The following is a 56,267-nucleotide window of genomic DNA, read 5'->3' as shown; positions in this document are numbered from 1 at the left end:
GGTTCTCATCGACCCGGGGAGGCGCTCGTGAAGGTCGCGGTGCTGGGCCTGGGCGCGATGGGCTCGCAGCTGCTCCTGCGGCTGGCCGACAGCGGCGTCGACGTCGTCGGCTGGAACCGCGATCCCGGACGCGCGCGGCGGGCCGGGATCGCGCCGGAGCGGGTCGCGTCGTCGGCGGCCGACGCCGTGACCGGGGCCGACCTGGTGATCGCCATGCTCGCCGACGGGCCGGCGTTGCGAGCAGTGCTGACCGGAGTCGTCGACCTGCTCGGCGAGAACACGCTGGTCCTCGACATGGGCACGTCCGGGCCGCAGCTGTCGCGTGAAGTGGCGGAAATGCTGGCCCGGCACGGGATCCGCTTCGCCGAGGCCCCGGTGTCCGGGTCGGTCGGCGCGGCCCGCGCCGGGTCGCTGACGATCATGTTCGGCGGTACGGCCGAGGACCTGGCCGCGGCGGAACCGGTGCTGCGGTTCCTGGGCGGGCGGACCATCCACATCGGACCGATCGGCGCCGCGTCGACGCTGAAGCTGTGCGTCAACGCGCTGCTGCACACCTTCAACGCCACCCTCGGCGAGGTCCTCGGCACCGCGACGCGCGCGGGTATCGACCTGCGCACGGCGTACGACACGATCGGCGAGTCCGCGATCGCGGCCCCGTTCGTGCGCTACAAGCGCGACGCCTTCCTGTCCGCGACCGCCCCTCCGGTGGCCTTCGCGGTGGACCTGGTGCGCAAGGACCTCGAACTGTTCCTCGACGCGGTTCCGGACCCCGCGCGGCTGAGCCCGACGGTGCGGACCGCCGTCGACGTCGTGGAACGGGCCCAGTCGGCCGGTCTCGGACAGGAGGACATGGCGACGCTCGCGCGGCTCTACGACGGGAGCTGAGCCCGTCCCGGAACCGGTTGCGGGCCGGCGGTGCTCAGACGTCGGCCCGCTCGCGGATCTCCACGGCGGTCTCGAGCATCTGGCGCGTGCTGGTGAACCAGTCCTGCAGGTTCAGGTCGACGATGAGCTCGTCGGCGCCTGCCTCGGCGGCGGTGTGGACGTCTTCCAGGATCTCGTCGAGGGTGCCGACGAACGCGGTGCGGCCGGGGCCGGCCGGGCGGTCGGTGAAGGTGACGTTGCCGACCACCACCATCTCCATGCGGCTCGCGTCGCGGCCGTAGCCGGTGGCCAGTTCCCGGATGCGGTCCCAGCCGGTGCGCAGCTCGGCGGCGCCGGCGGGGCCGGGCGTGGTGAGCAGCGGCAGCCAGCCGTCCGCTCGCTCGGCGATGCGCCGCTGGGCGCGGGAGTCGCCACCGCCGCCGAGCATCACCGGGATCTTCGACACGGGCTTGGGCAGGACGGCCGCGTTCTCGATGACCGTGCGGCTGCCGCGGAAGGTGACCGGATCCGGGCCCCACGCGGCGTCGAAGACGTCGAGGGTCTCGTCGAGGATGCGGCCGCGGCCGGCGCGGGTGGTGCCGGCGGCCTGGAGCTCGTCGGTGGACCAGCCGGTGCTCAGGCCGGCGATCACGCGGCCGCCGCTGAGCTGGTCGATCGTGGCCAGCTCCTTCGCCAGCTGGATGGGCAGGTGCAGCGGCGCGACCAGGACGGACGTGCCGAGGCGCACGGTGTTGGTCACCACCGCGGCGGCGGCGAGCAGGGCCAGGGGGTCGGCGGCCTGCCGCGACGCGGCCGGCCACGGCACGTTCGGCGGCGCGTACGGTTCGAGGGGCTGCTCGGGGAAGAGCAGCCGTTCGTAGGTCCACAGGCTGGTGTAGCCGGCCGCTTCCGCCGTGCGGGCCGCCTCGACGACGTCGTGCCGCAGGTCCACGCCGAGCCGTTGGGGCAGGCGGAGTCCGAGCTTCATGGGAGTTCTCCGAGCGAGTCGTGATTGTCCTGACCGGACCGAGTCTGAACGTTGACATCGATGTGAAGGTCAATGTCGGCTCGGACACAGGAGTTCTGCGTGGTGTGCCGGGCCGTCGCGCGGACGTGTCCGGCGGGCGGGCCGGGCCGGCTCCAATGGAGCAGCGCTGTGACTTTCCGCTGGCATTCGCTCACTCGCCCGATGAATTGCCGGTGATTCTCCCGCGCTTCTACGCTGAAAAGGTCGAGCTTCTCGGGTCCGGGAGGAATTGTGCGTCGAAAGCTTTTCGTTCTTGCCGCGGTGTCGGCTTCTTTGCTCGGTCTGTCCGCTGTCCCCGCCGCGGCGAGTGGTGACCAGTTCGCGCCGGCGGGCTGTTTCGGGGAGCGCTACAGCATCTTTCTTGGACAGGGCATTAGCGTCTCGTGCCTGCCCGGGGAAGGCCACGGTTACCGCGTGATCGCCCACTGCGCGAGCGGCAACGCGTTCTGGTTCGCGGCGGGCGATTTCGTTCCGTACGGATTCGGCCCGGCGACCGCGGAATGCACCGGCGCGCTGCTCGCGCCCGCGAGTGTGGTCGCGTATCAGGTCGACGAAATCTGATTTTCCGCGGGGGCTTTACGCGACGGCCACGATTTCACCGTGCAGCACGGAAAACCAGCCGTCGGGATCGTCGACCCAGCGGCGCCACGCGGTGGAGATCTCTTCGAGCTCGGCCGGCTGCGCCAGGCCGTCGCGCAGGATCTGGGTGGTGGTGTCGGAGTTCAGTACGCGGTCGGCCCACATGCCGCCCCAGTAGGCGCGGTCGTCGGGGGTCGCGAAGCACCACGTGGCCGACGACGGCGCGACGTCGGTGAAGCCCGCGGCGTGGGCCCAGGTGAGCAGCCGGCGGCCCGCGTCGGGTTCGCTGCCGTTGGCGCGGAAGGCTTGGCGGTAGACCTCGAGCCAGCGGTCGAGCGCCGCGTCCGCGGGGTGCCAGGTGAATGCCGCGTAGTCGGCGTCCCGCGCGGCGACGAGGCCGCCCGGGCGGCAGACGCGGCGCATTTCCCGCAGGGCCAGCACCGGGTCCGCGACGTGCTGCAGCACCTGGTGGGCGTGGACGACGTCGAAGCTGTCGTCGGGGAAGTCGAGCGCGTGCACGTCGCCCACCACGAACTCGACGTTGTCCAGGCCGCGCCGGGCCACCTCCGCTTCGCCGAGCCGGCGGGCGGCCTCGGTGATCTCGACGCCGGTGATCCGGCCGGGGGCCACCAGTGCGGCGAGGTCAGCGGTGATCGTTCCGGGCCCGCTGCCGATGTCGAGCAGCGCCTGCCCGGGCGCGAGGCGGGGCAGGAGGTACGCGCACGAGTTCTCGGCGGTCCGCCAGCGGTGTGAGCGGAGCACGGATTCCTGATGGCCATGCGTGTAGGACGACACATCGTGAGCGTAGCTCAGCTTCTCAGTGATCGGGACGAAGTTCCCGGCATCCGGGCACGCGCGGAGCCCTGGACTGATGTCGACCATGGCTCGATAGTGATAGCCATGTACTCAGGCAACCCCGACGTCCCTGATGACGTGTTCGCCGCCGTCCTCGACCAGATCAACGACTTCGTCCGCACCCGCGTGATGCCCCGCGAGGTCGAGATCATGACCGCGGACGCCATACCGGCCGACCTTCGGGCGCAGGCGGCCGAGATGGGGTTGTTCGGGTACGCGATCCCGCAGGAGTGGGGCGGGCTCGGCCTCGATCTGGTGCAGGACGTCGAGGTCGCGATGGCGCTGGGGTACACGTCGTTGTCCTTGCGCTCGATGTTCGGCACCAACAACGGCATCGCGGGCCAGGTCCTGGTCGGGTTCGGCACCGAGGAGCAGCGGGCGCGCTGGCTGCCGGGCATCGCCTCGGGCGAGATCGTCGCCTCGTTCGCGCTCACCGAGCCCGGCGCGGGGTCGAACCCGGCGGGCCTGCGCACCACGGCGAAGCCGGACGGCGACGGCTGGGTCATCGACGGGGGCAAGCAGTTCATCACCAACGCCACCGAGGCGGGCCTGTTCGTGGTGTTCGCCCGCACGCGGCCGGCGTCGGAGTCCGGCACCGGCATCGCGGTGTTCCTCGTGCCGGCCGACGCGCCGGGGATCACGGTGGGCCCGAAGGACGCCAAGATGGGGCAGGAGGGCTCGCGCACCGCGGAGGTCACCTTCACCGGGGTCCGCGTCGGCCCGGAGGCGCTGGTCGGCGGGGACGGCGAGGTCGGGTACAAGGCCGCGATGACGTCGCTGGCGCGTGGCCGCGTCCACATGGCCGGGCTGGCCGTCGGCGCCGCGCAGCGGGCGCTCGACGAGTCGGTCTCCTACGCCGCCACCGCGACCCAGGGCGGCACGGTGATCGGGGATTTCCAGCTGGTGCAGGCGATGATCGCCGACCAGCAGACGGGCGTGCTCGCCGGGCGGGCGCTGGCCCGGGAGGCCGCGCGGCTGTACGTGACGGGGGAGGATCGGCGGATCGCGCCGTCGGCGGCGAAGCTGTTCTGCACCGAGATGGCCGGCAAGACCGCCGACCTGGCGGTGCAGATCCACGGCGGCAGCGGCTACCTGCGCGAGGTCCCGGTCGAGCGGATCTACCGCGACGTGCGGCTGATGCGGCTGTACGAGGGCACGAGCGAGATCCAGCGGCTCATCGTCGGCGGTGGGCTCGTGCGGGCCGAGAAGAAGAAGCAGTCGTGACGCGCCCGCTCGAAGGGGTCACCGTCGTCGCCGTCGAGCAGGCCGTCGCCGCCCCGCTGGCCACCCGCAACCTCGCCGATCTCGGTGCCCGCGTGATCAAGATCGAGCGCATCGACGGCGGCGACTTCGCGCGCGGCTACGACCACGTCGTCCACGGCACCGGGGCGCATTTCGTGTGGCTCAACCGGGGCAAGGAGTCGATCGCGCTCGACCTGAAAGTGCCGGAGGGCCGCGACATCGCGCGCCGGCTCGTCGCGAACGCGGACGTGTTCGTGCAGAACCTCGCCCCCGGTGCCGCCGACCGCCTCGGGTTCGGTGATCTGCGCGCCGAGCACCCGGAGCTGGTCGTGGTGAACGTGTCCGGCTTCGGCGCCGGCGGGCCGATGGAGCAGCGCAAGGCCTACGACATGCTCATCCAGGCCGAGGCCGGGTTGATCGCCATCACCGGCACTCCCGAGACGCCGGTGAAGACCGGCATCCCGACCTCCGACATCGCGTCGGGCATGTACTGCTCGCAGGCGGTGCTGGCCGCGCTGCTGCGCCGCTGGCGCACCGGCGAGGGCGCCACCATCGAGGTCTCGATGCTGGAGGCCACCGTCGAGTGGATGGGCTACGCGCTCTACACGCAGATGTACGCCGGCACCCAGCCCGCCCGCATGGGCCTGAGCCACGCCTCGATCGCCCCGTACGACGCCTTCCCGACGCGCGACGGCCAGATGCTCATCGGCGTGCAGAACGACACCGGCTGGCGCACCCTGGTCACCGCGGTGTTCGACGCCCCCGAACTCGCCGACGACCCGCGCTTCGCCACCAACGTCGCCCGCGTGGCCCACCGCGCCGAGTGCGACGCCGCGGTCGCCACCCGCACTGTCCTCTGGACCAACGTCGAGCTCGACGAGCGCCTCGCCGCGGCCGGCGTTCCCGCCGCGCAGCTCAAGGAAGTCGGCCAGGTCGTCGACCACCCCCAGCTGCGCGCCCGCGACCGCTGGCGCAAGGTCGGCACCGAGTTCGCCGAGATCGACGCCCTCCTGCCGCCCGCGACCTTCGCCGACGTCGAAGCCCGCATGGGCGACGTCCCCGCGCTGGGCCAGCACACTCGCGCCCTGCTCGCCGAGTCCGGTGTGGACGCCGACGACGTCATCGCCCGCGGAATCGCAGGGCCACCCCGGGGGTGAGCTCCCGGCGGTCGCCGGACTTTGCCGTGGCCTCGCGGAACCCGTTGCCGGCAGCGGTGGTTCCGGGGCCGGCGTTGTCGTGCCCGCGGCGCGGCCCTGTGACGGCCGCCGATCACCTTGACTCCCTCGCCGCGCGGCCGGTAGCTTACGGATATACGAATTTCGATTCGAGATTACGAAAGTGACGATGATGTCGCGATGACCACGACGCCTGCTGCCGAGACCCTGCCCGACCTGCTGCGCGCGTGTGCCGCGGCCGTGCCGGGGCGCGAGGCCCTCGTGGTCGGCGGGGTGCGGCTGACGTACGCGCAGCTGGCCGAGCGGATGGACGACGCACGCAGGGCGTTGCAGGGGATCGGGGTCGGGGAAGGGGACGTCGTCGCGCTGCTGGCGCCGAACGACGCCGCGTGGGTGCCGGTGGCGTTCGGGGCGATGGCGGCCGGGGCGCGGGTCGACGCGTTCAACACCTGGGTCAAGGCCTACGACATCGAGTACCTGCTGACGAGCTCGAAGGCGTCGGTGCTGGTCATGGTGGACCGGGTGCGGGGCAACGACCTCGTCGGCGAGCTGCGGAAGCTGGTGCCGGACCTGGGGCGGCCGCAAGACGTCTTCCCGGAGCTGAAGCACGTCGTCGTGCTCGGGGAGGATGTGCCCGAAGGGGCGCTGGCGTGGCGGGAGCTGCCGAAGCCGCCGGCCATCCCGGCGAAGCCCGATCCCGCCGAACCCGCGTTCGTCCTCTACACGTCGGGCTCGACGAAGAACCCCAAGGCCGTCCCGCTGTGCCACCGCGACCTGATCCTCAACGGCTTCCACATCGGCGAGCGCATGGGCCTGTCCGCCGACGACCGCGTGTGGTTCGGCTCCCCGCTGTTCTGGAGCTTCGGCTGCGCCAACGCGCTCATGGCCACGATGACGCACCAGGCCTGTTTCGTGCTGCAGGAGCAGTTCGAGCCCGAAGCCGCGGCCGAGCTGATGGCGGCGGAGCGCGTGACGGCCGCCTACCTGTTGCCCGCCATGGTCGACGCGCTCGCCAACGGGCCGGCCGAGCGCGTGCGGGCGGTGGAGTCGTTGCGCACCGGGCTGACTATCGGCCGGCCCGAGGAGGTCGGGCGCGCGATCACGCAGCTGGGCATCACCGGGATGTGCAACGTCTACGGCTCGACCGAGACCTACGGCAACTGCTGCGTCACCGACCACCGCATGCCGCTCGCCACGCGCCTGAACACACAGGGCGAGCCGCTGACCGGCGTCGAGATCCGGGTAGCCGACCAGGAAACCGGCACGCTGCTGGCGGCCGGCGAGCCGGGGGAGCTGCAGGTGCGCGGCCGCCTGACGCCGGGCTACCTCGGCGACGACGAGGCCAACGCGGACGCGTTCACCGGCGACGGCTGGTTCCGCACCGGCGACCGCGGGGTCCTCAACGCCGACGGCACCGTCTCGTTCGTCGGCCGGATCACCGACATGATCAAGACCTCCGGCATCAACGTCTCGCCGGCCGAGGTCGAGAGCTTCCTGTCCGGCCACCCGGACGTCGCCGAGGCCGTGGTGCTCGGCGCGCCGCACCCGAGCCGCGACGAGGTCGTGGTGGCGTTCGTCGTGGCGCGCGCCGGAATGCTCACCGCGCAGGACGTGATCGCCCACTGCAAGGAACGCATCGCCGGGTACAAGGTGCCGTGGGCGGTCGCGATCGTCGACGAGCTGCCGAAGACCGGCACCGGCAAGCTCGTCCGCCGGACGTTGCGCGCCGACGCGGAGAAACTCGTGCAGGACAAGCTGAAAGCAGGCACGCCATGACGGGCAACTGGGGCCGCTGGGGCACCGACGACGAGGCCGGCGCGCTGAACCTCGTCACCCCCGACGTCACCCTCCGCGCGGCCGGGCTCGTGCAGTCGGGCCGGACGCTGAGCCTCGCCCAGCCGCTGGGGCCGGCCACCGCGTCGCCGCGCCACCGGCCGGGTCCGATGCGGTTCATGAACCGTGACGCCGGCGACTACGCCCTGGGCGCGCGCACGCCGGGCGGGTTCCGGTTCGCCGAGGACACCGTGCAGTTCCCGACGCACAGCGGCACCCACGTCGACTCGCTGTCCCACGCCTGGACGGGCGAGGAGATCTACAATGGACACTCACAGGCTTCGACGCGGACCACGCGCGGTGCGCAGCGCTGCGGCGCCGAAAAGCTGCCCCCGGTCGTGACGCGCGGGGTGCTGGTGGACCTGGTGACCGCGACCGGCGGCCCCTTGGAGCCGAGCGCCCCCGTCGGGGTCGACGAGCTGCGCCGGGACATCGCGGAAACCGGGGTCACGCCCGAACCCGGCGACGCCGTGCTGATCCGCACCGGCTGGCTCGAAACCCAGGGCCGCGGCGGGGACTACTTCGCGGACGAGCCCGGCATCACCGAGGAAGCCGCGCGCTACCTCGCCGACCGCGACGTCGCGCTCGTCGGCGCCGACAACTACGCCGTGGAGCAGCAGTCGGCGTCGAGCGGCTTCCCCGCGCACCTGCTGCTCCTGCACCGGCACGGCGTGCCGTTGCTGGAAAACCTCGAGCTGGCCGAGCTCGGCGCCGCGCTGGCGGCCGAGTCGCGGTCGACGTTCCTGTTCGTCTTCGCCCCGATCCCGCTCGTCGGCTCGACGGCCACCCCGGTCACGCCGGTGGTCGTCCTGTGACCGCGGACTGGCTCACGAGCGTCCTGAAACCCGGTGACCTCGTCGTGGTCGCGCAGGGCACCGGCGAGCCGACGCCGTTGCTCGAACAGCTGGTGCACGCGGCGCCGCCCGACGTGGAGGTGTTCGTCGGGCTCAGCCACAGCACCGCGCTCACCGGCCCGGCCGCCCGCGCGCGGCCGCTGGTGTCGTTCGGCGCGCTGGGCCCGCTCGGCCGGCTCGCCGCGAACGGCACCGTTTCCGTGATCCCGTGCCACTTCCGCGACGTCCCGCGCGCGCTCGCGAGCCGCAACCCCGAGCAGATCGTGGTGGCGCTGCAGGTGTCGGGCGCCGACGAGACCGGTCACCACAGCCTGGGCCTGTCCGTCGACTACACCTACGACCTGCTCGGCCGCGCCCGCGCCGTGGTCGCCGAGGTCAACGACCGCCTGCCGCACACGACCGCGCCGCGCGTGCACTCGGCGCAGCTGACCGCGACCATGCCCAGTTCGCGGCCGATGCCGACGATCACGGCCGGCACGACCGGGCCGGTCCACGAGACGATCGCGCGGCACGTCGCCGGCCTGGTGCCCGACGGGGCGACGATCCAGCTCGGCGTCGGCACGCTGCCGTCGGCGGTCGGCCGGGCGCTGGAGTCCCGGCGCGACCTTCGGGTGCACTCGACGCTCGCCGGGACCTGGCTGCTCGACCTCGCCCGATCCGGCGCGCTGAGCGACGAGCCCGGCGCCGTGACGATCTGCGAGGCCGCCGGTTCCCCGGAGCTCTACGACTGGGTGGTCGAGGCCGGCGTGCTGGTGCGTCCCGTCTCGGAGCTGTCGCGGCCGGGCACGGTCGCCGACCAGTTCGTGGCGATGAACTCCGCGCTGCAGGTGGATCTCACCGGCCAGGTCAACGCGGAGGAGCTCGGCTCCGGCTACGTCGGCGGGATCGGCGGCCAGCCCGACTACCTGCGCGCGGCCCAGCAGTCGCGGGACGGCTGTTCGGTCGTGATGCTGCCCGCCACGACGGGCGACGGCACCCGGTCCCGGATCGTGCGCGGCCTGCACGCCGGCGCCGTCACCACCCCGCGGTCCCATGTGGACGTCGTCGTCACCGAGCACGGGATCGCCGACCTGCGCGGGAAAAGCCTCGCCGAGCGCGCCGAAGCCCTCATCGCCATCGCGGCCCCCGGCCACCGTTCCTCACTGCGGGAGACGCCATGACCAGCACGCTCGACGAGCAGCTGCACGAGTTCCTCTCGGCGCAGCTCGGCTCGGTCCCGAAGATCGTCGACCTGAACCGCGTCGGGGTCGGCCGCTCGCGGGAGAACTGGGTGTTCGACCTCGTCGATCCCGCGACGGGCGAGCGCGAGCCGCTGATCCTGCGCCGCGACCCCGAAGGCGGGCTGGTCGACACCGACCGCGGCACGGAGTTCGCCGTCCTGCGCGCTCTGGAACCGAGCGGGCTCCCCGCGCCGCGGGCCCGCTGGCTGGACCGGGACGGCCGGTGGCTCGGCAAACCGTCGCTGATCATGCGCCGCGAACCCGGCGACTGCGATTACCGGGTGGTCAACGGCGACCGCCCGCTGGCCGAGCGCACCGACCTGGCGCGGCGGTTCTGCGAGCTGCTGGCGGAAGTCCACTCCGTCGACTGGCGCTCCACCGGACTCGGTGCCGTGCTCGAAGATCCGGGGGAGCGGGCGGCGCTCGCCGAGCTGGAGCGCTGGGAAACCGTGCTGCGCCAAGAACAGCTCGAAGCACTGCCCGAAGTGGACCTCGCGCTCGCGTGGCTGCGCGAGCACGCGCCCGCGTCGCCGCGCACCGTGCTGGTGCACGCGGACTTCAAGCCCGGCAACATCCTGCTGCAGGGCGACCGCGTTTCCGCGCTGCTCGACTGGGAGCTCGCGCACCTCGGCGACCCGCTGGAAGATCTCGGCTGGGTCGTGCAGCCCCTGCGCCACCGCGAGCACCTCATCGAGGGCGCGTGGGAGCGCGAGGACCTGGTCCGCCACTACCGCGAGACCACCGGCCTCGACGTCGACGACACGGCGCTGCAGTGGTGGGTGGTCTTCTCGACGTTCAAAACCGTGGTCATGCAGGTCAGCGGGCTGCGGGCGTTCCTGGACGAGCGCAGCGACGAACCGTACCGCCCGACGAAACGCGTGCTGCGGACCCTGCTGACCGCGATCGCCGAAAGGAGCTGACGTGCGCCCGACCATCGAGGACCAGCTGCACGGTGCGCAGCGCCTGCTGGACGACGTCGCCACCGACCCCGAGCTGAGCCGCGACTCCCACGAGAACCTGGCCAACGTGCGGCGGCTGCTCAAGCAGATCGGCCGGTCGTGGGCCGAGCTGCTTCCCTTCTACCTCAACGACAACGCGACGATGGCGCAGTTGCTCACCCGCCACGACGTCGAGCTTCCCGCGGCGGCCGAACCCGGCGGCTACGACGTCGCCGAAGCCGCGCGGCGCAACGCCGAGCTGCGGGCGTTGCTGTCCGGTGTCATCACGAACCTGCCCGACACCCCGGACGGCACCGCCGCCCGGCGGGAGATCACCGAGTACCTGGTCCGTCGGATCGAAGCCGACCCGAGCTGAGGAGGTGGCGATGAGCGACCTGACCGTCGGCGACGAGCACTTCGCCGAGCAGTTCCCCCTGTCCCCGTTGGACGATTACCTCATCCACCAGACGCCGGACCCGATCCGCGTGATGGCGACCGGCGACCCGCGCGCCTACGAGCGGTACTGGATGATCTGCCACGACCCCACCGGCGAGGTGATGGTCGCGACCGGCGGCAGTTTCTACCCGAACCTCGACCGCGCCGAGGCCTACGCGATCGTCAACTTCCGCGGCCGGCACACCTCCGTGCGCAGCTTCCGCGCGCTCGGCGTGGACCGAGCCGACCTGCGCATCGGCCCGATCGCCCCGGAGATCGTCCGCGGCCTGCGGGAATGGCGGTACGTGCTCGAACCCAACGAGCACGGCATCAGCTACGACCTGACCTTCCGCGACACCACGCGGCAGGTGTTCCGCGAGCCGCTGTCCGACTCGGCCCACGGCACGCCACCGGGCCGGCGCAACGACGTCACCGCCGGGTTCGAGGGCTTCGGCACGGTCGAGGGCTGGGTCGAGGTCGACGGCACCCGCGTCGAGCTCGGCCCCGGCTCCGCGGGCACCCGCGACCGGCACTGGGGCACGGGCCGCGGCGTGGGCGGGCCGGCGATGTCGCTCGGCGGCCGGCTCCACGTCGGCGTGTCCGGCAACGCGTTCGTGCCGTTCTCCGACTGGACGCTGTGGGGCGACCGCGTGTACTACCCGTTCGGCGACAGCCGCCCGGGCGCCACGCGCGTGGCCAAGCCGACGCGGCGGCTGCGCTTCGACCCCGACACCGACATCTTCGCCGAGGGCATCGTCGACTACCGGCTCGGCACCGGCGAGGTCAAGCAGCTGCACTACGAGCACCTTGGCCTGCAGACGGCGTTCCTGCGCTGCGGCATGTACGGCGGCACCCCGGAAAGCGGCATCCACCAAGGCTCCTACGACGGCCCGGCCTTCACCGAGGGCGAGACCTACGACCTGACCGACCCCCGCACGCGGATCGGGCTGCGTGGTCTGGACGAACACCTGTGCCGCGTCACCTGCGACGGCGAGACGGTGATCGGCATCTACCAGACCATCGACCCGGTGGCCTACGAAACCTGCAAGTCGGGCCGCCCGGGCTGGGCTTTTTTGGACTGAACACCGGCGCGATCTCGCACGCCCCGGCGGAGCCGGGGCAGACAACACAGCGTGAAGGTGAAGTCGCCGGAGAGCTTGCCGCTCAGCCGAGTGGCGGAAACGAGGTTCCCTTCGGTGAGCAGTCTTTCGACTTCGGCGCGGGAAAGCGCGCACCCTTCGGCGATCAAGCGCACGGGCCGGACCGGAATGCGCGCGGCGAAGCGCACTGAAACGTCGATCACCTCCTGGTCGAGATGATCCGAGCCGCCGGTGTCGAGCCGCCAGGCGCCGGCCCAGTCGAGCGCGACCCGGTTGCGGTGCAGCACGAGCGGGTCCTGGAGCAGCTCGGCGACCAGGCCGGGATCGTTGGTGTGCAAGCGTTCCAGCACATCGGGACGAATGGCCCGCACCTTGATCCGCTCCAGGACCGAGAGCTTCACCGTGTCCCCGCACGAGGTGCAGAGCACGAGGAGCCAGGCTTCGAGGAGCTTGTGGTGCGCGTTGACGCGGAATTTGCCACTGGGCCGGAAACGGTCGTGACCGCAGGCCGTGCAGCGACGGATAAGGACGGGAAAACGGGTGGGTTCGACCACCCAATGCGTGAGCACGCAGGGGTACCGGTTTCTGTGAGAAGTCCGCAGCACGAGTCAGCGCGGCGCCAGGGGCGACGCGCGACGAATCAGCTCTCGGGAGGTCTCACAGCGTGGACAACGGCACGCCCTTTCGTGGGCAACGTGGTTCGGCAGCACGGTAACTGCGCACGGCGGCGCGGCTCCACCGGTTTTCGCGTGCGGGAGCGTCGGGCGTCCCGCTAGGGTGGGCCGATGGGGTCAGTCAGGCAGGTCCAGATCACCTTCGACTGCGCGTCGCCGGAGCGCGTCGCGCGGTTCTGGTGCGAGGTGCTCGGTTACGTCGTCCCGCCGCCGCCGGACGGGTTCGCCACCTGGGACGAGTTCACCCGGTCGCTGCCGCCGGAGAAGCGCGATGCGGGGTTCGTCTGCAGTGACCCCACCGGCGCAGGCCCGCGGATGTACTTCCAGCGGGTGCCCGAAGGCAAGGTCGTCAAGAACCGGGTGCACCTCGACGTGCGGGTCGGCACGGGGCTGGTGGGAGCGGAGCGCGTCGCCGCACTCGAGGCCGAGTGCGCGCGGTTGCTCCCGCTCGGCGCCACGCGCGTACAGCTGCTGGTCGCCGACGAGGAGAACGAGTCGTGCCTGGTGATGCAGGACGTCGAGGGCAACGAGTTCTGCCTCGACTGAGGCGGTGCTAGGCCCGGCGGCCGCGGCGCGACAGGTCCGCGCCGCCACGGCCCAGGTCGGCCTCGATGGCCGAGGCGGCCTCGAAAGCCTTGTCCAGCAACAGCTTCTCGTGCGCCTCGTCGATCTGGGCCAGCGGCACGGAGATGTGGATCGCGGCGGTGATCTCGCCGTACGCGTCGCGGATCGGGAACCCGTACCCGACGACGCCCGGGATCGCTTCCTCGCGGCTCACGGAGTAGCCGGCGCGCCGGATCGTCTCCAGTTCGCGCTCGAGGTCGGCCTCTTCGGTGAGCGTGTGCTCGGTCAGCTGCGGCCGCGGTTCGCCCATCAGCCGCCGGTGCAGCGGCGGGTGGAACGCGGCGAACAGCTTGCCGACGGCCGTGGCGTGCAGGAACAGCGACTGGCCGAGCCGGATGTCGACCGCGATCGGGCGCGTGCCGGGGAACCGGTCGATGTAGGACACGCGCGTGCCCAGGCGCACCGCGAGGTACACGTCCTCGCCGGTCGCGCGCGTCAGCTCCTGCAGGGGGCGGCGGGCGACGTCGCGCACCTCCAGGCCGTCGACGATCCGGATGCTCAGGCGCACCGCGCGGGAGCCGAGTGAGTAGCGCAGGTCGTCGGAGACCACGATGACGTCGGTGGCGGCCATGCGCTGCAGCAGGTTGTGGGCGCTGCTCGCCGGCATGCCGAGCCGTTTCACGATCTCGGTGAGCGTCATGCCCTCCGGGTGCCCGACGAGCAGCTCGAGCGTGTCGAACACCCGCGAGAACCGCTCCGCCCCTCCGTCGGCTGCCACGCACCCCTGCCTTTCGTCGCTGGTCATCCGCCAAAAAGCCTAGCCGATCCGCGGCCGTCCCCGGCGGCGAGACGGCCGGGGACGATCAGTGCCGGCGGGTCCCGCCGGCGAGGAAATCCGCGTCGTCGAGCGCCAGCGTCAGGGCGAGCAGCGCACCGAGGTAGCTGTACTGGCGCAGGCCCATGACCAGGCCGGTCGCCGTGTAGGTGAACCGCGACTGCTGCACGAGCTGCGGTGGCGTCACCTCGGCGAAGTGCCGCGCGGTGTTGGCGAAGTGGCATTCGACGACGGGTTTGGTCGTGTCGTCGAGGGCGTGGCGCGTGGCTTCGCCGTAGGTGGTGAGGCCGGCGGGGTTGATGACGTAGCCGTCGACCTCGCGCGCGGTGCGGTGGATGAAGTCGAGGATCTCGCCTTCGTGGTTGGAGGCGAACGGGACGACGGACACGCCGAGCTCGCCGGCCATCTCGGCCACGAGCTGCTGCAGGTCGGCCAGGGACTTGATCGGGCCGTAGATCGTCTCGGAGCGGTGGCCGAGGTTGGGCATGTTCGGGCCGTCGATCACGCCGATACGCCACGGCGTCGCGTCGGGTCCGCGAAAGCGCGAGAGGGGCATGTCAGGACTCCTGCGGTGCGATCAGGCCGAGCGGCAACGGGGTGTGGCGCGCGGCCGGACCGGCGTCGCGGCCCCGGGCGCGCAGCTGGGCGAGGGTGTCCGGGTCGCCCGTGGTGTCGGTGGGGCCGAGCGGCAGGTCGTGCTTGTGGGCCAGCGCGATGAGCTCCGCGACGGTGTACTGCGCGAACGCGGTCTCCAGCCGGGCGCGGATCTCCGCCGCGTGGCCGCGCCGGTCGGCGTAGGTGGCCAGGGCCGCGTCGTCGGGCCAGCCCAGCGCCGTGCACAGGCGCAGCCACATGTGGTCTTCGAGCAGGGCGATCGCGACAGAGCCGTCCTTGGCCGGCACGACGCCGTAGGTCGCCTCCGGCTCGGTCACGGCGAGGGGTTTGACCGAGCTCCAGGCCGTCGCGACGTCGAGCATCGCCAGGTCGAGGAAGGTGTCGCCGCCCGCGTGCCACGCCGCGGTGATCGCGAGCGCGGCCGTGGTCGCGGTGCCGAGGTCGACCCACGGCACGCCGATGCGGTCGGACTTTCCCGTGTCGCCGAGGATTCCGGCCATGGCCTGCAGCGACAGGTCGTGCGTGGGATGGCCCGACAGCGGTCCGGTCTGGCCCATGCCGCTGATGGAGCAGTAGACGACGTCCGGGCGCACCGCGCGCACGGCCTTCTCGTCGCAGCCGAGGCGGGCGGTGACACCGGGGCGGAAGCCCTCGACGAACACCGCGCACCCGGCCGCCAGTTCCAGCAACCGCTCGCGGTCGGCGGGAGACTTCAGGTCGAGGAAAACGCTGCGCTTGCCGGCGTTCACGCGCTCGAACATCGGCGCGTCGAACCGCCAGGCGGGGTCGCCGGCGGGCGGCTCCACCTTGAGGACATCGGCGCCGAGCGACGCGAGCAGGAACGTCGCGTACGGCCCGGGCAGCTGCTGGCTCAGGTCGAGCACGGTCATGCCGTGCAGCGGGGCGGTCACGGCCGGACCACCGCCCGGCCGACGAGCGCGCCGGACTCTACGGCGGCGTGGGCGGCCGCGACGTCGTCGAGGGACCAGACCCGCGGGGGCACCGGGGTGACCTGGCCACTCGAGACGAGGTCGACGACGTCGAGCAGCTCCCGGCGGTTCGCGTGGGCCGAGCCGACGATCTCCAGCTCCTTGACGATCAGGAGTCCCAAGTGGACTTCGACGGCGCCGGGGTCGGTGTTGCCGACGACGGCCAGCCTTCCGTGCGGCGCCAGGGCTTTCAGCGACAGCCCGAAGGTCGGGGTGCCGGTGGTCTCGATCGCGACGTCGGCTCCGCGCGGCCGGCCGAGGTCCGCGGCGGCCGCGCGCACGGCCGGTGCGCCTTCCGCGACGGTGACCACGGCTCGGGCACCGGAGTCGAGCAGCGCCTGTTTCTTGCTCTCACTGCTCGTCACGGCGATCACGGCGGCGCCGAGTGCGGCGGCGATCCGTACGGTGTGCACACCGACGCCGCCGCTCGCGCCGGTCACGAGCACGACGTCGCCTGCCGCGGTCCGGGTGCGGCGCAGCGCGTGGAGGCCGGTGCCGAGGGCGCAGGACAGGATCGCGCCGGAGACGTCGTCGATGGTGTCCGGGAGGGCGACCGCGTTGAGCGGCCCGGCGAGGACGTATTCGGCGTAACCGCCGGGGAGGTCCTCGCCGTAGAAACCCGGCCCGCCGCGGCAGGTGTTGGTGTGCCCGGCCACGCACTCGGCGCAGGTCCCGCACGGGAACCGTTGCACGAGCGCGACCCGGCGGCCGACCCACGAGGTGTCGCCGGCGGGACCGACGGCCTCGACGCGTCCGGCGATCTCGTGTCCGAGCACCTGGCCGGGTTTGGCGGCCAGCAAACCCTTGCGCGCCAGCACGTCGTGGCCGCAGATCCCGCACGCGGCCACCCGCACGAGCAGCTGGTCGGCCGTGGGTTCGGGGACCGGCCGGTCGTGCACCTCGAAGCGGTCCGGCGCCGTCAGCACCGCGGCTCGCATCACGGCGACACGACCTCGGTCACCTTGCCCGCGATCGTCGGGGCGGGGCCGGACTTGGTCGCGTCGACGTCGAGCGTGAGGTCGCGCCCGGCCGTCTCCGGCAGCCAGAACAGCAGGATCAGCCCGCAGATCAGCGCGACGCCGACCAGCAGGAGGCCCGGTGCGTAGCTCAGCCCGGTCGACACGACCAGCGCCGCGGCGACCAGCGGCGCGAAGCCCGAGGGCGCGCCGACGCCGAGGTTGAAGCCGAGCGCCCCGCTGGTGAGCCGCGTCGAGGCGGGGAACATCTCGATGAGCACCAGCGAGGTGTTGGCGTTGATCGGTGCCTGGAAGATCGCGAACACGATCAGCGCGACGATCACCACCGGCGTCGACCCGGTCCCCAGCGCCATGAACACGGGGATGCCGAACACGACGTGGCCGAGGCAGCCGAACAGCAGCGTGCGGCGCCGGCCCAGCCGGTCGGACAACCGGCCGGCGAGCGGGCACAGCGCGCAGTAGACGGCCAGGCCGATCGAGGTCAGGACCGTGGCGCGGGTGCCGCCGACGTGCGCGGTCGCGGTCAGGTAGTTCACGACGTAGGTGCCGAGGAAGTACAGGCCCACCCCGCAGATCCAGGAGAACCCGAAGGTCACGAAGATCGCCTTCGCCTGGTCGCGGCGCAGCGCGTCCTTCAGCCGGGCTCGCGGCGCGTCGCTCTTCGCGAGCTCCTGGAAGACCGGCGTGTCCTCCAGCCGCTGGCGCACGTAGAGGCCGACGGCGGCCAGCGGCGCGGCGACGAAGAACGGCACGCGCCAGCCCCAGCTGTCGAGGGCGGCGGCGCTGAGGGAGAGCTGGAAGGCCAGCGACAGCAGGGCACCGAAGATGAGCCCCAGCGCCGCCGCCATGGACGGGAAGCTGCCGGGGATCCCGCGCCGGTCCGCCGGCGCCGTCTCGATCAGGTAGGCCGAGCTCGCGCCCCACTCGCCGCCCACGGCCAGCCCCTGCAGGCACCGCAGGAACACCAGCAGCACCGGCGCGGCGATCCCGATCGCCGCGTAGGACGGCAGCACCCCGATCAACGTCGTCGCGACGCCCATCAGCGCCACACTCGCCGACAACGACACCTTGCGCCCCGCCCGGTCCCCGATGAGCCCGAACACGACCCCGCCCAGCGGCCGCACCGCGAACGCCACCCCGAACACCGCCAGGGACTTCAGCAGTCCCACCGCGCTCGACCCGCCGGGGAAGAACTCGTGCCCGATGGCCACGGCGAGGAAGCCGTACACGCCGAAGTCGAAGTACTCCAGGAAGTTCCCGATGATGCAGGCGACGGCGACCCGCCGTCTGCCCATCGCCGTGGTGGCCCTCATCGTTGTCGCCATTGACCCCGAGTCCCTTCGATTCGAAATACCGAAAGATCTTTCTTAAACTCGAATGAAGCGACGGTACTTCGTCGGGAGCTCCGCCACAAGGCTCAGGGCGGGTCGTGAACCGTGGGCAGTCTGCTCCTGGGCGCCCGGCGTGAGACCGTCCCGCCCTTGACGACAACGACAATCGTTATCGGCTACGCTGTGCCGACAGGACAGTGATCATCGGCGGGGTTAGGCTCGCGCCTTTCTCGTCGCCGATGCGGTGCCGTCGCGGGCGCGGGCGGTGACGGGCCGGATGGCTGAGGAGGCTTGGTGGTGCTGAGCGGGTTCGCCGCGAAAGCGGTGGGTGTGGTGGTGACCGGGGTCGCCGGGGCCGCGGTTTACGACGGCGCCAAGAAGGTCGCCCGGTCGGGTGCATTCCGGTCGGCGACCGTCGCGGTGACCGCGTGGGGCCTCAAGGGTGCGCGCGCGGCCGAGACGGGCGCGGAGAAGGTCCGGCTGGCGACGGCCGACGTGGTCAGCGAGGCGCGCGAACGGATCGGCGAACAGGCGCCCGTGGCCGGTTCGGCCGGGCACGGACACGAGCACTGAGTGCCGTGCCGGACGCAGCGCTGAACGTCGTCTCGGACGCCGCCGGCCGGGTCCGCTTCGTCGCGGCCGCCCTGCGGGGCAGCCGGGCCCGCGCGGTCGCGGTCGAGGACGCGGTCGACCACGTGCCCGGGGTGCGGCAGGTGCACGCCTATCCGCGCACCGGCAGCGTGGTCGTCTGGTACGACCACCGGCGGTGCGACCACGGCGAGCTGGTGGCGGCGGTCGAAGCCGCGCTGCGCACGGACGCGGCGGCGGTGGTCACGCGGTCGCCGCGCTCCGCCGACGTGCGCACCGGCGACATGCTGCGGATGGTCGCCGGCGGGGTGGCCCTGGTGCTGCTCGGCGTGCGGCGATACGGGCTGCGCCGGCCGCCGATGCTCGGCCCGGCGAGCCGCACGGCGGCCACCGCGGTCACGATCTTCACCGGGTACCCGTTCCTGCGGGGCGCGCTGAGGTCGTTGTCCGGCGGACGGGGCGCCGGTACCGACGCGCTGGTGTCGGCGGCGACCGTGGCGAGTCTCGTGCTGCGGGAGAACGTCGTCGCGCTCACCGTGCTGTGGCTGCTGAACATCGGCGAGTACCTGCAGGACCTGACGTTGCGGCGCAGCCGGCGGGCGATCTCGGAGCTGCTCACCGGCACGCGGACGCGGACCTGGGTGCGCACGCCGGAAGGTGTCGAGTTCGAGACGGACATCGCCGATCTGGTGGTCGGCGACGAGGTCGTGGTCCACGAGCACGTGGTGCTGCCTGTGGACGGCGTGGTCGCCGAGGGCGAGGGCATCGTCGACCAGGCGGCGGTCACCGGTGAGCAGCTGCCGGTCACGGTCGCACCGGGCACCGCGCTGCCTGCGGGTTCGGTGCTGCTGCGCGGCCGGATCGTCGTGCGGGCCACGGCGGTGGGTCCCGACACCGCGATCGGCCGGATCATCACGCGCGTCGAGCAGGCGCAGGAGGATCGGGCGCCGATCCAGACGGTCGGCGACACGTTCTCGCGCCGGTTCGTGCCCGCGTCGTTCGCCTTGTCTCTGCTCACTTTGCTGGTCACCCGCGATGTCCGGCGGGCGATGACGATGTTGCTGGTCGCGTGCCCGTGCGCGGTGGGGCTGGCCACGCCGACGGCGATCAGCGCGGCGATCGGCAACGGGGCTCGTCGTGGAATCCTGATCAAGGGTGGCGCGCACCTGGAGGCGGCGGGTCGCGTCGACGCCATCGTGTTCGACAAGACCGGCACGCTGACGCTGGGCCGGCCGGTGGTGACGAACGTGATCTCGTTCGACGACGCGTGGTCGCCCGAGCAGGTCCTGGCCTACGCCGCGAGCTCGGAGATCCATTCGCGGCACCCGCTCGCGCAGGCGGTCATCCGCTCGACCGAGGAGCGGCGGATCGAGATCCCGCCGCACGAGGAGTGCGCGGTGCTGCTCGGCCAGGGCATGCGGGTCCGCACCGACGGGCGCACGATGCTCATCGGCAACGTCGATCTGGTGCGGCAGCAGGACATCGCGATCTCCGCCGACGCCGAACGCTGGGTGCGCAAGCTCCAGCAGGCCGCGGAGACGCCGTTGCTGCTGGCGGTCGACGGCACGCTGACCGGCCTGGTGTCCCTGCGCGACACCGTGCGCGCCGAGTCGCGGGAGGTGCTCGCCGCGCTGCGCGCCGACGGTGTCCGCCGGATCGTGCTGCTCACCGGCGACCACCCGGTCACCGCCAAGGCGGTGGCCGACGAGCTGGGCATCGAGGAGTTCCGCGCCCAGGCGCTGCCCGAGGACAAGCAGGACGTCGTCCGGCAGCTGCAGGCCGAGGGTCACACGGTCGCCGTCGTCGGCGACGGCACCAACGACGCGCCGGCGCTCGCGCTGGCCGACATCGGCATCGCGATGGGCGTCGGCGGCACCGATGTCGCCGTGGAGACCGCCGACGTCGCGCTCGCGACCGACGACCTGCGGGCGTTGCTCGATCTGCGTGATCTCGGCCGCCGCGCGATCACACTGGTGCGGCAGAACTACGGGATGTCCATCGCCGTCAACGCGGTGGGGCTGGGGGTGTCCGCCGTGGGCGCGCTGTCGCCGGTGGCCGCGGCGATCCTGCACAACGCCTCGTCGGTCGCCGTCGTGGGCAACAGCTCGCGGCTGATCCGCTACCGGCTGGCCGGCAAGGTCAGCAAGGTCAGCCCGCGGTGAAGAACAGCCGCTGGTTCACGAACTCGGTGATGCCCAGCGGGCCCAGCTCGCGGCCGAAGCCGGAGCGTTTCGTGCCGCCGAAGGGGAGGGCGGCGGACGTGGCGGCGGGGGTGTTGACGTTGACCATGCCGGCGTCCAGGAGGTCGGCGACGCCGGCCGCGCGGGCCGGGTCGGCGCTGAAGACGGAGGCGCCGAGGCCGAAGGCACTGCGGTTGGCGAGGTCGACGGCCTCCTGTTCGCTGCCGACGCGGTAGACGACGGCGACCGGGCCGAACAGTTCTTCGTGGAACGCGCGCATCTGGTCGGTGACGCCGGTGAGCACGGTGGGGGAGTAGAAGGCACCGGGGCCGAGCACGCCGCCGGTGTGGAGGGTGGCGCCGCGCGCCACGGCGTCGTCCACGAGGGCGGCCACGGTCTCCGCGGCGGCGCGCGAGGCGAGCGGGCCCGGCGGCGTCTGCTCTTCCGCCCGCGCGACCAAGGCGGCGACGAAGGCGTCGTAGTGGCCGGCCAGCACGATGATGCGCTTGTTGGAGTTGCAGGCCTGGCCCTTGTTGTACATCCGGAACGACCACGCGGTGGCGGCGAGCGCGTCGACGTCGTCGGTGTCCAGGACGACGAACGGGTCCGAGCCGCCCAGTTCCAGGACGCACTTCTTCAGGTGCTGTCCCGCGAGGGCGGCCACCGCGGAGCCGGCGCGTTCGGAGCCGGTGAAGGAGACGCCCTGGATCCGCGGGTCGGCGATGATCGTCTCGACCTGGGGGTGGGTGGCGAAGAGGTTCACGTACGGGGCGCCGGCGTCGGTGATCAGGCGTTCGAGGGCCAGGGCCGAGCGAGGCACGGACTCGGCGTGCTTGAGGACGATCGCGTTGCCGGCCATGAGGTTCGGCGCGGCGAAGCGGGCGACCTGGTAGCAGGGGAAGTTCCACGGCATGATGCCGAGCAGGGCGCCGATCGGGCGTTTCTGCAGCACCGCGCCGGGGGTCGGCAGCGGCTCGTCCGCCAGCAGGCCGGGGCCTTCGGTGGCGTAGTACTCGAAGATCTCGCGGCAGGAATCGGCCTCCTCCAAGCCTTCCGCGTGGGGCTTGCCCATCTCCAGCGCCATCGTCGCCGCCAGTTCCTCGGCGTGGCCGGCGAACGCGCGGGCGATCCGGCGCAGGACGGCTGCGCGTTCGGTCACGGGGACCGCGCGCCAGTCCGCGAAGAGTTTGTCCGCAGTGGACAGTGCCGACTGCACCCGGGCGTCGGTGGCGGGCGCGAAGAGCTCCAGCACCTGCCCGGTGGCCGGTTCGGTCACGGCATAGGGACGGGTCACGGCGAAACGCTCCTCAGCGGCGGAAGAAGGCGGGGTAGACGCGGCGGCACACCAGCAGCACGACCAGGCCGAGCACCAGCGAACCCGCGCCGATCACGAACGTGCCGCCGACCTCGACGCCGGTGAACGGCAGCGGCCAGCTCGTGCCGCTCGACGACGGGTCCCACGCGTGGACGAGGCTCCACGTCCCCGCGGCGAGCAGCACGACCCCGCCGATCGCCGGGAAAACCGTGCGCAGCCACAGATCCGCGGCACTCGTGCGCCATTCGGCGCGGTGGGCCCAGGCGGACGTCAGCCCGGTGAGCCCGTAGTAGAACGCGATCATCACCCCGCAGGCCGACACCGCGTCGCCGATGACGAGCCCGTGGCCGAGGAAGTTCAGGGCGATGTAGACGATCGCGCCGACGACCCCGACCGCGATCGTGCCGACGTGCGGGATGCGGAAGCGCGGGTGCACGCGGGCCAGCGCGCGGGGCAGGGCGCCCTGGTCGGCCATCGACAGCACGGTGCGGCTGAGCGTGAGCACGGTCGTCTCCGTCGACGCGGCCGCCGAGGTCAGCACCATCAGGATCAGCAGGTGCCACAGCACCGAACCGAAGCCGCCGGCGCCGAACACCGCGGTGCCGAACGCGTAGAAGACGTCACCGGAGTTGTCCGGGTTGGTCAGGCCGATGCCGCTGTCGGCGATGCCGGCGAACGACACCGCGGCGAACGTCGCCAGCAGGTACACACCCAGCAGCAACAAGGTGGAGTAGGTCGCGGAGCGGCCGGGCGTGCGGCGGCGGTCGGCCGTCTCCTCGTTGACCGTGATCGCTGTTTCCCAGCCCCAGTAGATGAACAGCATGAGCACCACACCGCTGACGAACGCACTCGGCGACGCGCCCGAGAACGGGTTGAGCCACGACAGCCGCGGCCGCTGCATCCCGGCCGGCGCCGTGCCCGTGTACACGCGCACGAGCGCGACCACCGAAAGCACCAGCAGCATCCCGAACTCGAGGAACAGCAACGCCCGCTGCACCGCGGCGGCGATCTCGATGCCGCGGTAGCAGATCAGCGTCATCAGCGCGAGCCACCCGAGCCCGGCCAGCAGCACCCACGGGTTGGCCGGGTCCGACCCGATCCCGTCGGCGCCGAACAGCAGGAACACGTACTGCCCGGCGACCTGCGCGAGGCTGCCGACCACGAGGACGAACGACGCGATGATCGCCCAGCCGCCCAGGAACCCGAGGCTCGGGCTGAGCACCCGAGAGGCCCACGTGAAGATCGTGCCGCAGTCGGGATCACGGCGGTTGAGCGCCGCGTAGCCGAAGGAGACGAACAGGATCGGGATGAACGCGACCAGTACCACGGCCGGCGCCTGGAAGCCGACGTAACCGACGATGAACGCGAGCGTCGCGGCGAGGCTGTAGGCGGGGGCCGCGGAGGCGACGGCGAGGATCAGGCTGGCGGCCATGCCGAGCGCGCCGGAGCGCAGGCCCTTGTCGGCGAACTCGCCGCCGGCCGCGACGTCGGTGCGCAGCTGGGCGGCCGTGAGTGCCTGCGAGGATTGCGGCTTTCCGGTCATCGCCACTCCTGTTTCTCCGGTTTCCCAGGTACTGGCAGCCGAACGCAACGACTGATTGACGAGTCAGCCTGGACGTGGCGCCGGTCACTGTCAAGACTTCGATCGCAACTTTCTGACTTCAGTTGACCGGTGAGTCAATGTTGCGCCACAGTGGTCGGTGTGACTACACGAGAACGACCGGACGGCGACCCGGGTGTGGTGGTCGTGGGTGCCGGGTACGCCGGGCTGACCACCGCGTCGCGGCTGGCCGACGCCGGGATCGACGTCGTCGTGCTGGAGGCCGGCGACAGCGTGGGCGGCCGCGTGGTCAGTGAGGTGACCGCCTCGGGCGTGCGCGTCGACCACGGCGGGCAGTGGATCGGGCCGACACAGCGCCGGTTCCACGCGCTCGCGGCCCGCTTCGGCTGCGCGACGTTCCCGACCTGGGAGACCGGCCGCCACGTCGAGGTCTGGCACGACGGCACGAGCGTCGGCTACTCCGGCGCCGCCCCCGACACGGGGCCCGGGATCGCGGAGTACGAACGCGTCACCGCGCTGCTCGACGAGCTCGCCCGCACCGTCGACCTCGCCGAACCCTGGGCCACGCCGCGGTTCGGTGAGTTCGACGCATTGTCCGCTCGGGAGTTCTTCCGTTCGCAGACCCGCGACGAGGACGCGCTGCGGCGCCTGGCGCTGGCCGTCCAGGGCGTCTGGTGCGCCGAGCCACGCGAGATCTCCCTGTTCCACGTGCTGTTCTACCTCGCCTCGGCGGGCGGTTACGAGCAGCTGATGGAAACCCGAGGCTGCGCGCAGGACGCCCGGTTCACCGACGGGGCCGACGCGGTGGCCCGCGCGATGGCCGCGGCGCTCGGCGACCGCGTCCGGCTGGGTGATCCCGTGCGCTCGATCCGCCAGACCGCGGACGGGGTCGAGGTGACCACCGGCCGCACCGTCGTGCGCGCGGCCCGCGTCGTGGTCGCCGTGCCGCCCGCGGTGCTGGAGCGGATCGCGTTCGACCCGGTGCTGCCGCCCGACCGGCTCGGATGGGCGCGTCATTCGCCGATGGGCCGGGTCGCGAAGGTGCACGCGGTCTACGACACGCCGTTCTGGCGCGCGGCCGAACGGTCCGGAATCGCCACGCTGTACGGCGAAAGCCCGGTCGGCGTGGTGTTCGACAACTCGCCCGAGGACGCGTCGCGCGGCGTGCTGGTCGCGTTCGTCTACGGCGACCGGCTCGACCGGTGGGCCGCCTGCGACGAGGCCACGCGCCGGTCCGCCGTCCTGGCGGCACTGTCCGAAGTGGCCGGTCCCGGCGAGCCGATCGAGTACGTGGAGAAGATCTGGCCGCACGAGGGGTGGACCGTCGGCGGCTACGAGTGTTTCGTGACGCCGGGGGGCTGGACGGCCCACGGCCGCGACGGCTGGCGGGCGCCGGCCGGGCGCGTGCACTGGGCCGGCACGGAGACGGCGTCGGTGTGGAACGGCTACATCGACGGCGCGATCTCGTCGGGCGAGCGCGCCGCGGGTGAGGTGATCAGCGCGCTCGAAGTCGTCGAGCAGCCGGGCTGACGCGCCGTGCCCTGGCATACTGGCCTGGCCATGACCAGTACAGACGATCGGCCGGACACCACCGCGGTCGAGCCGGGGGAGCGGGTGCGCACCGCGCTGCGCTCCGCCGGGCTCTCTCAGCGCGAGCTGGCGCAGCGGATCGGGATGGATCCCACCGCGTTGTCCAAGGCGTTGCGCGGCACGCGGCGGCTTCGCGACGAGGAGCTGGCCGCGATCGCCAAGGCCTCCGGCGTGTCCGTGCGCTACCTGGCTTCCGGCGCCGGCCCCGCGCCCGTCGCCGCACCGGACGGGCGGCGCGACCGGGCGCAGCCGGTGACCGCGCAGGAGCGGCGCGACCAGATCCTCGAGGCCGCGACCGTGCTCATCGCCCGCCGCGGCTACCACAACGTGCGCGTCTCCGACATCGCGCGCTACTGCGGCACCAGCACCGCGACCGTGCACTACCACTTCCCGAGCAAGGAAGCCGCGCTGCACGCCGCGCTGGAGTTCTACGCGCGGCGCTTCCGCGAGCGGCTCGACGAGGAGTTCGGCCAGGCCAGTTCCGCGCGCGAGAAGCTGCGGCGGCTGATCGAGGTGCAGCTGACCCTCACGCCGGACGACGTCGACGAGTGGTCGGTGTGGATCCAGTTCTGGAACCAGGCCATGCTCGAACCCGAGCTGCGGCCCGCGCAGCGGCGCATCTACTCCAGCTGGCGCCGGCTCGTCGTCGACCTGCTGCGGGAGTGCCGCCGCGAGGGACTCGCGCCGGAGGCGGACGTCGAGGCGCTCGCCGACCGGTTCACCGCGATGGTCGACGGGCTGGCGATCCAGATCCTCGTGGGTTCCACCGACCTGACCCCGGACCGGATGCGGACGTTGCTGCTGCAGGCGTTCGAGCCGCACCTGGTCCTCGGCTGACCGGCCGCGCCCCGACGAACAGGAGCCCCCGTGCCACGCCCGAACGTCGAGGCGGAGCGCCGCGAGCAGATCCTCGACGCGGCGTGCGAGGTCCTCGCCGAGCGCGGTCTGCACGACTTCCGGCTGGCCGACGTGGCGCGCCGCGCCGGCGTCAGCTCCGGCACCATCCACTACTACTTCGACGGCAAACGCGCGGTGCTCAGCGCGGCGTTCGAGCACAACTACCGCCTGTCGATCTCGCTGCGCCGGACGCTGCTGGCGGCCGGGGGCCCGCCGCTGCCCGCGTTGCGGGAGCTCGTCGAGTCGTTCCTGCCGCGCCCCGCCGAAGCGCTCACCGCGTGGCGCGTCTGGGCGGAGCTGTGGGCCGAGGCGATGCGTGACGAGCAGTTCCAGGCCATCAACGAGACCCTCTACGGGCAGTGGCGGCGCCTCGTCACGGACTTGATCACGCAGGCCCAGGCCGACGGTTCGGCGCGCGCGGGGGACCCGGCCGCGCTCGCGAACATGCTCGTCGCGATGATCGACGGCCTCGCCGTGCAGGTGCTCGCCGGGTCGCGGGAGATGACCGCCGACCGGATGAACGCGACCGTGCTGCACTTCCTGGACAGCTGCGTCGCCGCCTGAGTTGCGTGTTGCGAAACTGCGGCTCCTGAGGCTGCTCCGAACGGGGCCCGATCGACTCATAGGCACTGCCAAGTAACGGAAACTGCTCGGATACGGGCTTGTCCGCGATCGGATCGCAAGGTATAACTGACGAGCCAGTCAGCTATAGGGACGTCTCGTCCGAACCCCCTTTCACCGCAGCCGCGAGAGCCCCGGAGGGCGACCCGTGTCCGTGCCCGACGCTTTTCTCGACCCCGCTTCGATCGCCGTCGTCGGGGCGACCGACGACCGTGCCAAATGGGGCTACTGGCTCGCCACGGGCGCCCTGCGGGGTGCCCACCGGCGGGCCGTGTGGCTCGTCAACCGCCAGGCCCGGCCGCTGTTCGGCCGCGACAGCCACCGTTCGGTGGAGACCGTGCCGCAGGTGCCGGAGCTCGTGGTGCTGTGTGTGCCGGCGCCGCACGTGAAACCCGTTGTGGCACAAGCACTCGAGCGTGGCTCCCGGGCGTTCCTCGCGATCACCGCGGGCCTCGGTGCCGACGAACCGGAGCTGGCGCGGATGCTGCGCGACGCGGGCGCGCACCTGCTCGGCCCGAACAGCCTCGGGCTCTACGACGCGGACGCCGACCTGCAGCTCGCGTGGGGCAACTTCACACCGGGCCCGCTCGCGATCGTGTCGCAGAGCGGCCAGCTCGGCCTGGAGATCGCGACCCTCGCCGCACGGTCCGGGCTCGGCGTCTCGCGGTTCTACTCGGTCGGCAACCAGCTCAGCGTCACGGCGGCGGACCTGCTGGAAGCGCTGGTCGAGGACGAACGGACCACCACCGTCGCGCTGTACCTGGAGGGATTCACCGAAGGGCCGCGGGTGGTCGCCGCGCTTCGGGCACTGCGCCGCGCGGGCAAGCACGCGCTGGTCCTGAGCACCGGGGCGAGCGACGGCAGCCGCCGGCTCGCGCGTTCGCACACGGGCTCGCTGACCTCGGCCGTCGCCGTGGTCGAGGCCGCCTGCCGGACGGCGGGGGCGCTGCGGGTCGCGACGGCACAGGAGCTCGTCGGCACCGCGCGGTACCTGTCCTCGGCCACGCCGCCCCGCGGCCGCCGCGTGGCGATCGTCAGCGACAGCGGTGGCCAGGGCGGGCTCGCGGCCGACGTGGCCGCCTCGCTGGGGCTGTCCGTGCCGGTGTTTTCCCCTGAGCTGCAACGCAAACTCGGCGACCTCCTGCCCGCCGCGGCGGCCGTCTCGAACCCCGTCGACCTGGCCGGTGCCGGTGAAGCGGACCTCACCGTCTACGCGGCGGTGAGCGAGGCCGTGGCCGCTTCGGGCGAGGCCGACGCGGTCGCGTTGTCGGGCTACTTCGGTTGCTACGGCGAGGACGCGCCGGTTCTGGTGGACGCGGAGAACGCCGTCGTCGACCGGCTCGGCCACCTGGCCGGCGGCGAGGTGCCGGTGGTGGTGCACAGCATGAGCGAGCGGTCGGCCGCGGTCGCGCGGATGGCGCAGCGGCGGCTCCCGGCGTATCCGGCGATCGAGTCCGCGCTCGGCGCGCTGGCCAACGCCGCTTCGCTCGGCCCGGGCCGCGACCTCGCCGCCGAGAGCCGGTTCGGGCTGAGCCGGGCCACGGGCTACTGGCACGCGCGGGAAACCCTGGTGTCGCTGGGCATTCCGGTGCCCCGGGCCGTGCGGGTCGACGACGCCGCCGCCGTCACGCGGGCGTTCGCGGACCTGCGGGCCCCGGCCGTGCTGAAGGCCGGCTGGGTGGAGCACAAGAGCGAGCAGGGCGGTGTCCGGGCCGGGCTGGCCGACGCGGGTGCGGCCGTGGCGGCGTTCACCGAGATGTCCGCGCGGCTCGGGCCGGGGGAGTACGTCCTGGAAGAGCAGGACACCCGAGCCGGTGTCGTCGAACTGCTCGTCGGCGCGCGCCGCGACCGCGACTTCGGGCCGACGATCACGGTCGGCTTCGGCGGCGTCGAAGCCGAGCTGTGGCGAGACGCGCGGGTCGAGCTGGCCCCGGTCGACCGGGCCACGGCGCTGGCCATGCTCGACGGGCTGCGCTGCCGCCCGCTGCTGGCGGGCTGGCGGGGCAGGCCCGCAGTGGCCGTCGGCGCGCTCGCCGACGTGATCGTCCTGGTCTCCCGAGCCATCGCGGCCGATCCCGGCCTCACCGACCTGGAGCTCAACCCGATCCGGGTCGCCGCCGACGGGGTGCTCGCCGTCGACGCGCTGATCCTGCACGAGCCCGACCACTTCCCCGAGGAGGAACCATGCCCCAGGCAGCCGAACCCTGGCCCCTGACCGACGAGCAGCGCGACATCGTCGAGCTCTGCCGGCAGTTCGCCGTCAACGAGATCCGCCCGCGCGGGCGCGAGGTGGACGAGCGCGACGTCGAGTCGCCCCTGGACATCTTCCGCTCCGCCGCGAAGGCGGGGATCACGGATTTCATGCTGCCGGAGGAGTTCGGCGGCGGCGGGTTCACCGATGTCGTGACCCAGTGCCTGGTTCAGGAACAGCTGTGCTGGGGCGACCCGGGCATCGGGAACTTCCTGTGTTCCAACGGGTTCTTCGCCGATCCGGTGCTGGAGCTGGGCACGGCCGAGCAGAAGGAGGAGTGGCTGCGGCCGCTCACCGGCCCGGAACCGCTCTACACCGCGCTCGCCACCACCGAACCGGGCTCGGGCTCCGACGCCGCGTCGATCACCACGACCGCGCGCCGCGTCGAGGGCGGGTACGAGATCACAGGCCAGAAAGCCTGGATCTCCAACGGAGGACTGGCCGACCAGTACGTTGTTTTCGCCAAGACGGATCCCGCGCAACGGTCGTCGGGAGTCACGGCTTTCCTGCTGCGCAAGGGAACCGAGGGCATGACCTTCGGCGAGCCGATGAAGAAGATGGGCCAGCGCGCCATCGTGTGCCGGGAGATCTTCTTCGACCACGTCTTCGTCCCCGAAGCGCAGCGCCTCGGCGACGAGGGCCGCGGTTTCCACGGGCTGATGAGGACGTTCGACATCTCCCGCATCGTGCTCGCCGCCGCCGCGACGGGCGCCGCGCGCGCCGCCTACGAATACGCGCGCGACTACGCCCGCGAACGCACCCAGTTCGGCAAGCCGATTTCCGAGCACCAGGCCGTGGCTTTCCGGCTGGCCGACATGGCCACGCGCATCGAGTCCGCGTGGCTGCTCACCCTCAACGCCGCCCGCCGCATCGACGCCGGGGAGCCCGCCACGAAAAACGCGGCCATGGCGAAACTCCAGGCCTCGGAGACCGCCATGTTCTGCACCTGGGCCGCCGTCCAGACCCTCGGCGGCTGGGGCTACTCCCGCGAGTTCCCCGTCGAGCAGTGGATGCGCGACGCAAAACTCGAAGAACTCGAAGAAGGCACCTCGGACATCATGCGGCTGGTGATCTCGCGCCAGCTGTGAACCCGGCTCGGACCGGGTCTCCCGACCCGGTCCGAGCCGGTGCTCAGTACGCCACCCGTGCGGTTTTCGCGCCGGTCATCCGTCGATCTCCATGGCGTCCGGGTCGGCGGCCCAGCCCGGTTCGCGGCCGGCGCGCTGCTGGCTGACCATCTGCTGCATGCGTTCCTGCTGCTGCCGGATCCGGTCCTTGATCGCCTGGTCGGACATGTCGACCTTGGGGTCGTCCTTGACGTAGTCGTCCGCTTCCTTGAGCTGCTCGTCGGTCGGCGGCTTGACGCGGTGGCCCATCTCCTTTTCGTGGAGGAACATCGGCATGTCCTCTTTGGACACATTGGCGCCGTCCCGCACGACGTCGCGCGCCGTGTGCATCTCGATGACGTCGTCGTGCGAGACCGGCGGGGTGTGGGTGGTGCCGCCCGGGACGCCGACACCACCGGTGCCGTCGCTGTACTCGATCGACTTGCCCTCCATCTTGTCCACCATGTGGTGGTAGGAGTCGTCGGCGACCTTGCCCTGGGTCGTGCCGGCGGTCGGGCGGAAGGAGTCGCGGTTGGGCGCGGGATGCTCCGCGTGGGTCATCTGCGGCTCGTGCGGGGTCTCCATGTCGTTCTTGTAGTGCGGGTTCGGCTCCCAGTCCTGGATCCTCTTGGGCACGCCGGGAGTCTTGGTTTCGCTGACGTAGGCGGGGTTGTCGATCATGCCCCCGTCCTTGTGCTGGTGGGCGTAGGTGAGTTGGTTGAGCTGGACGCCATCGCTCGGCCGGCCCTCCCGCAAGGTGTTGCCGAGGGATTCGCGGTAGGTGTCGGCGTTGAACCCCGAGCCGTCCTTCTCACCGCGCACGCCGGTGCCGATGTTGTCGCGGTGCGCCTGCGCCGACTCCTGGTAGGCGGGCGCGTCGTCCTCCATGCGCCTGGCGTCCTTGATGTTGGCCGCCTCGTCCGGGGTCTTCGGCCCGCGATCGCCGGCCTTGACGCCGTCACGGATCTGGGTCTCGTGCGCGTTCGCCCGCTGGAACTCGTCGCCGCCGATGGCCTTGTACCCGATCGGGTGTTCGGACTCGTGTGTCTTGCCGCTGACGAGCTTGTTGGGGTCCTTCCAGGTCGAGTCGTTCTTGATCTCGTTCTGGTACTTCTCCCAGGTGCGGGCCTGTTCGTGTTTGGTGGTGCCGTAGCTGCCGTCGGACTTGGCCGGGTTGCCGTCCGGCTTGGTCTTCACCTTCGGCGCCCTCTTGCTCGGCCCGGGGGTGTTGCCGGTCGGCTGCTGCTTCGCCTTGCTCACCTTGGACTTCGACGGGCCGGTGGCCGCTGCCTGCTGCTTCTTCTTCGCCGCACACGGGGTGACGGTCGGAGCGAGACCGAGCGGGTCGGCCAGCGCGGTCGGGTTGAGGACGTAGGCCTGGGAGTCCGGGCCGGGGTCGAGGCCCAGCGGGTCGTGGGAGAGGTAGCGGCCGACCTCGGGGTCGTAGTAGCGGTTGAGGTTGTAGTGCAGCCCGGTCTCGGCGTCGTGGTACTGGCCGGGGAACCGCAACGGCGTGGTGGTGCGGCCCGGTCCGTCGAGGACCTTGCCCCAGAGCGTGGCCTGGCGGTGCCACGCGACCTCCCCGGATTCCTCCAGCAGCTCGCTCGGCGTGCCGACGAGGTCGGTGACGATGGTGTGGAACCGCTCGTCCGGCGTGCCGAGGACGCGTTCGGTCTGGGTGAGGGCGCGGCCGGTGCCCGGTTCCCACTCCCACACGGTGGCGACCTGAGGCTGGCCCGCTCCGGTGCGCACCTGCTCGGCGAGCGTGTCCCCGTCCCACGCGAACTGCACCTGTTCGGCCACCCGGCCGTCCGGCGTGAGGCGCTGCTTGGCGACGCGGCGGCCCAGCGCGTCGTAGCGGTAGCGCCAGTGCTCCCCTTGGGGCGTGAGCACCGAGGTCAGCCGGCTCTCGGCGTTCCACCGGAACTGCCACTGCGGGCTCGCCGGCCCGGCACCGCGCAGGGTGGTGCGGCCTTCGGGGTCGTGGGCGTAGCGGACCGCTCCCGCGGCGGTGAGCAGCGTGCCGCGGTACTCGCGCGGCCCGGCCGTCGGCGCACCCGGCGTCTGCGCCTGGGCGATGACACCGGTCTGGTGGTAGGCGTAGCTCTCCTGCCAGCCCTGACCGACGACGGCCCGGACGCGGCCCGCGCGGTCCACGGTCAGCGTGCGGGGGCCGGTGATCGCGTCGGTCACCGAAGCCAGGTAACCGTCGGCGAGGTAGCCGTACTCGCGGTGCTGGGTCGTGCGGGCGCCGGCGACGACCGTCTGGGCCACCAGCCGGTCGCCCGGGGCCCAGCCCTGGCGCAGTTCCGCGGCACCGAAGCGGCGGACCCGCTCGTGGCCGGCGAGGTCGTGCTCGAAGCTCAGCGAGCGGTTGCCGACGTGCAGCGCGGCCAGCGTGCCGGCCGGCCCGTACTCGAAGCGCGACGCCGCGCCCGAAGGCGTGTGGCGCACGCGGCGCCGGCCGAGCTCGTCGTACTCCGAGCGCACCACGCGACCGTCCACAGTCTCGGCGACCACACGGCCCAGTGCGTCGTAGGCGAAGGTGACCTCGGCGTCGGCGTTGCGCGCGGCCACCATGCGGCCGGCCTCGTCGTAGGCGAAGGTCGCAACGTCTTCGCCGGTGACGCGGCGGACCACCTGGCCCATCACGTCGCGCTCCAGCGTCGTGGTCTCCCCGGCGCCGTTGGTGCGGCCGATCAGCTGCCCGGCCGCGTCGTAGCGGTAGTGCAGGGTGCGGCCGTTGAAGTCGGTCTCGCCGGTGAGGTTCCCGGCGGGGTCGTAGCGGTAGTGCCAGACCAGGCCTTGCTCGTTGGTCACCGACACCAGGCGCAGCTCGGTGTCGTAGGCGTAGGCGAGCCGCTCGCCGTCCGGGCCGGTTTCGGCCACCGGCAGGTCGAACTGCGCGTACTCCGTGCGCGTGGTGTTGCCGCGCGCGTCGGTGCTCTCGTCGGTGTTCCCGACGGCGGAGTCCTTCCACCGCCACGTCGCGCCGTCCGGCTCGATCCGTTCGGCGAGCTGGTCGCCCGCCGCCCACGCGAGCCGGGTGAGGCCGCCCAGCTCGTCGGTCATCGACGTGGTGCGGCCGAGCAGGTCGTAGGTGTAGCGGGTGACGGCGCCGTCCTCGTCCTCCACGCTCAGCGGCCGGCCCGCCGCGTCGGACTGGATCCGGGTGGTGCCACCGAGCGCGTCGGTGACCACGGCGACGTTGCCGCGCTCGTCGTAGGCGTAGGAGGTCCGGGCACCGAGCGGGTCGACGACACCGGTGACCTTGCCGCGCGCGTCGTACTCGTAATGCCACGTCGCGCCGTCCGGGCCGATCGCGGCGACCGGGCGGCCCTGCTCGTTGTACTCGGTCAGCGACCGTGTCCCGTCCGGCGCGGTGATCGCGACGACCCGGCCGGCCTCGTCCCGCTCGTAGCGGACCTGGCGGCCCAGCGGATCGGTCCGGGTGAGCAACCGGCCGTGCTCGTCGTAGGCGAGGCTGGTGGTGTGGCCCAGCGCGTCGGTCTCGGCGATCACCCGCAGCCGGTCGTCGAGGTGGAACCGGCGCACGGCGCCGAGCGAGTCGGTGACACTCGTGACGAGGTTCTCGCGGTCGTAGTCGATCGTGCAGTCGAGGTACCCGTCGGTGCCGCGCGCCTGCACGACCCGGCCCGCCGCGTCGAACCCGTAGCCGTACCAGCGGCCGTTGACGTCTTCCCAGCGCACGATCCGGCCGTCGGCGTCGTAGGTGAAGCGGGTCGGTGTGCCGGCGGCGTCGACGACCTCGGCGAGCCGGCCGCGCGCGTCGTAGGCGTAGCTCGCGACCACCGTGCCGTCGGCGGCCCGCAGCGCGGTGATCCGGCCGCCCGCGCTGTCGAACAGCACCCGGGCGCCGGAGGAGTGCACCAGCTCCGCCGGCACCCCGTTCACGCCGGGCACCACGTCGATGCGGTTGCCGTCGCCGTCGAAGATCGTCCGCAGCGGGAACACACCGTCGGCGGACTGCTCGAAGAACAACGTGTGCTGCTGTTCCGGGTCCTCGACCAGGTAGCCGTCCTCGACGCGCCGCAGCGGCCGTGCCGGGCCCGCGACCGGCAGCACCGGGGAGCTCACCGGCACGGGGTAGCTCTGCAGGCTGCCGTCGGCGAGCGCGACGTGCAGGCCGTCGTCCTCGACCTCGAGCCGCTGGTCCACAGTGGACGCCCACGACGGGCCGAAGAAGCGGCCCGCGCGGTAGGACGAGATGTGCGTGCGCGACACCTCCAGCGGCAATGCGCCGGGGATCTCCAGGTCCGTCTGCGTCAGCAGCATCCACCCGGTGGCCACGTCGATCGGGTCACCGCACACCGACCGGTCCGGCGGCGGGGTGCCGTTCTCGTCCGGGTTCGCGTTGCTGTCCTTGACGCTCTTGCCGCCGCTGCCGGAACCACCCGAGCTCGAGGTGACCGTCTTGTCGTCACCCAGCCCCTTCGGCGTCTGCACCGGAGGCGGTTCGGGGTCGGTCTTGAGCGGGGGCGGGTCGCTCTTCAGCGGTGGCGGGGTGCCGCCACCGCCGGTGGAGCCGCCGCCGGAACTCGACGCGTGGGTGGCGTCGTCCCCGCCCTTCGACGCCGGTGGTGGGGTGTAGTCCTTGGCGTCGCCGGAGTACCCGGAGGCGGAGGTGCTGTCGTCGCCGCTCGATTTGCCGGGCGGCGGTGTGTAGTCCTTCGGATTGCCCTCGTATCCGGAGCTTTTCGTGGAGTCGTCCGCACCCGATTTGCCCGGGGGTGGGGTGTAGTCCTTGGGCGTGCCTTCGTAGCCGCCGCCCTTGGGAGTGCCGCCCCCGTCGCCGCCGGGCGTTTTCACAGGCGGGGCCTTCGGCGTGCCGCTCAGGTCCTTGGTCTTGGGCGGCGGGGCGACCTTGCCGCCCTTGAGACCCTTGAACGCCTTCCCCGCGTCTTCGAACAGCGTGCCGGCTTTCTTCAGCAGCGGCACGAGTGCTTTGAGGGCTTTGACCAGTTTGGTGACCAGTCCGGTGATTTGCGAGGCCGTTTTCGCGACGGCGCTGACGACCTGCGGGACGACCCAGGCGAGGCCGATGCCGAGGGTGAACACGACCTGCAGGGCCCAGCTGATCATGTGGCCGATGAGCTCGGAGATGATGTCGCGCACCAGCGTGCGGACTGCGGCGACGACTTCACCGGCGGTCTTCACCCCGGACGAGGCACCTTCGCAGCCCTTCTGCGCCGCCTGCAGCGACGTCGCCAGGTCCTGTCCCCGCTGCCGGTAGGCGTCCGAGGCGGATCCGGACCAGGACTGCAGGTCGGCGTTGATCGCGTCGGTCAGGTCCGAGGAGACGCTGCCGAGTTCTTTGGCGACGTTGGCCCAGGTCTCCGATTGGGCTTTGATCTGATCCGCGTTGCCGGTGAGCCCGTTGAGCGCGTCCTTGAGCGGGCCGACGTGTTCCATCAGCCAGGAGACGCCGGCCGCGAGAATCGCGCCGAACGGATCCATCGCCACGGACAACGCGTCCAGCGCGGTGCCGACCGCGCCCATGGCGACCGACGCCCAGTCGCCCGACTCGATGGCGGTGGAAAGGTCGTTGGCCGATTCCAGGAGCGAAATTCCCGAATAGGCCTTCGTCGAGTCCTGGGTCTGCGCGATCAACGGATTACTCACATTGGCACGCTAGCAGCGCCGAGCCGTCAGCCTGGCCCCGAACTGCGCGGTTGCCTGATAGTCCCGGGTCCCTGAGCCGACCGTGCACAATTGTCCGGAGACGCCACGATCGGGTGACCCGTTCCGGGGATCAGCCGACTTCGGCGGGAACGACCTCACTCGGCTCGTCGGCCGCCGCCTGGCGGGCGTAGCGGCGGGCCATCGCGGCGCACACGATCAGCTGGATCTGGTGGAACAGCATCAGCGGCAGCACGATCAGGCCGACCTGGCCGTGGCCGAAGAGCACGGTGGCCATCGGCAGGCCACTGGCCAGGCTCTTCTTGGAGCCGCAGAACACGATCGTGATGCGGTCGGCGCGGTCGAAGCCGAGCAGGCGCGCGCCGACGCTCGTGGTCGTCAGCACGGCGGCGAGCAGCACCACGCACACGCCCAGCAGCACGAACAGCGGGCCGAGGTTGAGCTGGTGCCAGATGCCCTCGGTCATGCCCGCGCTGAAGGCGGTGTAGACGACGAGCAGGATCGAGCCGCGGTCCACGAGCTTCAGCGGCGCCGAGTGGCGGCTGACCCCGCCGATCCAGCGGCGCGCGAGCTGGCCGGCCACGAACGGCACGAGCAGCTGCAGCACGATGTCCAGCACCGCCTGCCCGCTCACGCCGGGGCCGTCGGTCGAGAGCAGCAGCGCGACGAGCAGCGGCGTCAGCACGATGCCGAGCAGGTTCGACACCGACGCGCTGCAGATGGCGGCCGCGACGTTGCCCTTCGCGATCGAGGTGAACGCGATCGACGACTGCACCGTGGACGGCAGCAGGCACAGGAACAGCACGCCGGTGTAGAGCGGCGAGGTGAGCAGCCCGGGGGAGAGGAACGAGGCGGCGAGGCCCAGCAAGGGGAACAGCACGAATGTGGCGGACAGCACAGTGACGTGCAGGCGCCAGTGTTTCAGGCCGTCGATGGCTTCCTGGCTCGAAAGCCTTGCGCCGTAGAGGAAGAACAACAGTCCCACCGCGATGTTCGCCGCGATCCCGAAGCCGGTGGCGGTGCCGCCCGAGGCGGGCAGGAGCGACGCGACGCCCACCGTCAGCAGGATGGCGGCGATGAACGGGTCGATCCGCAGCTTGGCCAGCAGTGCGGAAACGGGGCGGGTCAGCGGGGCGAACACGGTCGTCATGGAACTCCTTTCCCACCCGATTCTCCGGTGCGGCACGGTCATTCGGAACCCCGATCACCGTACTCACTGTCATTGTGGGCGCCGATAAGATGTGACGCATGCTGGATTCGCGCCTGTGCCGCTCCTTCCTCGCGGTGGCCGAAACCCGCAGCTTCACCGCAGCGGCCCGGAGGCTGGGTGTGGGCCAGCCCACAGTCAGCCAGCACATCCGGCGCCTCGAAAAGGAAGCCGGCGGGCTGCTGTTCCAACGCGACACCCACGCCGTCGACCTCACCGCGCGCGGGCAGGCGATGCTGGGCTTCGCCCAGACCATTGTGGACACCGAGGAGCGCGCCTCCCGTCACTTCCGCGGCACCCAGGTGCGCGGGCGCGTCCGCTTCGGAGTGTCCGAGGACTTCGTGCTCGACGAGGTGCCCGAGATCCTGCGCCGGCTGCGCCGCAGCCACCCGCTCGTGGACGTGGAGCTCCACGTCGAACTGTCCGATGTGCTCGCCCGCCGCCTCGCCGAGGGCCGCCTCGACCTCGTGCTCGGCAAACGCCGCCCCGGCGCCCCCGGCCCCGGCCGCGTCCTCCGGCGCGAACCCCTGGTGTGGATCGGCTCGACGGCCACGGTGCTCGAACCGGGCCAGCCCGTGCCGCTCGTGCAGTACCCCATGCCCTCGGTGACCCGCCAGCTCGCCGTCGAGGCCCTCGAACGCGCCGGCCTCGAATGGCGCGCCGCCTGCCTCACCTCCAGCCTCACCGGCCTTCGCGCCGCGGCGGCCGCCGGCCTCGGCATCACCGTCCACGCCCGCAGCCTCGTCCCGGACGGCCTGCTCGAACTCCCGGCCCACCTCGGCCTCCCGGACCCGGGCCCCGTGGAGTTCATGCTCCTGCTCCGCGACGCGACGGAAGGCCCCGCGGCGGCACTGGCGGATTTCGTGGTGGCGAAGCTCGGGGAGGAGTGATCGATTCGGCCGCGGACTGGCTTTAGGGAGCTGTCTTCGTCGCCCGCCGCTGCTGAGCGGTGTCGGGGCCGCCTGCTCGGACTTGCGCGTGCGCGTGCGCGTCCAGCGGGACCCCTAGTGCCAGGGACCGTTCAAGGTCACCGATGTGGGTGACGCACCCGCCCTTCGGTGCTCGGCGCAGGGAAGATCGCGCCCCTCTTCGAACAGACGTGGGTGACCGCGCCGCCGCATTCGCTCGGCGCGTGGGAGTTTCTGACCCACCGCTGCGGCAGGCAGGTCACCCCTGCCTGCCGTTGAGCAGGTTCCGCAGCCGCAGCAAGGCGCGGTGCTGGGAGACGCGCACGGCGCCCGGTGAGGAGCCCACCGCTTCGGCCGTCTCCTCCGCGGTCAGGCCGACCACCACGCGCAGCAGGACGATCTCGCGCTGGCGGTCCGGCAGCACGTCCAGCAGGCGCGCCAGGCGGGTGGTGAGTTCGGTGCGCAGGGCGTGTTGCTCGGGGCCGTCGACGGTGTCCGTGCGGTCGGGCGGGTCGGGGACCGGGTCGGTGCGGTTGCGGGCGGCCGCGCGGTGGGCGTCGGCGACCTTGTGCTGCGCGATGCCGTACACGAAGGCCAGGAAGGGACGGCCCTGGTCGCGGTAGGTGGGAAGGGCGGCGAGCAGCGCGGCGCACACGTCCTGGGCCACGTCGTCGGCGGAGGCGTAGGCGCGGTCGGGGCCGCCGAGGCGGCCGCGGCAGTAGCGGACGACCAGGGGGCGGACGGTTTCCAGCAGCTGCGCCGCGGCGAGCCGGTCGCCCGCCATGGCGGCGGCGACCGGGCCGTCGAGGTGGTGCCAGTGGTCGGGGAAGCGCGGGCCGGTGCGGGACTTCACGTCCCGGAGCGTCGCTTCGACGTCGAGGCCCCGCCGCAGGGCTCCGGTCAGCGTCGCGTCGGCTTCCAGGAGCAGGGTCACGAGGGCGTCCTCCCCATCCGGCAAGGCCGGCAAATCGGGCCACGACGACACGCGGCGGTTGAGCCGTTCGCGCGCGTGGCGCAGGTTCGAGCGCACTGTGCTGGCCGGCATCCCAAGGGCCGTCCCGATGGCGGCGGGGGCGAACCCGTCGAGCGACCACGTCAGCACGGTGCGCTGCGTGTCCGGCAGCGTCGCGAGCAGCTCGACCCCCAGGGCGTTCCGCTCGACGAGCGCCGTCAGACCGTCGTCCGCCGGGACGTGCTCCCCGGCGAACCTTTGAACGGCCACGCGCACCCGCGCGCGCGGATCGCCCGGCGGCCACACCTGCGCCTCGTGCGACAGCGCGTCCACGGCGGCCTCTCGCGCCACTGCCGGGTCCAGGCCCAGCTTGCAGCCGAAGGCCACCAGAGGCGGGAACTCGGCGCGGAAGAACCCGTCGAACTCGTCCACTCCCACCCCCGTCCGGTCCGCGCTGCCGTAGGAACAGGTGCGGTGAGGACGGCGCCAGGTGTAACGATTCGATGTCGGCACCACGTGTGACGACGCGATCGCGCGGGTACCTCTCCCCGAGCGCCAAAAAGATCAGTGTGAGCTGGGCCCGTAACGCTGAGGAACAACCGCCGTCGGTGGTAAGTTGGAACTTCGGTCGTCCGCTGGCCCCTGAATGTGGGGCGCCGGCGGGTCGGCCGGAAGCCCACCGAGCGTCACCCGAGCTGTACAGCTCCTTGCGAGTTGTGCTGCGCCGTGCGCCCGGAGAAGTCGGTTGACCGAGAAAAGACAATGTTCGACAGGAGGTGAAACGCAACAATGGAACTCACGAGCACCGGCTGGCTGTCCCGCGCAGCCTGCCAGGACGAGGATCCGGAACTGTTCTTCCCGATTTCGGACGTCGGCCCCGGAGCCCGTCAGGTCGGCGAGGCCAAGGCGGTCTGCGCGCGCTGCCCGGTTCGCGAAGCGTGCCTTTCCTACGCCCTGGACAACGGGCTGGACAACGGCATCTTCGGGGGAACCACCGAGCTGGAGCGCCGCAAGCTGGTCCGCACCCGCTCCGCCGCCGAACGGCATCAAGCCGCCTGACCGCGTGCCGGTGACCATTCCCGGAGGCGAAGGCGAGACTTTCCCGGAAATCCCCACGGGGACCGGCTTGCGCCCGGGTGGGCGACCTGATCGAGGTCACCCACCCGGGCGCTTTTTTTGCCCGGCGGTCATTCCGGGAGCGTCTCCGGTAATCCGTACGGCTCGAACGACGCCGTTTCGAACGCCGCCATCGCCGTGACCAATCCGTGCTCCACCGTGAGCACGCTGATGCCGAACCGGCGGAATCCGCTCTCCCCGGGCCGGCGCACCCACGTGGCAACCGCGGGCTGCCGATTCGCACGCACCGCGATCATCCGGAACCAGCCCGTGAAATACGGCGACCGCTCGTCCATGCTCGTGCGCAGCGCGGCGATGATCCGCTCCCGGCTGTCGAACCAGAGCGCGTAGGGCGGCATCACGGCGCGCGCGTCCTCGCGCAGCAGCTCCGCCACCGCGTTCGGGTCGCCCGCTTCGTACGCGGCGATGAGCCGGCGCAGCAGCTCGGCTTCTTCAGCAGTGGTCGTCCCGGCGGAAGCCCACTCGGCACGGCGCGCGGGCAAGTGCGTACGCAGCGTTTCGCGGGCCCGTTGCAGCGCGCTGTTCGCCGAGGCCACCGACGTCTCCAGCACCGCCGCCGTGTCCTTGGCCGACCAGTCCAGCACGTCACGCAGGACCAGCGCCGCCCGCTGCCGGGGCGGCAGGTGCTGGATGGCGGCGAGGAACGCGAGCTCGATCGTCTCGCGCTCGACCACCGCGGCGCCGGTGTCGTCCGGCGCCGCGACGTCCAGCAGGTTGTCGGAGATCGGGCCGAGCCACGGCACGTCGAGCGCGGCCGGGGTGCCGGCCGGGTCGGCGGCCGCGCCCAGCTCGTCCGGCAGGACACGACGGGGCCGGCGGGCCAGGGCGTCGAGACACACGTTGGTGGCGATGCGGTACAGCCACGTCCGCACGCTCGCCCGGCCCTCGAACCCGCTCCGGCCCTTCCACGCCCGCAGGAACGCCTCCTGCGTGAGGTCCTCGGCGTCGGCGAACGAGCCGCTCATCCGGTAGCAGTGCACCCGGATCTCGCGCCGGTGCCGTTCGAGGAGCGTGCCGAAGTCGTCGTCCACGCGGAGAACCGTAGCTCAGGCGGCCTCTTCCGCGAGCCGCTCGAGACCGCTCTGGGTCTTCAGCGGCAGGTGCTTGAGGAACGCCACCGCCACCACCACGAGCAGCGCGATCGGCGCGGCGATGAGGAACAGGTCGCTCGTCGCGGTGCCGTAGGCCTCGCGGATCACGTTCGCGATCGGCGCGGGCAGATCGGCCAGGTTCGGCACCTTCTCGCTGCCGCTGCTGCTCATCCCCGGCATCGGGCCGAGGCCCTCGGTGATCAGCGCCGTGACCCGGTTGGCCAGCACCGCGCCCAGCGCGCTCACGCCGATCGAGCCGCCCAGGCTGCGGAAGAACGACAGCGTGGAGGTCGCCGCGCCGAGGTCGGTGGCAGGCACGTCGTTCTGCGTCACCAGCACCAGGTTCTGCATGAGCATGCCGACGCCGACGCCCAGCACGAGCATGAACAGGCTCAGCTCCAGCACGCTGGTGTGCGCGTCGATGAGCCCGAGCAGCCCCAGGCCCGCGGTCAGCAGCACGGCACCCAGGATCAGGTGCCCCTTCCACCGCCCGGTGCGGCTGATCAGCTGACCCGACACGGTCGAGGACACCAGCAGCCCGAAGATCATCGGCAGGCTCATCAGGCCGGCGACCGTCGGCGACTTGCCGAGCGAGAGCTGGAAGTACTGCGAGAGGAACACCGTGCCGCCGAACATCGCGACACCCACGAAGAAGCTGGCGATCGTGGTCAGCGAGACCGTGCGGTTGCGGAACAGGCGCAGCGGGATGATCGGCTCGCGGACCTTCGTCTCCACGAACACCGCGAGCGCCAGCACCACGACACCCACCGGCACGAGCACGCCGGTCTGCCAGGAGCCCCACGCGAACGTCGAGCCGGCCAGCGACGACCACACGAGCAAAGTGGACACCCCGAGCATGATCAGGAACGCCCCGAGCCAGTCCACGTGCGCCTCGCGCCGGATCGTCGGCAGCTTCAGCGTGCGCTGCAGCAGCAGGATCGCGGCGAGCGCGAACGGCACGCCGAGGAAGAAGCACCAGCGCCAGCCGAGCCACGAGGTGTCCACGAGCACACCGCCGATCAACGGCCCGGCCACGGTGCCCACGGCGAACACGGCGCCGAAGATGCCGGAGAACTTGCCCAGCTCCCGCGGCGACACGATCGCCGCCATGATCACCTGCGCCAGCGCCGTCAGGCCACCACCGCCGATACCCTGCGCCACGCGGCTCACGATGAGCAGCTCGATGTTCGGCGCGAAGCCCGCCACCAGCGAGCCCACCACGAACAATCCGAGCGACAGCTGGATCAGCAGCTTCTTGTTGTAGAGGTCGGACAGCTTGCCCCACAACGGAACCGTCGCCGTCATCGCGAGCAGCTCCGTGGTCACCACCCACGTGTAGGACGACTGCGACCCACCCAGCTCGGACACGATCCGCGGCAGCGCGTTGGCCACCACGGTGGAGGCGAGGATGGCGACGAAGATGCCCATCATCAGCCCCGACATCGCCTGCAGCACCTGCTGCCGGCTCATCGCCCCCGAGGCGGCGGGCGCCTCGGTTTCGGACACGGTCATGGAGAGATCCCCTCGGAGTACTCGGGTGGGTGGGGTGGTCGGCTCGGCCCGGTTCGGGTCGAGCGCGGGTTCGGTGGAGAACGGTGGCGTGCGGTTCAGCGCGCCCGGCCCGGTCTGCGGTCGGGCCGGCTTGGGCCAGGGGTGAAGCGCGGCATCGGGTGTGGCGTGCGGTGCGGTGGCATGCCATGCCTGGCGGTTCGGAGCGGTCAATGCGGGTCGACGCGGTCTGGGGTCAGGCCGGCTTGATCAGGCGGTGTCGGGTGTCGTGGTCGGATGCGGCGGAGTGGTGCGCGTTGGTTGGTGCTGGATGTACTGCGGCTTGCCAGGTGATGCGGCGGAGTGGCGGGCGGGTCGAGTGGCGGGTGTTGCGATCGCGGTCGTGACGGTTCGGGGCAGTGCGATTTCGAGTCAGTGCGGATCGGCGAGTCCGGTGGCCAGCGTGGCCACCGCTTCGTCGACGAGGTCGAGCAGTGGGCGCGAGCCGCCGAGGTCGCGCCAGAGCATGAGGGAGGCGTTGATCGCGGAGCCGAAGGCGGAGAACAGCAGTGACGGGAAGAGGTCCGTCGCCGGGTCGGTGCCGCTGCGGCGGGCGATCGCGGCGACGGTGGGTTCGACGACGTCGGTGCCGAGGGACAGGGCGCGCAGTGTGAGGCCCGGGTTTTCCTTGATGATCCGGATCCGCGTGAGCCACTCGTCGCGGTTCTCGTCGATCTCGGCGAGGTCGTCGCGCGCGGCGGCGACCACGGCCTCGAGCGTGCTCAGCTCCGGCGGCATCGCGGTGAGCCGGTCGATGAGGCGCCGGCTGCGCTCGGCCCGGTCGGCGTGGGCGATGACCACGGCGTCCTCTTTGGACGCGAAGTAGTTGAAGAAGGTGCGCGCGGAAACCCCGGCCTCCGCGGCGATGTCCTCCACCGTCACGTGGTCCAGACCGCGTTCGCCGACGAGGCGCACGGCGACCGTCGAGAGCGTGCGGTGGGTTTCGAGCTTCTTCCGCTCGCGCAGGCCAGGAGAGGACACGCTGAAGAGCGTAACGCGAAACTTTCACAATCTGCAAAGTTGCAGTTTGTGAAACAGGCCACCTCGGGCGGCCCCGGCGCCGGGCTGGCAGACTGCCGCGCGTGAGCGGAACGGTGCTGGTGCTGGGCGGACGCAGCGAGATCGGGACGGCGGTCGCGCAGCGGCTCGCCGCAGGCGGGGCGAAGCGGTTCGTGCTGGCCGCCCGCCCGGGGGCCGACCTGGGTGAGCAGGTCGCGACGCTGCGGACGGCCGGCGCCGAGGTGGTCGAGACCGCCGGGTTCGACGCCGACGACCTGGCCGGGCACCGGCCGTTCCTCGACCGCGTGGTCGCCGAGCACGGTCCGCTCGACGTCGTCGTGCTGGCCTTCGGCATCCTCGGCGACCAGGCCCGCGCGGAGACCGACGCCGAGCACGCAGCGGCCATCGTGCACACCGACTACGTCGCCCAGGTGGCCGTGCTCACCCACACGGCGGAACTGCTGCGCGCGCAGGGCTCGGGCAGCCTCGTCGTGTTCTCCTCCGTCGCCGGCGTCCGCGTGCGGCGCGCCAACTACGTCTACGGCTCGGCCAAGGCCGGCCTCGACGGCTTCGCCTGCGGGCTGGCCGACGCGCTGCACGGCACCGGCGTGCACCTGCTGCTCGTGCGGCCCGGCTTCGTGATCGGCCGGATGACCGAGGGCATGTCTCCTGCGCCGTTCTCCAGCACGCCCGACCAGGTGGCCGACGCGACCGTCGCGGCGCTGCGGCGACAGCGCGCAGTCGTCTGGGTGCCGGGAGTGCTCCGTCCGGTCTTCGCGGTGATGCGCCTGCTGCCGCGCGCGGTGTGGCGGCGCATGCCGCGCTGAGCGCTCCCCGTGCCCGAGCTGCCACGCGGTGTCGCGAAACTCCGTGGCACAGCTCACTTTCGGCCCAGCGGCGGTCGGCCGAACGGGCATCATCACATTTTTGCGACAGGATTCTCAGGCTATTCCCAGCTAACGCGGTGATCCTCGAAGACAGGCCCGCTCGGGCTCTTTCGGGGAAGCAAGGGGATTCTGTCGTGCTGCTCACGTCCCGGGGCCGCCGGATCGGCGGCCGTGTCGTGCTGGGGGTGGTGTCGACGCTGGTGCTGGGTGCCACCGGGTACGCGTGGTCGCAGCTGCACCGGCTCGACACCGGGATCGTCACGGCCGACGTCATCCCGCCCGCCGCGCAGGTTCCCGAGACACCGACCGGACAACCGCTGCAGGTGGCGCAGAACATCCTCCTGGTCGGGCTCGACTCGCGCACCGACGCCAACGGGAACCCGTTGCCACAGAACGTGCTCGACTCGTTGCACGCCGGCAGCAGCGACGACGGCGGCAGCACCACCGACACCATGATCGTGGTGCACGTGCCGGCGGGCGGCGCGGCCGCCACGGCGATCTCCATCCCGCGTGACTCCTATGTGGACGTCCCGGGCTACGGCAAGCACAAGATCAACTCGGCCTACAGCCGGGCGCGGGCGTCCGCGCGCTCGCACCTGTCGGGCCAGGGGCTCAGCGGGCCGCAGCTCGAGGTCGCCGCCGACGCCGAAGGCGCGAAGTCCGCGATCGCCACCGTCGAGAAGCTCACCGGGCTCACGATCAACCACTACGCGGCGGTGAACCTCGCCGGGTTCGCGGCGCTGAGCCAGGCCGTCGGCGGCGTGCAGGTGTGCCTGAACAACCCGGTGCACGACACCTACTCCGGCGCGAACTTCCCGGCCGGCCCGCAGACGCTGTCCGGCGCGCAGGCGCTCGCGTTCGTGCGGCAGCGCCACGGCCTGCCCAACGGCGACCTCGACCGCATCGCGCGCCAGCAGGCGTTCCTCGCGGGCATGGCGAAGAACGTGCTCGGCTCCGGCACGCTGACCAGCCCGGACAAGCTGTCGGCGCTCGTCGACGCGCTGCAGGGTTCGGTCGTGCTCGACAAGGGCTGGGACGTGCTGAGCTTCGCCCAGCAGCTGCACGGCATCAGCTCCGGCACCATCGGGTTCGTCACGATCCCGGTGCAGAGCCTTTCCCTGGCCACGCCGGCCGACGGCGACGCGGTGAAGGTGGACCCGCAGCAGGTCAAGACGTTCGTGCAGGACCAGCTGGGCTCGTCGTCGGTGTCGGCCTCCGGCGGCACCGGCAAGACGGACCCGACCACCACCGCGGGCAGCCACGGCGGCGTTCGGCCGATCGCCGCCACGTTGCCGGTGAACCCGCCTTCGGACACCTCCACCGCCGGAACGCCACAACAGCCGGTGACGTCGAACGCCACCGGCTGCGTGAACTGACTCAGACTCAGACGAACGCGCTCTGTCCCGTGATCGCCTTGCCCACGATGAGCGTGTTCATCTCGCGGGTGCCCTCGAAGGAGTAGATGGCCTCCGCGTCGGCGAAGAACCGCGCGATGTCGTGGTCGAGCACGATGCCGTTGCCGCCGAAGATCTCCCGGCCCCAGGCCACGACCTCACGCATCCGCGAGGTGACGAAGGCCTTCGCGAGCGAGGAGTGCTCGTCCTTGAAGATCCCGGCGTCCTGCAGGCGGGCCAGCTGCACGAGCATGCCCCACGACGCGGTGATGTTGCCGAGGCTCTTCACCAGCAGGTCCTGCACCAGCTGGAACCGTGCGATCGGACGGCCGAACTGCTTGCGCTCCTTGGCGTAGTCCAGCGCCAGCTCGTAGGCGCCGATCATCACGCCCAGCGCCTGCCACGCGACCCCGCCGCGGGTGGCGCGCAGGATCTCCGCGACGTCGCGGAAGGAGTCGATGCCCTGCAGGCGGTTGGCTTCCGGTACCCGCACGTCGGTGAGGGTGATCTCGGCGTTCTCGACGATGCGGAACGCGATCTTGTTCTCGATCTTCACCGGCGAGAAGCCCGGCGTGCCCTTCTCGACGACGAAGCCCTTCACGTTGTCGTCGTCGACGTCGCGCGCCCAGACCACCACGTAGTCGGCGAAGGTCGCGTTGCCGATCCAGCGCTTGGCCCCGTTGAGGATCCAGGAGTCGCCGTCCTTCTTGGCGGTGGTGCGCATGCCACCGGCCACATCGGACCCGCCGAGCGGCTCGGTCATCGCGAACGCGCCGATCTTGTCCATCGCGGCCATCTCGGGGAGCCAGCGGTCGCGCTGTTCCTGGCTGCCGCCGGAGTAGATCGAGTACATCGCGAGTCCGTTGTGGACACCGAAGAACGTGGCGACCGAGGCGTCGGTGCGGCTCATCTCCATCGCCATCATGCCGGTGAGCAGGTGGCTGGTGGCGGCGCGGTGTTCGCCGTAGCCCTCATACGGCAGGCCCGCGAGGCCGCTCTCCCGGAACTTCGCGATGAGCTCCTTCGGGAAGGTGCCGGCGGCCCAGTTCTCGTTCACCAGCGGCTTGACCTCGTCGCGCATGAAGCCGCGGGCCTTGACGAGCAGCTTGCGCTCTTCGTCGCTCAGCAGGGTTTCGTAGTCGTAGAAGTCGGCGACGAGCTGGTCTTCGAGAGTGGTGGTCATGTCAGTTCTCCTCCTTGCGAGCAGCGTCCAATGCGGACAGGACTGCGATCTGCTTGCGGTCGCGCGCCTCGGCGAGTTCCGAGTACGTGGAGGAGCCGTAAGCCTTTTCGACGGCTTCGACGAGCCGTTCGGTTTCTTCCGGGGTCTGCGAGGGCTGCCCGAGGCCGGCCCACATCTTCTTCATCGACGGGCCGATGTGCTCGGCCATGTGCCGATAGCCGCCGGGGCCGCCGCCCAGGTGCGAGCCGAGGAACGGCCCGACCGTGGCCCAGCGGATGCCGAGCGAGTTGGTCATCACCTTGTCGAGGTCCTCGGGCGTGACCACACCCTGCTCGACGAGGTAGATCGCCTCGCGGCTCAGCGCGTTCTGCAGGCGGTTGCCGACGAAGCCGGGGATCTCCTTGCGTTCCACCACCGGCACGCGGCCGAGGAAGGTGTAAAAGTCGACGGCCGCCTGGGTGGCGTCCTCGCCGGTGCGCTCGCCCGGCACGACCTCCACGAGCGGGATGAGGTGCGGCGGGTTGAACGGGTGTCCGATGAGGACGCGGCTCGCGTCGGCCAGCTCGCCGGTGAAGGCGGTCGACGGGATCGCCGACGACGAGCTCAGCAGCAGCGCGTGCTTCGGCGCGGCTGCCACGAGTGTGGCGAACAGGTCCTTTTTGAACTCGACGCTCTCCGGGCCGTTCTCCTGCACCACGTCGGCGTCCCGCACGGCGTCGGCGACACTGTCGGCGATCTGCACGCGGTCGGCGATTCCTTCGACGTCGAGGCCCTGCGCGGCGAGGTGCGGGGTGAACTCGGCCAGGGCGTTCGCGACGGCCTCGGCGAGGTCGGGGCGCGGGTCGCTGACCTTGACGGTGAGGCCGTGGCCGGCGAACAGCGCGGTCCAGGACAGGCCGATCGTGCCGGCTCCGATCACGGCTGCGGTGCGGAATTCGGTGCTCATCGCTGTGCTCCCTTCAGGTAGTCGTGGACCGGCGTGACGCGGGCGAGGGTCAGGTCGGTGAGGATGTGGCTCGCGGAGACGATCTCGCGCACCGGAAGGTCGGCCAGCGGGGCGAGCACGTGCTCGAACAGCTGCAGCCGCGCGGGGCCGGTCCAGGCCTCCTTCACGACGACGTCGGTGATCTCGGTGCGGACGAGCTCCATCACGCGGGGCGCGCCGTCGTAGCCGGGGATGATCTTCAGCATGAACGTCGGCACGGTGATCTGGGCTTCGGCGGCCTCGACGTCCAGCGAGAAGTGCTTGTAGCCCATGGTCGCGGTGGCCACGCGCAGCGTGCCGTAGTCGAGAGTGCCGACGAGCGCGCCGTTGTCGACATAGAGGTTCGGCGCCCCGATGGTCTTCGGGTAGGCGCTGACCTCGCGGCCCGACGCGGTGGCCGGGAAGTTGTCGAGGTACATCGCGTGCAGGTACTCGCCGCGCTCACCGTCGAAGGTGATCGGGATGGCCTGGCCCGACTCGGTGTAGGGGCCGTAGCCGCTCACGTCGCCCATCTTCATGACCTCGAAGCGCACGAGCGGCTCTTCGATCTGCAGGGGTTCCGGCACGACGGCGCGCAGGGCCTCGGGGTCGGTGCGGTAGACGATGTTGAGGTACTCGCGGTCGGTGAACCGCGGCACCATCGGCGCGAACGCGGGGTTCACGAGCGGTGTGGTCACGTGCCGCAGGACGTCTTCTTGCTTCATGGTCGTCACCGTCCGGTCCACTGGGGCGCGCGGCGCTCGGCGAAGGCGGTCATGCCCTCGCGGACGTCGGCGGAGGTCATCAGGGTCTTGAGCTCTTCCCGCTGCGCGGCGAACGCCTGGGGCTCGGGGACCCCGTCGGCGGCGCGCACGATCTTCTTCACTGCGGCCAGTGCCAGCGGCGCGTTCCGCGTGACCAGCTCGGCCAGCTGCAGGGCGACGGCGGTCGCTTCTCCGGCCGCGACCACGCGGTTGGCCAAGCCGAGCTCGCCGGCTCGGCGGCCGGTGATCGGCTCGCCCGTCAGCAGCAGCTCCATCGCGAGGTGGTGGGGGAGGCGCTTGGGCAGGCGGATCACGCCGCCGCCGGCGGCGACGAGGCCGCGTTTCACCTCGGGCAGCCCGAACTTCGCGTCTTCGGCGGCGACGATCAGGTCGCAGCCCAGCGCGAGCTCGAACCCGCAGCCCATGGCCCAGCCCTCGACCGCGGCGATCAGCGGCTTGGTCAGCTCGGCCTCGGTCAGCCCGCCGAACCCGCGGCCCGGGATCTCCGGGCTTTCGCCGGCCAGCGCGGCCTTGAGGTCCATGCCGGCGCTGAAGGTGCCTTCGGCGCCGGTGAGGACACCCGCCCGCAGCGTCGGGTCGCCCTCCAGCGTGTCCAGCGCTTCCGCCAGTCCGGCCGCGACAGCCGCGTTCACGGCGTTGCGGGCCTGCGGGCGGTCGATCGTGATCAGCAGCGTGGTGCCGATCCGTTCGGTGCGCACTTCGGTGGTCATGACGTCACTTCTTTTCTGCGACTGGTGCTCTGTGACCGGGGTTCAGCGGCTCGCGAGTTCCGCGAGCACCTCGGCGGTGTCCTGGCCGGCGACCGGGGCCGGGCGGCGGATCGAGCCGGGCGTGGCGGAGAAGCGCACGGGGATGCCGACCGTGCGGATGGTGCCCTCGGTCGGGTGCTCGACGGTGTCGAGCAGGTGGCCTTCGCGGACGTAGTCGTCCTCGTGGGCGTGGTCCAGTTCGAGGACCGGCGCGAACGGGATGCTGTGCTTGGCGCAGACCTCGGCCCATTCGGCGGTGGTGAGCGCGGGGGCGCACTCGTCGATGAGCTCCGCGAGGGCGTCGACGTCGGCGTTGTCGATCGCCTCGCCGTTCACGCGCGGGTCCTCGACGAGGTCGGCGCGCCCGGCCGCGGCGAAGAAGTCGCGGAAGTTCTGCGGGTTGTAGGGGATCACGCAGGCGAGGCCGTCCTTCGTCGGCGCGGCGCGGTGGCCCTGCGACATCGAGAGCGGGAAGCCCGTGGGGCCCTGCGCCGGCTCGAACACGTGCCCGGCGAGGTGCTCCACCAGGTTGAACGCGATGAGCGTGTCGGTCATCGGGATCTCGATCCGCTGGCCGGCACCGGTGCGGTCGCGGTGGTGCAGCGCGGCGAGCACGGTGTAGACGATCGTCAGCGAGGAAACCTTGTCGCCCAGGATGGTCGGCAGGTAGACCGGTTTGCCGATCGCGCGGTTCGCGATGTCGACCAGGCCCGAGGCGGCCTGCACGGTCTCGTCGTACGCGGCGTTGCCGGCGCGGTCGGAGTCGCTGCGGAAGCCCTGCGCGTGGGCGTAGATCAGGCCCGGGTTGCGCTTCGCGACCTCGGCGTAGTCCATGCCGAGCCGCGCCAGGGCGCCGGGGCGCATGTTGGTGATCAGCACGTCGGCGGTGTCGATCAGCGCCAGTGCCTGCTCGCGCTCGCCGGCGTCCTTGAGGTTCAGGGCGACGCTGCGCTTGTTGCGGTTCACGTTCAGGTTGAGCGGGGTCATCCCCGGCGTGGTGCGGTACTGGCCCACCCGGACGGTGTCGGCGGGGGACTCGATCTTGATCACGTCGGCGCCCAGGTCACCGAGGATCTGCGCCGCGTACGGGCCCATCACCACGGTCGAGAGGTCGATCACGCGCACCCCGTCCAGCGGTCCGGTGGCGGTGTTCTGCTCGTCCATCTTCGATCCTTTCGCACCTGCTGTTCTTGATCTGCCACCGAAGTTAGTGGCGCAGGTGAAGAAAGGGAATGATCATGTCGCGAAGAATGGTATGACCGCAGCGATCATACCATTCTTGCGCTGTTTCAGCTGGTCAGCGGTTCGGCGAAGATCTCGCGTGCGGCGGCGACGAGCTCGGCCAGGTCGCCGCTGTCGCCCCGGTCACGTCGCCAGAGCAGGTTGGTCTCCAGCTCGGGCCGGAAATCGGTGAAGGGGAGCACGGCGACGTTCTCGAGCCGGTAGAGGTGCATGGGGCTGGCCTCGTCGAGCATGGAAATGGAAAACGCCAGCCCGGAGGAAATGATTTCCGAGACGCCCGAATATCCGGTGTTCCCCGGCTTGAGCCGTTTTTTGATACCGAGCGACATCAATTGGTGGTCGAGCTGCTCGAAATAAGCCGGCGTCGATTCCTCGGGGGAGGAGATGTAGGCGAACCCGGACAGCTCGGCCAGGCTCACCGACTCGCGGCCGGTGAACTGGTCGGCGGGCACCACGGCGCCGAGCCGTTCCGACATCGCCGGCAGCGCTTCGAGCGCCGGATCGGTCACGGGCACGCGCGCCAGCGTCAGCGCGAGCCGCCCGTCGAGCACGGCGTCGACGAGGTCGGGGCTGGCGCCGGGCCACCGCTTGAGCTCGAACCGCTCGCGCACCCGCTCGGCCAGCGCCGTCACGCGGTCGCGCAGGTCCGGGTGCACGCCCGCGGGCATGCCGAGGAACACGGTGCTGCGCTGGGGTTTCGCCGCCTCGCGCAGCCGCCACGGGATGGAGTTCACCTGCTCCAGCACGTCGCGCGCGATCGGCAGCAACGCGGTGCCCGCGGCGGTGAGGGTGACGTGGTGCGTGCTGCGGTCGAACAGCTTCTGGCCGAGCTCGTGCTCGAGGTCCTTGATCCGCTGGCTCAACGGCGACGCGGCCATGTGGAGCCGCCGCGCGGCCGCCGAGAAGTTCAACTCTTCGGCGACGGCCACGAAGTAGCGCAGGTGCAGCATTTCCACAGCGTGAGCTTAACCCGTGCGAGCTTGGCCGGCGCCGGCCTGACCGGGGCCGGTGCCGCCCCGGCGGATCACGCGCAGCAGCCGTTCGACGCGGGGTTTTTCCGCGCCGGACAAGGCGATTCCCGTCGTGAGCACCAGCAGGTCGAGCGGTTCGACCTCCTCGGCGAGACCGGCGCGGGTGGCGAGGGCGGTGGCTGTGTCGGTCATCACCCCGTGCCAGCGGGCGAAAAGCTCCTCGCGGTCGCCGCCGGGATCGTCCGTTATGGACAGTGCGAGGTCGCGTTTGTCCCGGACGTGGTCGAGGAAGAGCCCGAGCCACGTGAACAGTGCCGCTTCGGGGTCCTCGTGTGCCAGCAGGGCCTCGCCCTGCGCGCGCAGGGTCTCGACCTCTTCGGCGTAGGCCGCCGCGAGCAGGTCGCGCCGCCGGGGGAAGTGGCGGTAGAGCGTGGCGTTGCCGATGCCGGCCCGCTTGGCCACGCGGTCGAGCGGCGCGTCGCTGCCCTCGGCGGCGAACACCTCGCGGGCGGCGCGCACGAGCTGCGCCCGATTGTCACGTGCGTCGGCCCGGGGTGTCACGGCCGGCCTCCTCGGGGATTGCCAAGTGGGGAGTTCCCCACTTAGGGTACGCGGCCATGAGCAGCGAACTCACCCCGGCCGAGGTGCACCGCCGGATCGTCGAGACGGCGTTCACCGAGGAAGGCCTGAAGTACGTGGACCCGGACGTGATCGACCACCGCGGCGGCGCCGGGGGCGACCACGTCGGCATCGCCGCGTGGCGCGAGAAGTGGGCCGCGATCAGCCGCGGCGAGTTCCTCGCGGACTTCCGTGACCTCGCGGTGCGAGTGGAGCAGAACGTGAGCGACGGCGAGTTCTCCGTGAACCGCTACACGAGCACCGGCACACAGGTCTCCACCGGCCGGTCGTACGCCGTGACCAGCATGGACATGGTCCGGGTGCGCGACGGGCGGATCGTCGAGCACTGGGCGCTCATGGACGTTACGGACCGGGCGGCGCAGCTGCGAGCGGGAGCGTGATCGTGAAGGCAGCGCCGCCTTCGGGGGCGGGTCCGGCGCGGAGCGCGCCGCCCATCCGTTCGACCAGGCCGTGGACCAGGGCCAGGCCGATGCCGGAGCCGACGGGGCGGCGGTCGCGGTAACGCTTGTTCAGCACGCCGCGTTCGAAGGCCACGGCGTAGTCCTCCGGTGCGAGGCCCGGGCCGCCGTCGCGCACGGCGAGGTGCGCGTGGCCCTGGTCCACGACCAGGGAGAACACCATCGGCGCGCCGGCCGGGGTCACGCGCAGGGCGTTCTCCGCGAGGCCGTCGACCACCTGCTGCAGGCGCCGCGCGTCGGCGGTGACGAGCACCGGGGCGGCGGGCGTGTCGACGTAGAGGGGCACGGTTTCGCGTTCGCAGCGCAGCCGCCAGACCTGCGCGCGGTCGCCGACGAGCGCGGCCAGGTCGAGGGTCGCGAGGTCGAGGCGGAACTCGTCGGCGCCGAGCCGGGCGAGTTCGAGCAGGTCGCTGACCAGGCGTTCGAGGCGCTGCGCCTCGCGGTGGATGGTCTCGCCCGCGCGGCGCGCGTCGGGACCCTCGGCGACGCCGTCGGCGATGGCCTCGGCGAAGCCGGTCACGGCGGTAAGCGGGGTGCGCAGCTCGTGGGACACCGACAGCAGGAACTCGCGCTGCCGGGCTTCGCTGTGGGCCAGGGCGTCGGCGAGTTCGTTGAGCGAGCCCGCGACCTCGGCGACCTCGACGGGTCCTTCCACCGGCACGCGGACGTCGCGCCGGCCGGTGCGCAGGCTGACGGCCGCGGCCGCCGCCTTCCGCAGGGGCCGGCCGAGCAGCCGTCCGGACGCGTAGCCGGCGACGGCGGCGACCAGCAGCCCGATGCCCAGCGCGAGCGCGATGTTGCGCACCAGCGCGCGTTGCGTCGCCTCGCCGCTGCGCGCGGGCTGGACCAGCGCGAACGCGGCCGCGCGCGGGCCGACGGTGCGGACCTCCACGAGGTACTGCTGCCCGTCCACCGTCACGCGGTCCGACTGGTTCGTGCCCGACGCGAGCCCGGCGCGTTCGGCTACGCGGGTCGACGTGGCGTCGCCCACGTCCTGGCCGCCGGGCCGCCGGACGACCACGGCGATGCCCTGGCCGCGCACCACGTCGGCGACCTTGCCGACGCCGAGGCGGTTGCCGATGCCGGTGTCGTCGAGCTGCGTCGCGACCACGTCGGCCTGGGCTTTCAGCGACTGCTGCAGCACGGTGTCGGCGGTGGTGCGCACGAGCCGCGTCGCCACCAGGCCCGAGACGATCACGGCGATCCCCGCCACCGCCAGGCACACGACCGTGATGCGCAGCGCGAGTGTGCCCCTCATCCGGCGTCCGCCGCGTAGCCGATGCCGCGCACCGTCCTGATCGGACTGTGCGCGCCGAGTTTCGCGCGCAGCTGAGCCACGTGCACGTCGACCGTGCGCGTGCCCGCCGCGGCCGGGTAGCCCCACACGGCGGACAGCAGCTGGTCGCGCGAGAGCACGCGGCCGGGGTGGCGCACGAGGTGGGTGAGCAGGTCGAACTCCGTGGACGTCAGCGTGACCTCCTGCTCGCCCGCCCACGCCCGGCGGCTCGTCACGTCAACGCGCGCGCCGCCGCACTCGAACGTCTCGGCGGCCGGCGTGCCCCCGGACGCCCGGCGCAGCACCGTACGCACGCGCGCCGCCAGCTCGCGCGGGCTGAAGGGTTTGGTGAGGTAGTCGTCGGCGCCGATCTCGAGGCCCAGCAGGCGGTCGAGCTCGTCGTCGCGCGCGGTGACGAACAGGACCGGCGTCCAGTCGCCGGCCGCGCGCAACGCCTTGCAGATCTCGATCCCGTCCATTCCGGACAGTCCGATGTCGAGCACCACGGCCACCGGCTTGAGCCGCCGCACGGCCCCCAGCGCGGCCGCACCGTCCGACTCCACGTGGACACCGAACCCGTCGCGCCGCAGATACATCGCCGCCAGCTCCGCAATCGCGGCCTCATCCTCGACGACGAGGACGAGTCCCCGCCCGGCTGACCCCATCGCGGGCTCCCGTTCTCCCTCTCCGCCAACGTCGACGCAGAGGCTACGCGGCTCAAGGCGAGCCGTCGCCTGCCCTGCCCGGCTTGCGGGCCGGGTGGCTGTCGTGCGCCCGCGATGTCCCTTGCGGGCCGTTGCGGACGATGTTCGAGCTGCGGCGGGCTGTTGCCCGCCGCAGCCGGCTCGTCGTGAACCCTCGCGTGTCGTGGCTCGAGGGGAGCTGTCACCCGCCACGCCCGGCCTGCGGCCGGCGTGGCTGTCGGACGCCGCGATGTTCGGAGGGCGCGGGCCGTCGCGGCTGATGGCGGGCCCACAGCGGGCGGTGGCCCGCCGTGGGCGGTTCACCGTGCGTCGCCGCTTGCCTGGCTCAAGGCGAGCCGTCGCCTGCCATGTCGGACTCGATGCTGTCCAGGGTCGACTGGATGCCGTTGAGTTCGCTCGTCGCCGGGGAGCCGCCGCTGGGCGGGGCCGCGGAGTCGCCGCCGTTGCAGGCGGTGCAGCCGAAGGCCACGAGCGCGGCCGCCGCGACGGCGGCCGCGAGCCGGGCCGTCCTCACTTCGTGCCCGCGGGCTTGCAGTGGGCCGTGGCGAACGCGTTGAGCTTGTTGGTCGCGTCGCCGAGCTGGGCGATGCGGCTCTGGCGCTTGTCCGCGCGCTTCTGCAGGCGGTCGGCCGCCGCGGTGTGGCCCTTGGCCTTCTGGTCGGCGGCGCGCGCCTTGAGGTTCGCGACGGAGCCGGCGACCTCGGCGCCGCCGTTGATGCGATCGGTGAGGTTCTTCGCGCGCTTCTGCAGCTTGGGCACCCAGTCGCCGCAGACCTGCTGCGACTCCTCGGGGCTGAGCGTGATCGGCGCGACGTTCGAGGGTGCCGGCGGCGCGCTCGTGTCCGCCACGGCCAGCGGCGCCGCGACCAGCAGCCCGGCCGCGACACCGCCGCCCGCCAACGCCAGCCGCCGGGTCCAGGTGGTTCCTCGCATCGTTCGTTCTCCCTCTCGTGACCGGTGAGTTCCGGGTACGGGCAGTACCTTCTCGTCCCGGTGTACGAGGGGTGTGGGGCGAATGTTCGGGCTTCGTAAAGCCCGGGCCGCGACCGCCGCGCTTCCCTCCGGCCCAGGCCAACGCACCCCCATGCGGCGTTGGGTGCGTTCAACGCACCGAACGCCACATCGGGGCGCTCGTCGGAGCGCCGGAAGGTGAGGGGTCGGCCGTGGGCGGGGTGCGTTACTCCGTGCCGAGCCGGTGCAGGACCGCCGCCGCGAGCGCCGTGCGTTCGAGCATGCCCGCGACGCTGATGTGCTCGTGCCGCGCGTGCGCGCCGTCGCCGACGGCGCCGAAGCCGT

General features: G+C 71.8%; 52 protein-coding genes and 1 pseudogene (2 of these 53 only partly in view). 24 read left to right on the top strand and 29 right to left on the bottom strand.

Annotated elements, in window-relative coordinates; translation table 11 throughout:
- A protein-coding gene (locus ACQPXB_RS32415; RefSeq protein WP_432845536.1) for a zinc-dependent alcohol dehydrogenase crosses the window boundary here: on the top strand, positions 1-31 show its final stretch. It extends 1,034 nt beyond the left edge of the window; 31 of the gene's 1,065 nt are visible here — the last part of the coding sequence; the start codon falls outside the window, past its left edge; its stop codon occupies positions 29-31.
- Positions 28-885 carry an NAD(P)-dependent oxidoreductase gene (locus ACQPXB_RS32410; protein WP_432845535.1) on the top strand — a complete coding sequence of 286 codons (858 nt, stop codon included), beginning with the start codon at positions 28-30 and terminating at the stop codon, positions 883-885. Before ACQPXB_RS32415 ends, ACQPXB_RS32410 begins: the two co-directional genes overlap by 4 nt.
- A 34-nt stretch (positions 886-919) precedes the next feature.
- On the opposite strand, the gene ACQPXB_RS32405 is transcribed toward ACQPXB_RS32410, so the two are convergent.
- Entirely contained in the window at positions 920-1,852 is a 933-nt protein-coding gene (locus tag ACQPXB_RS32405) for a TIGR03619 family F420-dependent LLM class oxidoreductase (protein ID WP_432845534.1), read from the bottom strand.
- Between the two features lie 312 nt (positions 1,853-2,164).
- Between ACQPXB_RS32405 and ACQPXB_RS32400 the strand changes: the two genes are divergently transcribed.
- Positions 2,165-2,452, top strand: a complete 288-nt coding sequence (locus ACQPXB_RS32400; protein WP_386950408.1) for a hypothetical protein — start codon at positions 2,165-2,167, stop codon at positions 2,450-2,452.
- 15 nt (positions 2,453-2,467) lie between these two features.
- Here ACQPXB_RS32400 and ACQPXB_RS32395 read toward each other — a convergent pair whose 3' ends face one another.
- On the bottom strand, positions 2,468-3,232 hold the full coding sequence (locus tag ACQPXB_RS32395; protein WP_386950405.1) for a methyltransferase domain-containing protein: 765 nt from the start codon (positions 3,230-3,232) through the stop codon (positions 2,468-2,470).
- Positions 3,233-3,370: 138 nt separating this feature from the next.
- Here ACQPXB_RS32395 and ACQPXB_RS32390 point away from each other — a divergent pair, with 138 nt between their 5' ends.
- From ACQPXB_RS32390 to ACQPXB_RS32355, 8 genes are all read left to right on the top strand, one after another.
- Positions 3,371-4,549, top strand: a complete 1,179-nt coding sequence (locus ACQPXB_RS32390) for an acyl-CoA dehydrogenase family protein (protein WP_432845533.1) — start codon at positions 3,371-3,373, stop codon at positions 4,547-4,549.
- A complete protein-coding gene (locus ACQPXB_RS32385) occupies positions 4,546-5,724 on the top strand; it encodes a CaiB/BaiF CoA transferase family protein (RefSeq protein ID WP_432845532.1) in 1,179 nt (392 codons plus the stop codon). The genes ACQPXB_RS32390 and ACQPXB_RS32385 overlap by 4 nt, the downstream gene beginning before the upstream one ends.
- A 198-nt stretch (positions 5,725-5,922) precedes the next feature.
- Entirely contained in the window at positions 5,923-7,518 is a 1,596-nt protein-coding gene (locus ACQPXB_RS32380; protein WP_432845531.1) for a class I adenylate-forming enzyme family protein, read from the top strand.
- Positions 7,515-8,390, top strand: coding sequence for a cyclase family protein (locus tag ACQPXB_RS32375; protein WP_432845530.1), 876 nt, complete (start codon positions 7,515-7,517; stop codon positions 8,388-8,390). The genes ACQPXB_RS32380 and ACQPXB_RS32375 overlap by 4 nt, the downstream gene beginning before the upstream one ends.
- Complete coding sequence (locus ACQPXB_RS32370; protein WP_432845529.1) at positions 8,387-9,589, top strand: acetyl-CoA hydrolase/transferase family protein; 1,203 nt, start codon at positions 8,387-8,389, stop codon at positions 9,587-9,589. The genes ACQPXB_RS32375 and ACQPXB_RS32370 overlap by 4 nt, the downstream gene beginning before the upstream one ends.
- Complete coding sequence (locus tag ACQPXB_RS32365; protein WP_432845528.1) at positions 9,586-10,569, top strand: phosphotransferase family protein; 984 nt, start codon at positions 9,586-9,588, stop codon at positions 10,567-10,569. Before ACQPXB_RS32370 ends, ACQPXB_RS32365 begins: the two co-directional genes overlap by 4 nt.
- A gap of 1 nt (position 10,570) precedes the next feature.
- On the top strand, positions 10,571-10,963 hold the full coding sequence (locus ACQPXB_RS32360) for a hypothetical protein (RefSeq protein ID WP_432845527.1): 393 nt from the start codon (positions 10,571-10,573) through the stop codon (positions 10,961-10,963).
- 10 nt (positions 10,964-10,973) lie between these two features.
- Entirely contained in the window at positions 10,974-12,104 is a 1,131-nt protein-coding gene (locus tag ACQPXB_RS32355; protein ID WP_386950390.1) for a hypothetical protein, read from the top strand.
- On the opposite strand, the gene ACQPXB_RS32350 is transcribed toward ACQPXB_RS32355, so the two are convergent.
- A complete protein-coding gene (locus ACQPXB_RS32350; protein WP_432845526.1) occupies positions 12,056-12,691 on the bottom strand; it encodes a DUF1062 domain-containing protein in 636 nt (211 codons plus the stop codon). The two genes, ACQPXB_RS32355 and ACQPXB_RS32350, sit on opposite strands and share 49 nt — an antisense overlap.
- A 216-nt stretch (positions 12,692-12,907) precedes the next feature.
- On the opposite strand from ACQPXB_RS32350, the gene ACQPXB_RS32345 reads away from it, so the two are divergent.
- Complete coding sequence (locus ACQPXB_RS32345) at positions 12,908-13,342, top strand: VOC family protein (protein WP_366582289.1); 435 nt, start codon at positions 12,908-12,910, stop codon at positions 13,340-13,342.
- Between the two features lie 7 nt (positions 13,343-13,349).
- On the opposite strand, the gene ACQPXB_RS32340 is transcribed toward ACQPXB_RS32345, so the two are convergent.
- The 5 genes from ACQPXB_RS32340 to ACQPXB_RS32320 all read right to left on the bottom strand — a co-directional run bounded on the left by ACQPXB_RS32340 (position 13,350) and on the right by ACQPXB_RS32320 (position 18,089).
- Positions 13,350-14,138 (bottom strand): IclR family transcriptional regulator, encoded by a 789-nt coding sequence (locus tag ACQPXB_RS32340; RefSeq protein WP_432845525.1) that lies wholly within the window; start codon positions 14,136-14,138, stop codon positions 13,350-13,352.
- A gap of 85 nt (positions 14,139-14,223) precedes the next feature.
- Entirely contained in the window at positions 14,224-14,751 is a 528-nt protein-coding gene (locus ACQPXB_RS32335; RefSeq protein WP_366582287.1) for a type II 3-dehydroquinate dehydratase, read from the bottom strand.
- 1 nt (position 14,752) lies between these two features.
- Positions 14,753-15,721 carry a CaiB/BaiF CoA transferase family protein gene (locus ACQPXB_RS32330; RefSeq protein ID WP_432845524.1) on the bottom strand — a complete coding sequence of 323 codons (969 nt, stop codon included), beginning with the start codon at positions 15,719-15,721 and terminating at the stop codon, positions 14,753-14,755.
- Positions 15,718-16,737 (bottom strand): alcohol dehydrogenase catalytic domain-containing protein, encoded by a 1,020-nt coding sequence (locus ACQPXB_RS32325; protein WP_366582334.1) that lies wholly within the window; start codon positions 16,735-16,737, stop codon positions 15,718-15,720. Before ACQPXB_RS32325 ends, ACQPXB_RS32330 begins: the two co-directional genes overlap by 4 nt.
- Positions 16,737-18,089 (bottom strand): MFS transporter, encoded by a 1,353-nt coding sequence (locus ACQPXB_RS32320; protein WP_366582285.1) that lies wholly within the window; start codon positions 18,087-18,089, stop codon positions 16,737-16,739. Before ACQPXB_RS32320 ends, ACQPXB_RS32325 begins: the two co-directional genes overlap by 1 nt.
- Positions 18,090-18,401: 312 nt before the next feature.
- Here ACQPXB_RS32320 and ACQPXB_RS32315 point away from each other — a divergent pair, with 312 nt between their 5' ends.
- Entirely contained in the window at positions 18,402-18,680 is a 279-nt protein-coding gene (locus ACQPXB_RS32315; RefSeq protein WP_364067701.1) for a DUF1490 family protein, read from the top strand.
- A gap of 5 nt (positions 18,681-18,685) precedes the next feature.
- The gene (locus ACQPXB_RS32310) at positions 18,686-20,857 is read left to right on the top strand and encodes a heavy metal translocating P-type ATPase (RefSeq protein WP_432845523.1); all 2,172 of its coding nucleotides are present in this window, start codon (positions 18,686-18,688) and stop codon (positions 20,855-20,857) included.
- On the opposite strand, the gene ACQPXB_RS32305 is transcribed toward ACQPXB_RS32310, so the two are convergent.
- The gene (locus ACQPXB_RS32305) at positions 20,844-22,169 is read right to left on the bottom strand and encodes an NAD-dependent succinate-semialdehyde dehydrogenase (RefSeq protein ID WP_432845522.1); all 1,326 of its coding nucleotides are present in this window, start codon (positions 22,167-22,169) and stop codon (positions 20,844-20,846) included. The genes ACQPXB_RS32310 and ACQPXB_RS32305 overlap by 14 nt on opposite strands.
- A gap of 13 nt (positions 22,170-22,182) precedes the next feature.
- Positions 22,183-23,733 (bottom strand): APC family permease, encoded by a 1,551-nt coding sequence (locus ACQPXB_RS32300; protein ID WP_432845521.1) that lies wholly within the window; start codon positions 23,731-23,733, stop codon positions 22,183-22,185.
- A gap of 159 nt (positions 23,734-23,892) precedes the next feature.
- Between ACQPXB_RS32300 and ACQPXB_RS32295 the strand changes: the two genes are divergently transcribed.
- From ACQPXB_RS32295 to ACQPXB_RS32275, 5 genes are all read left to right on the top strand, one after another.
- Complete coding sequence (locus ACQPXB_RS32295; RefSeq protein ID WP_432845519.1) at positions 23,893-25,281, top strand: flavin monoamine oxidase family protein; 1,389 nt, start codon at positions 23,893-23,895, stop codon at positions 25,279-25,281.
- Between the two features lie 30 nt (positions 25,282-25,311).
- Positions 25,312-26,178, top strand: coding sequence for a TetR family transcriptional regulator C-terminal domain-containing protein (locus ACQPXB_RS32290; RefSeq protein WP_432845518.1), 867 nt, complete (start codon positions 25,312-25,314; stop codon positions 26,176-26,178).
- Between the two features lie 30 nt (positions 26,179-26,208).
- Entirely contained in the window at positions 26,209-26,802 is a 594-nt protein-coding gene (locus ACQPXB_RS32285; protein ID WP_366582279.1) for a TetR/AcrR family transcriptional regulator, read from the top strand.
- A gap of 205 nt (positions 26,803-27,007) precedes the next feature.
- Complete coding sequence (locus tag ACQPXB_RS32280) at positions 27,008-29,074, top strand: acetate--CoA ligase family protein (RefSeq protein WP_432845517.1); 2,067 nt, start codon at positions 27,008-27,010, stop codon at positions 29,072-29,074.
- Positions 29,044-30,198: an acyl-CoA dehydrogenase family protein gene (locus ACQPXB_RS32275; protein ID WP_432845516.1), complete on the top strand. Its 1,155-nt coding sequence runs from the start codon at positions 29,044-29,046 to the stop codon at positions 30,196-30,198. The genes ACQPXB_RS32280 and ACQPXB_RS32275 overlap by 31 nt, the downstream gene beginning before the upstream one ends.
- A 75-nt stretch (positions 30,199-30,273) precedes the next feature.
- Here ACQPXB_RS32275 and ACQPXB_RS32270 read toward each other — a convergent pair whose 3' ends face one another.
- Together ACQPXB_RS32270 and ACQPXB_RS32265 are read right to left on the bottom strand one after the other, a co-directional pair.
- On the bottom strand, positions 30,274-35,859 hold the full coding sequence (locus ACQPXB_RS32270) for a DUF6531 domain-containing protein (RefSeq protein WP_432845515.1): 5,586 nt from the start codon (positions 35,857-35,859) through the stop codon (positions 30,274-30,276).
- 130 nt (positions 35,860-35,989) lie between these two features.
- Positions 35,990-37,027 (bottom strand): bile acid:sodium symporter family protein, encoded by a 1,038-nt coding sequence (locus ACQPXB_RS32265; RefSeq protein WP_432845514.1) that lies wholly within the window; start codon positions 37,025-37,027, stop codon positions 35,990-35,992.
- 98 nt (positions 37,028-37,125) lie between these two features.
- Between ACQPXB_RS32265 and ACQPXB_RS32260 the strand changes: the two genes are divergently transcribed.
- Positions 37,126-37,974 (top strand): LysR family transcriptional regulator, encoded by an 849-nt coding sequence (locus tag ACQPXB_RS32260; protein ID WP_366582274.1) that lies wholly within the window; start codon positions 37,126-37,128, stop codon positions 37,972-37,974.
- A gap of 277 nt (positions 37,975-38,251) precedes the next feature.
- On the opposite strand, the gene ACQPXB_RS32255 is transcribed toward ACQPXB_RS32260, so the two are convergent.
- Together ACQPXB_RS32255 and ACQPXB_RS32250 are read right to left on the bottom strand one after the other, a co-directional pair.
- Entirely contained in the window at positions 38,252-38,845 is a 594-nt protein-coding gene (locus tag ACQPXB_RS32255) for a sigma-70 family RNA polymerase sigma factor (protein ID WP_432856876.1), read from the bottom strand.
- A 153-nt stretch (positions 38,846-38,998) separates the two neighbouring features.
- Positions 38,999-39,214, bottom strand: a pseudogene (locus ACQPXB_RS32250) (RNA polymerase sigma factor); the annotation flags it as partial.
- A 519-nt stretch (positions 39,215-39,733) separates the two neighbouring features.
- Here ACQPXB_RS32250 and ACQPXB_RS32245 point away from each other — a divergent pair.
- Positions 39,734-40,003: a WhiB family transcriptional regulator gene (locus ACQPXB_RS32245; protein WP_285974314.1), complete on the top strand. Its 270-nt coding sequence runs from the start codon at positions 39,734-39,736 to the stop codon at positions 40,001-40,003.
- Positions 40,004-40,131: 128 nt separating this feature from the next.
- Here ACQPXB_RS32245 and ACQPXB_RS32240 read toward each other — a convergent pair whose 3' ends face one another.
- From ACQPXB_RS32240 to ACQPXB_RS32230, 3 genes are all read right to left on the bottom strand, one after another.
- On the bottom strand, positions 40,132-41,112 hold the full coding sequence (locus tag ACQPXB_RS32240; RefSeq protein WP_432845513.1) for an RNA polymerase subunit sigma-70: 981 nt from the start codon (positions 41,110-41,112) through the stop codon (positions 40,132-40,134).
- A gap of 15 nt (positions 41,113-41,127) precedes the next feature.
- Complete coding sequence (locus ACQPXB_RS32235; RefSeq protein ID WP_386950337.1) at positions 41,128-42,684, bottom strand: MDR family MFS transporter; 1,557 nt, start codon at positions 42,682-42,684, stop codon at positions 41,128-41,130.
- A gap of 408 nt (positions 42,685-43,092) precedes the next feature.
- Positions 43,093-43,701 carry a TetR/AcrR family transcriptional regulator gene (locus ACQPXB_RS32230; RefSeq protein ID WP_366582270.1) on the bottom strand — a complete coding sequence of 203 codons (609 nt, stop codon included), beginning with the start codon at positions 43,699-43,701 and terminating at the stop codon, positions 43,093-43,095.
- 101 nt (positions 43,702-43,802) lie between these two features.
- Here ACQPXB_RS32230 and ACQPXB_RS32225 point away from each other — a divergent pair, with 101 nt between their 5' ends.
- Together ACQPXB_RS32225 and ACQPXB_RS32220 are read left to right on the top strand one after the other, a co-directional pair.
- Positions 43,803-44,546 carry an SDR family NAD(P)-dependent oxidoreductase gene (locus ACQPXB_RS32225; protein WP_432845512.1) on the top strand — a complete coding sequence of 248 codons (744 nt, stop codon included), beginning with the start codon at positions 43,803-43,805 and terminating at the stop codon, positions 44,544-44,546.
- A 194-nt stretch (positions 44,547-44,740) separates the two neighbouring features.
- Positions 44,741-45,982, top strand: coding sequence for an LCP family protein (locus ACQPXB_RS32220; protein ID WP_366582268.1), 1,242 nt, complete (start codon positions 44,741-44,743; stop codon positions 45,980-45,982).
- A 7-nt stretch (positions 45,983-45,989) separates the two neighbouring features.
- Here the strand turns inward: ACQPXB_RS32220 and ACQPXB_RS32215 are convergent, their stop codons facing one another.
- The 7 genes from ACQPXB_RS32215 to ACQPXB_RS32185 all read right to left on the bottom strand — a co-directional run bounded on the left by ACQPXB_RS32215 (position 45,990) and on the right by ACQPXB_RS32185 (position 52,455).
- Positions 45,990-47,183 carry an acyl-CoA dehydrogenase family protein gene (locus ACQPXB_RS32215; protein ID WP_432845511.1) on the bottom strand — a complete coding sequence of 398 codons (1,194 nt, stop codon included), beginning with the start codon at positions 47,181-47,183 and terminating at the stop codon, positions 45,990-45,992.
- A gap of 1 nt (position 47,184) precedes the next feature.
- On the bottom strand, positions 47,185-48,129 hold the full coding sequence (locus tag ACQPXB_RS32210) for a 3-hydroxyacyl-CoA dehydrogenase NAD-binding domain-containing protein (protein ID WP_432845510.1): 945 nt from the start codon (positions 48,127-48,129) through the stop codon (positions 47,185-47,187).
- A complete protein-coding gene (locus ACQPXB_RS32205) occupies positions 48,126-48,872 on the bottom strand; it encodes an acetoacetate decarboxylase (RefSeq protein ID WP_432845509.1) in 747 nt (248 codons plus the stop codon). Before ACQPXB_RS32205 ends, ACQPXB_RS32210 begins: the two co-directional genes overlap by 4 nt.
- 5 nt (positions 48,873-48,877) lie before the next feature.
- Positions 48,878-49,642, bottom strand: a complete 765-nt coding sequence (locus ACQPXB_RS32200) for a crotonase/enoyl-CoA hydratase family protein (RefSeq protein ID WP_432845508.1) — start codon at positions 49,640-49,642, stop codon at positions 48,878-48,880.
- Between the two features lie 42 nt (positions 49,643-49,684).
- Positions 49,685-50,845 (bottom strand): CaiB/BaiF CoA transferase family protein, encoded by a 1,161-nt coding sequence (locus tag ACQPXB_RS32195; protein WP_366582263.1) that lies wholly within the window; start codon positions 50,843-50,845, stop codon positions 49,685-49,687.
- A gap of 125 nt (positions 50,846-50,970) precedes the next feature.
- On the bottom strand, positions 50,971-51,879 hold the full coding sequence (locus tag ACQPXB_RS32190) for a LysR family transcriptional regulator (protein WP_366582262.1): 909 nt from the start codon (positions 51,877-51,879) through the stop codon (positions 50,971-50,973).
- Positions 51,880-51,888: 9 nt separating this feature from the next.
- On the bottom strand, positions 51,889-52,455 hold the full coding sequence (locus ACQPXB_RS32185; RefSeq protein WP_432845507.1) for a TetR/AcrR family transcriptional regulator: 567 nt from the start codon (positions 52,453-52,455) through the stop codon (positions 51,889-51,891).
- Positions 52,456-52,511: 56 nt separating this feature from the next.
- Between ACQPXB_RS32185 and ACQPXB_RS32180 the strand changes: the two genes are divergently transcribed.
- Positions 52,512-52,913, top strand: a complete 402-nt coding sequence (locus tag ACQPXB_RS32180) for an ester cyclase (RefSeq protein WP_432845506.1) — start codon at positions 52,512-52,514, stop codon at positions 52,911-52,913.
- On the opposite strand, the gene ACQPXB_RS32175 is transcribed toward ACQPXB_RS32180, so the two are convergent.
- The 5 genes from ACQPXB_RS32175 to ACQPXB_RS32155 all read right to left on the bottom strand — a co-directional run.
- Positions 52,876-54,249 (bottom strand): histidine kinase dimerization/phospho-acceptor domain-containing protein, encoded by a 1,374-nt coding sequence (locus tag ACQPXB_RS32175; RefSeq protein ID WP_432845505.1) that lies wholly within the window; start codon positions 54,247-54,249, stop codon positions 52,876-52,878. The two genes, ACQPXB_RS32180 and ACQPXB_RS32175, sit on opposite strands and share 38 nt — an antisense overlap.
- Positions 54,246-54,932 (bottom strand): response regulator transcription factor, encoded by a 687-nt coding sequence (locus ACQPXB_RS32170; protein WP_432845504.1) that lies wholly within the window; start codon positions 54,930-54,932, stop codon positions 54,246-54,248. Before ACQPXB_RS32170 ends, ACQPXB_RS32175 begins: the two co-directional genes overlap by 4 nt.
- A gap of 364 nt (positions 54,933-55,296) precedes the next feature.
- On the bottom strand, positions 55,297-55,485 hold the full coding sequence (locus ACQPXB_RS32165) for a hypothetical protein (protein WP_432845503.1): 189 nt from the start codon (positions 55,483-55,485) through the stop codon (positions 55,297-55,299).
- The gene (locus tag ACQPXB_RS32160) at positions 55,482-55,904 is read right to left on the bottom strand and encodes a hypothetical protein (RefSeq protein WP_432845502.1); all 423 of its coding nucleotides are present in this window, start codon (positions 55,902-55,904) and stop codon (positions 55,482-55,484) included. The genes ACQPXB_RS32165 and ACQPXB_RS32160 overlap by 4 nt, the downstream gene beginning before the upstream one ends.
- 244 nt (positions 55,905-56,148) lie before the next feature.
- Positions 56,149-56,267 carry the end of a M20 family metallopeptidase gene (locus ACQPXB_RS32155; RefSeq protein WP_432845501.1) on the bottom strand. The gene runs 1,033 nt beyond the window's last position, so 119 of the gene's 1,152 nt are visible here — the last part of the coding sequence; its start codon lies off the right edge, out of view; it ends in the stop codon at positions 56,149-56,151.

The sequence above is a fragment of the Amycolatopsis sp. CA-161197 genome (genome assembly GCF_050942255.1).
Taxonomy (GTDB): domain Bacteria; phylum Actinomycetota; class Actinomycetes; order Mycobacteriales; family Pseudonocardiaceae; genus Amycolatopsis.
Note: the sequence above shows the minus strand (reverse complement) of the source record. Positions and strands in the feature narration are given on the sequence as shown.

What these genes read in the sequence shown, in the direction of transcription:
- ACQPXB_RS32405 (WP_432845534.1), bottom strand. Translation starts at nt 1,852, where the DNA reads ATGAAGCTCGGACTCCGCCTGCCCCAACGGCTCGGCGTGGACCTGCGG.
- ACQPXB_RS32390 (WP_432845533.1), top strand. Translation starts at nt 3,371, where the DNA reads ATGTACTCAGGCAACCCCGACGTCCCTGATGACGTGTTCGCCGCCGTC.
- ACQPXB_RS32380 (WP_432845531.1), top strand. Translation starts at nt 5,923, where the DNA reads ATGACCACGACGCCTGCTGCCGAGACCCTGCCCGACCTGCTGCGCGCG.
- ACQPXB_RS32375 (WP_432845530.1), top strand. Translation starts at nt 7,515, where the DNA reads ATGACGGGCAACTGGGGCCGCTGGGGCACCGACGACGAGGCCGGCGCG.
- ACQPXB_RS32365 (WP_432845528.1), top strand. Translation starts at nt 9,586, where the DNA reads ATGACCAGCACGCTCGACGAGCAGCTGCACGAGTTCCTCTCGGCGCAG.
- ACQPXB_RS32355 (WP_386950390.1), top strand. Translation starts at nt 10,974, where the DNA reads ATGAGCGACCTGACCGTCGGCGACGAGCACTTCGCCGAGCAGTTCCCC.
- ACQPXB_RS32345 (WP_366582289.1), top strand. Translation starts at nt 12,908, where the DNA reads ATGGGGTCAGTCAGGCAGGTCCAGATCACCTTCGACTGCGCGTCGCCG.
- ACQPXB_RS32335 (WP_366582287.1), bottom strand. Translation starts at nt 14,751, where the DNA reads ATGCCCCTCTCGCGCTTTCGCGGACCCGACGCGACGCCGTGGCGTATC.
- ACQPXB_RS32325 (WP_366582334.1), bottom strand. Translation starts at nt 16,737, where the DNA reads ATGCGAGCCGCGGTGCTGACGGCGCCGGACCGCTTCGAGGTGCACGAC.
- ACQPXB_RS32320 (WP_366582285.1), bottom strand. Translation starts at nt 18,089, where the DNA reads ATGAGGGCCACCACGGCGATGGGCAGACGGCGGGTCGCCGTCGCCTGC.
- ACQPXB_RS32300 (WP_432845521.1), bottom strand. Translation starts at nt 23,733, where the DNA reads ATGACCGGAAAGCCGCAATCCTCGCAGGCACTCACGGCCGCCCAGCTG.
- ACQPXB_RS32290 (WP_432845518.1), top strand. Translation starts at nt 25,312, where the DNA reads ATGACCAGTACAGACGATCGGCCGGACACCACCGCGGTCGAGCCGGGG.
- ACQPXB_RS32275 (WP_432845516.1), top strand. Translation starts at nt 29,044, where the DNA reads ATGCCCCAGGCAGCCGAACCCTGGCCCCTGACCGACGAGCAGCGCGAC.
- ACQPXB_RS32265 (WP_432845514.1), bottom strand. Translation starts at nt 37,027, where the DNA reads ATGACGACCGTGTTCGCCCCGCTGACCCGCCCCGTTTCCGCACTGCTG.
- ACQPXB_RS32260 (WP_366582274.1), top strand. Translation starts at nt 37,126, where the DNA reads ATGCTGGATTCGCGCCTGTGCCGCTCCTTCCTCGCGGTGGCCGAAACC.
- ACQPXB_RS32245 (WP_285974314.1), top strand. Translation starts at nt 39,734, where the DNA reads ATGGAACTCACGAGCACCGGCTGGCTGTCCCGCGCAGCCTGCCAGGAC.
- ACQPXB_RS32235 (WP_386950337.1), bottom strand. Translation starts at nt 42,684, where the DNA reads ATGACCGTGTCCGAAACCGAGGCGCCCGCCGCCTCGGGGGCGATGAGC.
- ACQPXB_RS32215 (WP_432845511.1), bottom strand. Translation starts at nt 47,183, where the DNA reads ATGACCACCACTCTCGAAGACCAGCTCGTCGCCGACTTCTACGACTAC.
- ACQPXB_RS32210 (WP_432845510.1), bottom strand. Translation starts at nt 48,129, where the DNA reads ATGAGCACCGAATTCCGCACCGCAGCCGTGATCGGAGCCGGCACGATC.
- ACQPXB_RS32205 (WP_432845509.1), bottom strand. Translation starts at nt 48,872, where the DNA reads ATGAAGCAAGAAGACGTCCTGCGGCACGTGACCACACCGCTCGTGAAC.
- ACQPXB_RS32200 (WP_432845508.1), bottom strand. Translation starts at nt 49,642, where the DNA reads ATGACCACCGAAGTGCGCACCGAACGGATCGGCACCACGCTGCTGATC.
- ACQPXB_RS32195 (WP_366582263.1), bottom strand. Translation starts at nt 50,845, where the DNA reads ATGGACGAGCAGAACACCGCCACCGGACCGCTGGACGGGGTGCGCGTG.
- ACQPXB_RS32180 (WP_432845506.1), top strand. Translation starts at nt 52,512, where the DNA reads ATGAGCAGCGAACTCACCCCGGCCGAGGTGCACCGCCGGATCGTCGAG.
- ACQPXB_RS32175 (WP_432845505.1), bottom strand. Translation starts at nt 54,249, where the DNA reads ATGAGGGGCACACTCGCGCTGCGCATCACGGTCGTGTGCCTGGCGGTG.
- ACQPXB_RS32170 (WP_432845504.1), bottom strand. Translation starts at nt 54,932, where the DNA reads ATGGGGTCAGCCGGGCGGGGACTCGTCCTCGTCGTCGAGGATGAGGCC.
- ACQPXB_RS32160 (WP_432845502.1), bottom strand. Translation starts at nt 55,904, where the DNA reads ATGCGAGGAACCACCTGGACCCGGCGGCTGGCGTTGGCGGGCGGCGGT.